General features: G+C 70.2%; 56 protein-coding genes (2 of these 56 only partly in view). 20 read left to right on the top strand and 36 right to left on the bottom strand.

Features of this window, described 5'->3' with window-relative positions; translation table 11 throughout:
- From ABT025_RS07310 to ABT025_RS07290, 5 genes are all read right to left on the bottom strand, one after another.
- Nucleotides 1–47, bottom strand: partial view of a FecCD family ABC transporter permease gene (locus ABT025_RS07310; RefSeq protein WP_350990823.1) — the beginning only. The gene continues 1036 nt to the left of window position 1, outside the view; only the first 47 of its 1083 coding nucleotides appear in the window; it begins with the start codon at nt 45–47; its stop codon lies beyond the left edge, outside the window.
- Between the two features lie 47 nt (nt 48–94).
- A complete protein-coding gene (locus ABT025_RS07305; protein WP_350990821.1) occupies nt 95–1183 on the bottom strand; it encodes an iron-siderophore ABC transporter substrate-binding protein in 1089 nt (362 codons plus the stop codon).
- A 280-nt stretch (nt 1184–1463) separates the two neighbouring features.
- Nucleotides 1464–2321 carry a helix-turn-helix domain-containing protein gene (locus ABT025_RS07300; protein ID WP_350990819.1) on the bottom strand — a complete coding sequence of 286 codons (858 nt, stop codon included), beginning with the start codon at nt 2319–2321 and terminating at the stop codon, nt 1464–1466.
- A 72-nt stretch (nt 2322–2393) separates the two neighbouring features.
- Complete coding sequence (locus tag ABT025_RS07295; protein WP_350990817.1) at nt 2394–2687, bottom strand: MTH1187 family thiamine-binding protein; 294 nt, start codon at nt 2685–2687, stop codon at nt 2394–2396.
- Nucleotides 2684–3034 (bottom strand): DUF3817 domain-containing protein, encoded by a 351-nt coding sequence (locus tag ABT025_RS07290; RefSeq protein ID WP_350990815.1) that lies wholly within the window; start codon nt 3032–3034, stop codon nt 2684–2686. The genes ABT025_RS07295 and ABT025_RS07290 overlap by 4 nt, the downstream gene beginning before the upstream one ends.
- Nucleotides 3035–3290: 256 nt before the next feature.
- Here ABT025_RS07290 and ABT025_RS07285 point away from each other — a divergent pair, with 256 nt between their 5' ends.
- From ABT025_RS07285 to ABT025_RS07270, 4 genes are all read left to right on the top strand, one after another.
- A complete protein-coding gene (locus tag ABT025_RS07285) occupies nt 3291–3923 on the top strand; it encodes an AIM24 family protein (protein ID WP_350990865.1) in 633 nt (210 codons plus the stop codon).
- Nucleotides 3923–4573 carry an AIM24 family protein gene (locus ABT025_RS07280; protein WP_350990813.1) on the top strand — a complete coding sequence of 217 codons (651 nt, stop codon included), beginning with the start codon at nt 3923–3925 and terminating at the stop codon, nt 4571–4573. Before ABT025_RS07285 ends, ABT025_RS07280 begins: the two co-directional genes overlap by 1 nt.
- Nucleotides 4570–5331, top strand: coding sequence for an AIM24 family protein (locus ABT025_RS07275; protein ID WP_350990811.1), 762 nt, complete (start codon nt 4570–4572; stop codon nt 5329–5331). The genes ABT025_RS07280 and ABT025_RS07275 overlap by 4 nt, the downstream gene beginning before the upstream one ends.
- Nucleotides 5332–5444: 113 nt before the next feature.
- Nucleotides 5445–5921, top strand: a complete 477-nt coding sequence (locus ABT025_RS07270) for a MarR family winged helix-turn-helix transcriptional regulator (RefSeq protein WP_350990809.1) — start codon at nt 5445–5447, stop codon at nt 5919–5921.
- Nucleotides 5922–5934: 13 nt separating this feature from the next.
- Here ABT025_RS07270 and ABT025_RS07265 read toward each other — a convergent pair whose 3' ends face one another.
- Nucleotides 5935–7395 carry a sensor histidine kinase gene (locus ABT025_RS07265; protein ID WP_350990807.1) on the bottom strand — a complete coding sequence of 487 codons (1461 nt, stop codon included), beginning with the start codon at nt 7393–7395 and terminating at the stop codon, nt 5935–5937.
- The gene (locus ABT025_RS07260; protein ID WP_350990805.1) at nt 7392–8051 is read right to left on the bottom strand and encodes a response regulator transcription factor; all 660 of its coding nucleotides are present in this window, start codon (nt 8049–8051) and stop codon (nt 7392–7394) included. Before ABT025_RS07260 ends, ABT025_RS07265 begins: the two co-directional genes overlap by 4 nt.
- Nucleotides 8052–8172: 121 nt before the next feature.
- Here ABT025_RS07260 and ABT025_RS07255 point away from each other — a divergent pair, with 121 nt between their 5' ends.
- Complete coding sequence (locus tag ABT025_RS07255; RefSeq protein ID WP_350990803.1) at nt 8173–8760, top strand: PepSY domain-containing protein; 588 nt, start codon at nt 8173–8175, stop codon at nt 8758–8760.
- Between the two features lie 65 nt (nt 8761–8825).
- On the opposite strand, the gene meaB is transcribed toward ABT025_RS07255, so the two are convergent.
- Together meaB and ABT025_RS07245 are read right to left on the bottom strand one after the other, a co-directional pair.
- The gene (gene meaB, locus ABT025_RS07250) at nt 8826–9788 is read right to left on the bottom strand and encodes a methylmalonyl Co-A mutase-associated GTPase MeaB (protein WP_350990801.1); all 963 of its coding nucleotides are present in this window, start codon (nt 9786–9788) and stop codon (nt 8826–8828) included.
- 28 nt (nt 9789–9816) lie between these two features.
- Entirely contained in the window at nt 9817–11019 is a 1203-nt protein-coding gene (locus ABT025_RS07245) for an acetyl-CoA C-acetyltransferase (RefSeq protein WP_350990799.1), read from the bottom strand.
- A 135-nt stretch (nt 11020–11154) separates the two neighbouring features.
- Here ABT025_RS07245 and mce point away from each other — a divergent pair, with 135 nt between their 5' ends.
- From mce to ABT025_RS07210, 7 genes are all read left to right on the top strand, one after another.
- The gene (mce, locus tag ABT025_RS07240) at nt 11155–11583 is read left to right on the top strand and encodes a methylmalonyl-CoA epimerase (RefSeq protein WP_350990797.1); all 429 of its coding nucleotides are present in this window, start codon (nt 11155–11157) and stop codon (nt 11581–11583) included.
- A 258-nt stretch (nt 11584–11841) separates the two neighbouring features.
- On the top strand, nt 11842–15639 hold the full coding sequence (gene scy / locus ABT025_RS07235) for a polarized growth protein Scy (RefSeq protein WP_350990795.1): 3798 nt from the start codon (nt 11842–11844) through the stop codon (nt 15637–15639).
- Nucleotides 15640–15824: 185 nt separating this feature from the next.
- A complete protein-coding gene (locus ABT025_RS07230; protein WP_350990793.1) occupies nt 15825–16763 on the top strand; it encodes a coiled-coil domain-containing protein in 939 nt (312 codons plus the stop codon).
- An 81-nt stretch (nt 16764–16844) separates the two neighbouring features.
- The gene (locus ABT025_RS07225; RefSeq protein WP_350990791.1) at nt 16845–17858 is read left to right on the top strand and encodes an ATP-binding cassette domain-containing protein; all 1014 of its coding nucleotides are present in this window, start codon (nt 16845–16847) and stop codon (nt 17856–17858) included.
- A gap of 5 nt (nt 17859–17863) precedes the next feature.
- Complete coding sequence (locus ABT025_RS07220) at nt 17864–18643, top strand: ABC transporter permease (protein ID WP_350990789.1); 780 nt, start codon at nt 17864–17866, stop codon at nt 18641–18643.
- A 173-nt stretch (nt 18644–18816) separates the two neighbouring features.
- Complete coding sequence (locus tag ABT025_RS07215) at nt 18817–20037, top strand: ATP-binding cassette domain-containing protein (protein ID WP_350990787.1); 1221 nt, start codon at nt 18817–18819, stop codon at nt 20035–20037.
- Nucleotides 20034–20945, top strand: coding sequence for an ABC transporter permease (locus ABT025_RS07210; protein WP_350990785.1), 912 nt, complete (start codon nt 20034–20036; stop codon nt 20943–20945). The genes ABT025_RS07215 and ABT025_RS07210 overlap by 4 nt, the downstream gene beginning before the upstream one ends.
- 25 nt (nt 20946–20970) lie before the next feature.
- On the opposite strand, the gene ABT025_RS07205 is transcribed toward ABT025_RS07210, so the two are convergent.
- On the bottom strand, nt 20971–21300 hold the full coding sequence (locus ABT025_RS07205) for an Rv1322 family protein (RefSeq protein WP_350990783.1): 330 nt from the start codon (nt 21298–21300) through the stop codon (nt 20971–20973).
- Nucleotides 21301–21498: 198 nt separating this feature from the next.
- Between ABT025_RS07205 and ABT025_RS07200 the strand changes: the two genes are divergently transcribed.
- A complete protein-coding gene (locus ABT025_RS07200; protein WP_350990781.1) occupies nt 21499–22542 on the top strand; it encodes an LLM class flavin-dependent oxidoreductase in 1044 nt (347 codons plus the stop codon).
- Between the two features lie 90 nt (nt 22543–22632).
- Here ABT025_RS07200 and ABT025_RS07195 read toward each other — a convergent pair whose 3' ends face one another.
- Complete coding sequence (locus tag ABT025_RS07195; protein ID WP_136328739.1) at nt 22633–23025, bottom strand: SCO5389 family protein; 393 nt, start codon at nt 23023–23025, stop codon at nt 22633–22635.
- Nucleotides 23026–23288: 263 nt separating this feature from the next.
- On the opposite strand from ABT025_RS07195, the gene nucS reads away from it, so the two are divergent.
- Nucleotides 23289–23960 carry an endonuclease NucS gene (nucS, locus tag ABT025_RS07190; protein WP_350990778.1) on the top strand — a complete coding sequence of 224 codons (672 nt, stop codon included), beginning with the start codon at nt 23289–23291 and terminating at the stop codon, nt 23958–23960.
- A 170-nt stretch (nt 23961–24130) separates the two neighbouring features.
- Here the strand turns inward: nucS and ABT025_RS07185 are convergent, their stop codons facing one another.
- The 4 genes from ABT025_RS07185 to ABT025_RS07170 form a co-directional block, all read right to left on the bottom strand.
- Nucleotides 24131–26611, bottom strand: coding sequence for an ATP-binding protein (locus ABT025_RS07185; protein ID WP_350990776.1), 2481 nt, complete (start codon nt 26609–26611; stop codon nt 24131–24133).
- Between the two features lie 295 nt (nt 26612–26906).
- A complete protein-coding gene (locus ABT025_RS07180; protein WP_018102617.1) occupies nt 26907–27230 on the bottom strand; it encodes an STAS domain-containing protein in 324 nt (107 codons plus the stop codon).
- Between the two features lie 246 nt (nt 27231–27476).
- Entirely contained in the window at nt 27477–28325 is an 849-nt protein-coding gene (locus ABT025_RS07175) for a 3-hydroxyacyl-CoA dehydrogenase family protein (RefSeq protein WP_350990863.1), read from the bottom strand.
- Nucleotides 28326–28456: 131 nt separating this feature from the next.
- A complete protein-coding gene (locus ABT025_RS07170) occupies nt 28457–29098 on the bottom strand; it encodes a TetR/AcrR family transcriptional regulator (RefSeq protein WP_350990771.1) in 642 nt (213 codons plus the stop codon).
- A gap of 81 nt (nt 29099–29179) precedes the next feature.
- On the opposite strand from ABT025_RS07170, the gene ABT025_RS07165 reads away from it, so the two are divergent.
- The 3 genes from ABT025_RS07165 to ABT025_RS07155 are packed head-to-tail and all read left to right on the top strand — an operon-like array spanning nt 29180 to nt 31333.
- Nucleotides 29180–29962 carry an ABC transporter ATP-binding protein gene (locus ABT025_RS07165; RefSeq protein WP_350990769.1) on the top strand — a complete coding sequence of 261 codons (783 nt, stop codon included), beginning with the start codon at nt 29180–29182 and terminating at the stop codon, nt 29960–29962.
- Nucleotides 29963–29997: 35 nt separating this feature from the next.
- Entirely contained in the window at nt 29998–30747 is a 750-nt protein-coding gene (locus ABT025_RS07160) for an ABC transporter permease (RefSeq protein ID WP_350990767.1), read from the top strand.
- A gap of 13 nt (nt 30748–30760) precedes the next feature.
- Entirely contained in the window at nt 30761–31333 is a 573-nt protein-coding gene (locus ABT025_RS07155; RefSeq protein ID WP_350990765.1) for a cob(I)yrinic acid a,c-diamide adenosyltransferase, read from the top strand.
- A gap of 30 nt (nt 31334–31363) precedes the next feature.
- Here the strand turns inward: ABT025_RS07155 and ABT025_RS07150 are convergent, their stop codons facing one another.
- Entirely contained in the window at nt 31364–31936 is a 573-nt protein-coding gene (locus ABT025_RS07150; RefSeq protein ID WP_350990763.1) for a hypothetical protein, read from the bottom strand.
- Between the two features lie 152 nt (nt 31937–32088).
- On the opposite strand from ABT025_RS07150, the gene ABT025_RS07145 reads away from it, so the two are divergent.
- From ABT025_RS07145 to ABT025_RS07135, 3 genes are all read left to right on the top strand, one after another.
- Entirely contained in the window at nt 32089–33303 is a 1215-nt protein-coding gene (locus tag ABT025_RS07145; protein WP_350990761.1) for a sensor histidine kinase, read from the top strand.
- Nucleotides 33300–33950 carry a response regulator gene (locus tag ABT025_RS07140; RefSeq protein WP_350990759.1) on the top strand — a complete coding sequence of 217 codons (651 nt, stop codon included), beginning with the start codon at nt 33300–33302 and terminating at the stop codon, nt 33948–33950. The genes ABT025_RS07145 and ABT025_RS07140 overlap by 4 nt, the downstream gene beginning before the upstream one ends.
- A gap of 179 nt (nt 33951–34129) precedes the next feature.
- Nucleotides 34130–36001 carry a glycosyl hydrolase family 18 protein gene (locus ABT025_RS07135; RefSeq protein ID WP_350990757.1) on the top strand — a complete coding sequence of 624 codons (1872 nt, stop codon included), beginning with the start codon at nt 34130–34132 and terminating at the stop codon, nt 35999–36001.
- 101 nt (nt 36002–36102) lie between these two features.
- On the opposite strand, the gene ABT025_RS07130 is transcribed toward ABT025_RS07135, so the two are convergent.
- The 20 genes from ABT025_RS07130 to thrB form a co-directional block, all read right to left on the bottom strand.
- The gene (locus tag ABT025_RS07130) at nt 36103–36549 is read right to left on the bottom strand and encodes a DUF2550 domain-containing protein (RefSeq protein WP_350990861.1); all 447 of its coding nucleotides are present in this window, start codon (nt 36547–36549) and stop codon (nt 36103–36105) included.
- 140 nt (nt 36550–36689) lie between these two features.
- Nucleotides 36690–37064, bottom strand: coding sequence for a F0F1 ATP synthase subunit epsilon (locus ABT025_RS07125; RefSeq protein WP_148020742.1), 375 nt, complete (start codon nt 37062–37064; stop codon nt 36690–36692).
- Nucleotides 37065–37173: 109 nt separating this feature from the next.
- Entirely contained in the window at nt 37174–38616 is a 1443-nt protein-coding gene (gene atpD, locus ABT025_RS07120) for a F0F1 ATP synthase subunit beta (RefSeq protein WP_326738793.1), read from the bottom strand.
- On the bottom strand, nt 38616–39533 hold the full coding sequence (locus tag ABT025_RS07115) for a F0F1 ATP synthase subunit gamma (protein ID WP_350990754.1): 918 nt from the start codon (nt 39531–39533) through the stop codon (nt 38616–38618). Before ABT025_RS07115 ends, atpD begins: the two co-directional genes overlap by 1 nt.
- Before the next feature lie 3 nt (nt 39534–39536).
- On the bottom strand, nt 39537–41108 hold the full coding sequence (gene atpA / locus ABT025_RS07110) for a F0F1 ATP synthase subunit alpha (RefSeq protein WP_350990752.1): 1572 nt from the start codon (nt 41106–41108) through the stop codon (nt 39537–39539).
- Between the two features lie 140 nt (nt 41109–41248).
- Nucleotides 41249–42064 (bottom strand): F0F1 ATP synthase subunit delta, encoded by an 816-nt coding sequence (locus ABT025_RS07105; RefSeq protein WP_350990750.1) that lies wholly within the window; start codon nt 42062–42064, stop codon nt 41249–41251.
- A complete protein-coding gene (locus ABT025_RS07100; protein ID WP_350990745.1) occupies nt 42061–42606 on the bottom strand; it encodes a F0F1 ATP synthase subunit B in 546 nt (181 codons plus the stop codon). Before ABT025_RS07100 ends, ABT025_RS07105 begins: the two co-directional genes overlap by 4 nt.
- 37 nt (nt 42607–42643) lie before the next feature.
- Nucleotides 42644–42892: an ATP synthase F0 subunit C gene (atpE, locus tag ABT025_RS07095; RefSeq protein WP_018102636.1), complete on the bottom strand. Its 249-nt coding sequence runs from the start codon at nt 42890–42892 to the stop codon at nt 42644–42646.
- Between the two features lie 67 nt (nt 42893–42959).
- The gene (gene atpB / locus ABT025_RS07090) at nt 42960–43781 is read right to left on the bottom strand and encodes a F0F1 ATP synthase subunit A (protein WP_350990743.1); all 822 of its coding nucleotides are present in this window, start codon (nt 43779–43781) and stop codon (nt 42960–42962) included.
- 226 nt (nt 43782–44007) lie between these two features.
- Nucleotides 44008–44445 (bottom strand): Cg1360 family ATP-synthase-associated protein, encoded by a 438-nt coding sequence (locus ABT025_RS07085; protein WP_350990741.1) that lies wholly within the window; start codon nt 44443–44445, stop codon nt 44008–44010.
- Between the two features lie 260 nt (nt 44446–44705).
- The gene (locus tag ABT025_RS07080) at nt 44706–46094 is read right to left on the bottom strand and encodes an MraY family glycosyltransferase (RefSeq protein WP_350990739.1); all 1389 of its coding nucleotides are present in this window, start codon (nt 46092–46094) and stop codon (nt 44706–44708) included.
- 115 nt (nt 46095–46209) lie between these two features.
- Nucleotides 46210–47469: a serine hydroxymethyltransferase gene (glyA, locus tag ABT025_RS07075; RefSeq protein WP_350990737.1), complete on the bottom strand. Its 1260-nt coding sequence runs from the start codon at nt 47467–47469 to the stop codon at nt 46210–46212.
- 180 nt (nt 47470–47649) lie between these two features.
- Nucleotides 47650–48291, bottom strand: a complete 642-nt coding sequence (locus tag ABT025_RS07070) for an arsenate reductase/protein-tyrosine-phosphatase family protein (protein ID WP_350990735.1) — start codon at nt 48289–48291, stop codon at nt 47650–47652.
- The gene (locus ABT025_RS07065) at nt 48288–48935 is read right to left on the bottom strand and encodes an L-threonylcarbamoyladenylate synthase (protein WP_266782896.1); all 648 of its coding nucleotides are present in this window, start codon (nt 48933–48935) and stop codon (nt 48288–48290) included. The genes ABT025_RS07070 and ABT025_RS07065 overlap by 4 nt, the downstream gene beginning before the upstream one ends.
- A 61-nt stretch (nt 48936–48996) precedes the next feature.
- Nucleotides 48997–49842, bottom strand: coding sequence for a peptide chain release factor N(5)-glutamine methyltransferase (prmC, locus tag ABT025_RS07060; protein ID WP_326738782.1), 846 nt, complete (start codon nt 49840–49842; stop codon nt 48997–48999).
- 49 nt (nt 49843–49891) lie between these two features.
- On the bottom strand, nt 49892–50968 hold the full coding sequence (gene prfA / locus ABT025_RS07055) for a peptide chain release factor 1 (protein WP_350990859.1): 1077 nt from the start codon (nt 50966–50968) through the stop codon (nt 49892–49894).
- Between the two features lie 150 nt (nt 50969–51118).
- On the bottom strand, nt 51119–51343 hold the full coding sequence (rpmE, locus tag ABT025_RS07050; protein WP_326657941.1) for a 50S ribosomal protein L31: 225 nt from the start codon (nt 51341–51343) through the stop codon (nt 51119–51121).
- 185 nt (nt 51344–51528) lie between these two features.
- A complete protein-coding gene (locus ABT025_RS07045) occupies nt 51529–52629 on the bottom strand; it encodes an LCP family protein (RefSeq protein ID WP_350990731.1) in 1101 nt (366 codons plus the stop codon).
- Between the two features lie 406 nt (nt 52630–53035).
- Nucleotides 53036–55105 carry a transcription termination factor Rho gene (gene rho, locus ABT025_RS07040; RefSeq protein ID WP_350990729.1) on the bottom strand — a complete coding sequence of 690 codons (2070 nt, stop codon included), beginning with the start codon at nt 55103–55105 and terminating at the stop codon, nt 53036–53038.
- A 387-nt stretch (nt 55106–55492) separates the two neighbouring features.
- Nucleotides 55493–55631, bottom strand: the final stretch of a protein-coding gene (gene thrB / locus ABT025_RS07035) for a homoserine kinase (RefSeq protein WP_350990727.1). 779 nt of this gene lie beyond the right edge of the window; only the last 139 of its 918 coding nucleotides appear in the window; its start codon lies off the right edge, out of view — the gene reads right to left on this strand; the stop codon is at nt 55493–55495.

Here is a 55631-nt window from a genome sequence, read left to right as displayed (position 1 = left end):
TGCGCCGTACCGGTGGTGAGGTCACCCGTGGGTGGGGCGGTCGTCATGGTTGTCCTTGGGAGAGGGCGTCACCTGGGGCAGCGGCGGACGGCGGTCAGGAGTCCGCGCCGGTGTTGCCCCTGCCCGCGACGGCGTCGGCGAGCATCGGGACGTAGCGCTCCAGCGCCCAGGGGATGGAGAGCACCGACGGACCGCTGGTGGCCATGCCCAGCGTCGGGTCCTGCACGAACGCGTACTTCTTCGCGGCGATCGGCTTCCAGCGCGAGAACAGCGGGTCCTCCAGCGTGTACGGGACCTCGTCGGCGCCGTTGGCCCAGCCGACGAAGACGTCGGCCTCGATCGTGTCGAGCTTCTCCAGGCTGACGCCGCCGTACCAGTTGGTGCCCTTCGCGGTGGACGCGATCGACTCCATCGACGGCGTGTTCACGAAGCCCATCTCGGTCAGCAGCCGGACACGGGCGTCGTAGTTGAGATAGAGACCGAGCTCCGTCGACCCGGGAGTGAGGGCGAGTCCGTAGGTGAAGGTCTTGCCCTTGAACTCGGGGTGTTCCTCGGTCACCGCGGTCAGCCGGCCCTGGACGTCGGTGACGAGGCTCTCGGCCTTCTTCGTCTCCCCCATGGCCTTGCCGATCGTGCGGGTCATCTCCTGCCAGGTCCCGCCGTCCCAGGGCTTGTTCAGGTACGGGATGGTGGGGGCGATCTCGGAGAGGCGCTTGTAGTCGACATCGGTGATGCCTGAGTACAGGCCGACGACGAGGTCGGGCTTCAGCGAGAGGATCTGCTCGAAGTCGATCTCGCCGGCGTCTCCGTAGTTCAGCGTCTCGGGCAGCGGCCCGCCGAGCTTCTCGACCGTGCTGCGGAACCAGGGGGTGTAGCCCTGCTTGTCGCCGCCCCACTGCTCGTCGACGCCGACGGGGACCGTGCCCAGTGCCGCGACCACGTCCAGCGACATCCAGCTGACGGCCACGACGCGCTTGGGCTTCGCCTTGATCGTCGTGGTCCCGTGGCCGTGCTTGATGCTCACGGGGAAGGCGCCCGACGCGGCACCGGCCTTCGCCTTCGCCGTGTCCGGTTCAGAACCGCCGCTGCCGCAGCCCGCCAGCACGACGACGGCCGCGACCGCCAACGCCACGAGGCGCACCACGGCGCCCGGGCCGCGTCCGGCCGGGATGGATCTGGACATGCTTCTCCTCGGATCTGGGCACGCCGCGGTGAGGCGACGGCGGGTGTAGGGGGAGGGCGACCGCAGCGGGGCGACGCGGATACGAGCGAAGCCACCGTTCAACTTAGGTAACCCTCACCTAAGTGAACGTTAAAGAGCCGCACTGCCGACAGGGGGCGCGGACTGGCCATGATGTGTCGAGATTCGGCCACACCTCAGATGAGCGCATCCCGGGCGAGCGCGTCCGCCTACGCGAAAGGGCCCCCGACTCCGGGGGCCCTCTCACGCACCGCGGACGCGCTCAGCGACCGGCTTGCGCCGGCACCGTCTGCTCGCGCAGATACTCGGTCGGACTGACTCCGGTCACCCGGCGGAAGGCGGCGGAGAAGGCACTCGTCGTGGAGTAGCCGCAGCGGTGCGCGACCAGGTTGACGGGGCGGCCCTGCGCCAGGAGCGTCGTCGCCGCCGACATCCGCACCAGCGAACGCCACCGCGCGAAGGACATGCCGACGTCGCGGCTGAACGCCCTGGTGACGGTACGTACGCTCAGCGCGTGCCGCGCCGCCCACGCCTCCAGCGAGAGTTCACTCTCCGGATCGCGCATGACGTCGTCGGCCAGGGCGCGGATCCGCCCGTCCGCGGGGACGGGGACGTCGATGGCGGGATGCGGGTCCTCCTCCAGCAGATCGATGACGACGCGCTGGGTCCGCAGCCGGAGATCATCGGGCATCGCGGTGGCGTCGAGGTGGAGCAGCATCTCCTGGAGGGCACGCCGCACCCGCAGCGGGCGCAGGGCGGACCAGTGCGACGGAATCGCCGCCCGGGTCACGTACGTGTAGCAGCTCACACTGCCCGGATCGGCCGAGGCGTCATGAGGGGTGCCGGGAGGCAGCCAGACCCCCTGCCCGGGCACGAGCCGGCGCATGGCGTGACGGGTGTGCAGCGTCAGCGAACCGTGGTGCGGCCAGACCAGCAGCCCGTCGGAGTGGGTATGCACACCGGAGACGATCGGGACCGCCGGCGGAGACCCGTCGAAGACGGCGGTGGCGAGCAGATAGGGGGCGGACACCTCCGCACCACCCACAGACGGCTCGGCCCATCGGAGCGCGACCGCCGTGGACACCTCGTCGCGCCCGCGGTCCAGGACTGTAGCCAGCATGAACTTAGGTTACCCTAACCCGCCCCTCGCCCAGGAGGCTCACCGGAATACGGGGAGGGGCGGGACGCGGCGTCAGTCCGCGAGGTAGCGCTCGACCGTCTCGACCTTGGAGGTCAGGCCGTCGGTGACACCCGGGCGGATGTCGGCCTTGAGCACGAGGGAGACCCGTCCGGCGCGCGCCTCGACGGCCTCGACGGCGCGCTTGACGACGTCCATGACCTCGTCCCACTCCCCCTCGATGGAGGTGAACATGGCGTCCGTGCGGTTGGGCAGCCCGGACTCGCGGACCACCCGGACGGCGTCGGCGACATACTCGCCGACGTCCTCGCCGACACCCAGCGGGCTGACGGAGAAGGCGACGATCATGCGCTGACCGTGCCTTCCCGGCGGGCGCGGGCGGCGATGACGCCGTCGGTCTCGTAGCGCTTGAGCACCTTGTCGCCGTACAGGCCGCCGAAGGGCAGCACGCAGAGCACGAAGAAGAACGCGACGCGCTTGAGCGGCCACTTGGTCTTGTTCCAGACGTCCAGCAGCAGGACGACGTAGATCACGAAGAGCACGCCGTGCAGCATGCCGAGCGGCATCATCAGGAAGTCGATGTCGGAGATCCGGCTCAGAACCGAGCCGAACAGGATCAGCGCGGGGAAGGACAGCGCCTCGGGAATCGAGATGAGGCGCAGCCGGTGCAGGGCGGTGGCGGTCTTGATGTCCACGGGGGCACCTTCGGTGGGAGGACGGTGACAGCTTGTGAACGCAGGCACAAGCGGTCCCCATTGTGGCATCGGCGCACGCGGTCCCCGGCAGCGGGGGCGGCCCCCGGGACCTCTCGGCGTGTCCGCTCCGTACCGGATACGTCCCCATTACGTCCGCATCCGGTACCGGATGCGTATCAGGGGCGGTTCAGGGGCCGGATCGTGACGCAGACCCTGTCCCGGCGGCGGCCCCTGCCGCTACCGTCGCCGGGTGGCAATGTTCCGACTCCAAGGCAGCAAGACGCTCGCCGTCGACCTGACCGGCGACGCCGTCAAGGCGAAGAACGGCTCGATGGTCGCGTACGACGGCCGGATGACGTTCAAGAAGATGACCGGCGGGGGTGATGGCCTGCGCGGCATGGTGACCCGCCGGCTGACCGGTGAGCAGATGACCGTGATGGAGGTGACCGGGCAGGGCACCTGCTTCTTCGCCGACCGTGCGAGCGAGATCAACCTGGTCTCGTTGCGGGGCGAGAAGCTGTACGTCGAGGCGAGCAATCTGCTCTGCACCGACGCCGGGCTGCGCACCGGCACCACGTTCACCGGGCTGCGCGGCGGCGCGACGGGCAACGGCCTGTTCACCACCACCGTCGAGGGGACGGGGCAGGCGGCGATCATGTCGGACGGCTCGGCCGTGGTCCTGCGGGTCTCCGCCCAGTACCCGCTCTTCGTCGATCCGGGCGCCTACATCGCCCACCAGGGCAACCTCCAGCAGCACTTCCAGTCCGGGGTGAACTTCCGGACGCTGATGGGCGAAGGATCGGGCGAGTCCTTCCAGATCCGTTTCGAGGGCGAGGGACTCGTCTACGTCCAGCCCAGCGAGCGGAACACGATCGGGGGCAACGTCTGATGCCGTTCCGCGAGATCAACTCGAAGATGGTCGAGGCGACGGTGATCCCCGGCCAGAAGATGTTCAGCCAGCGCGGCGCGATGCTGGCCTACCGCGGCGAGGTGTCGTTCACGCCGAACATCCAGGGCGGCCAGGGCGGTGTCATGTCGATGATCGGGCGCCGGATGGCGAACGAGGCGACCCCGCTGATGACGGTCGAGGGGAGCGGCACGGTGATGTTCGGCCACGGCGGCCACCACATCCAGGTGATCAACCTGGCCGGGGACACCCTCTACGTGGAGGCCGACCGGCTGCTCGCCTTCGACGGGACGCTCCAGCAGGGCACGATGTTCATGGGATCGCAGGGCGGCGTGATGGGCATGGTCCGCGGCCAGGTGAGCGGTCAGGGCCTGTTCACCACCACACTCAAGGGCCATGGCGCGGTGGCGGTGATGGCGCACGGCGGGGTCATCGAGCTGCCGATCGCCCCGGGCCGCGACGTGCACGTGGACCCGCAGGCCTATGTCGCCCACCACGGCGAGGTGCGCAACAAGCTCTCCACCGCGCTCGGCTGGCGCGACATGGTGGGCCGGGGTTCCGGCGAGGCGTTCCAGCTGGAGCTCAGCGGCAGTGGTGCGGTGTACGTCCAGGCGTCGGAGGAGAAGCTGTGAGCACGCCCGTGGTCTTCGATCCGATGACGCTGCCGTCGGACGACAACGTCAACGCGTACACCTTCTGTGTGGAGCTCAAGGGGAGCCAGTGGTTCCTGCAGAAGGGCAAGATGATCGCCTACTACGGGCGGATCGAGTTCAACGGCATCGGCCACGGCCGCTTCGAGCGGCTGATCCGTACGAGCTTCCACTCGCCGCTGCACGCGAGCGACTGGGTGGTGGCCGAGGGCAGCGGGAAGATGCTGCTCGCGGACCGGGCCTTCGACGTGAACTCGTACGACCTGGACAACGGGAATCTGACGATCCGGTCCGGCAACCTCCTCGCCTACCAGCCGACACTGGCACTGAAGCAGTCGATCGTGCCGGGGTTCCTGACGCTGATCGGCACGGGGAAGTTCGTCGCCGCGTCCAACGGCCCGGTGGTCTTCATGGAGCCGCCGCTGCGGGTCGACCCGCAGGCGCTGGTGGGCTGGGCGGACTGCCCCTCGCCGTGCCACCACTACGACCACGGCTACATGACGGGCGTGATGGGCGGGCTGCGGGCGTTCACGGGGATCGGGGGCGCTTCGGGTGAGGAGCACCAGTTCGAGTTCGTGGGCGCCGGTACGGTGCTGCTCCAGTCCACCGAGCTGCTGATGGCCGAGCAGCCGACGGGCGCCGTGCCGCAGCAAGCGGGTGTACCGGGCGCGGGTCAACCTGGGTCCGGACCCCGCACGCCCGGTCAGCTGGGGGATCTCCAGCGTCGCCTCGGTTTGTGAGCGGTAGTCTGCGGAACGTGACGCCGACCGTCTGCGCCCAGCCTGCGAGCGCGTGCCCGGCGCCACACTCCCCCACTTCGTCCGGCTTTCAACTTCTTAGGTAGAATCCATACATGGAGACCGAGACGGCCACTCGCTGGCTGAGCGACGCGGAGCAGTGCGCCTGGCGCACCCACCTGGACGTCGGCAGGCTGCTGACGCACCAACTGGAGAAGGACCTCCAGCCGTTCGGCCTGACCATGAACGACTACGAGATCCTCGTCAACCTCTCGGAGTCGGACGGCCAGCGCATGCGGATGAGCGATCTGGCCGGTGCCACGCTGCAGTCCAAGAGTCGGCTCTCGCACCAGATCACCCGCATGGAGAGCGCGGGCCTGGTCCGCCGGGAGAACTGCGAGTCCGACCGCCGAGGGCTGTACGCGGTCCTCACCGAGACCGGCGCCGAGACGATGCGCAAGGTCGCGCCGCACCACGTGGCGTCGGTCCGCAAGCACTTCATGGACCTGCTGACGCCGGACGCCCTGGAGCAGCTGCACACGGCCCTGGCCCCGGTCGCCGACCATCTGCGCGGGCGGCGCGGCAAGGCCTGACCCCCCGGGGTGTTCAGCGGGCGTCCGGCAGCCACAGCGCGAACCGGGCGCCCCTCTCCCCCGCGTCCGTCACCGTCAGCCGGCCCCCGTGCCGTACGGCCACATCGCGGGCGATGGCGAGGCCCAGGCCCGCCCCGCCCTCGTCACGGGTGCGGGCGTCGTCGAGGCGGACGAACCGTTCGAAGATCCGCTCACGCTCCGCCCCGGGCACCCCGTCCCCGTCGTCGGTGACCTCGACGACCACACCGCCGCGCTCCCCGCGCACGGCGACAGCGACCGCTGTGCGCGCGTGCCGCTCGGCGTTGTCCAGCAGGTTGCCGATCACCCGGGCCAGCTGCCCGCGTGATCCGGTCACCTCGAAGCCGCCGCCCTCCGGCACCGACACCGTCACCGGGATCCGGTCGCCGGTGCGCTGCGACACCTCTTCGTGGACCAGCGCGCCGAGATCCAGCCGGGCCGTACCCGGCCGCTCCCCCGCGTCCAGCCTGGCCAGCAGCAGCAGATCGGCGGCCAGCGCCTGGAGCCGGACGGTGTCGGCGACCGCGCCCGGCACGTCCAGCAGCTCGGGGTGCGCGGCGCCCACCTCCAGCTGGGTGCGCAGTGAGGCGATCGGGTTCCGCAGTTCGTGCGAGGCGTCCGCGACGAAGCGCCGTTGCCGCTCGACGGAGGCCTCCAGCGCGGTGAGCGTCTCGTTGGTCGTACGGGCCAGGCGCGCGATCTCGTCGTGCGAGCCGGGCTCCGGCACCCGCCGGCTCAGATCCTCGGACGCGGTGATCGCGGCCATCTCGCGCCTGATGCCCTCGACCGGGCGCAGGGCCCGCCGCGTCACCAGCCAGGTCACGCCGGCGACGACGAGGAGCACGACGGGCAGTCCGGTGAGCATGGCGCCGCGCACGCTGGCGACGGCCCGCTGCTCCGCGGCGAGCGGGGCGCCGGCGTGCACGGTCAGGGTGAGCCCCGCCGAGTCCGTGGCCTCGACGGAGGCGAACCGGTAGTCGGCGCGGTCGCCGTCGACGGTGGCGGTGCCGTTGGTGAAGTCCGGGTCGTCGGTGGAGACCTCACCGCGGGCGGGGTCGGCGCTGCCGGTCACGTCGTCGTCATCGTCATCGCCGTCGCCGTCGCCGCCGTCGTCGCCGTTGCGGTCCCCCCGGGGCGAGGGCTGCGGGACGGGGGTGACCCGGTCCGTACCGGTGCCCGAGATCGCCTCCAGGTCCTTGGAGACGGCCACCACCCGGCCTTCCTCGTCGGTCACCTGGACGGGGTGGTCCTCCTCGTCGCCCGTCTTCAGCTCGTCGTACGGCACGTCCAGAGCCAGCTGCCCCGCGACCTCCCGGGCCGCCACCTCGGCCTGGAGCCCGGCCTGGTCGGTGAGGTTGGCGCGCAGGACGAGGAGGACGGCCAGCCCGGCGACGGCCAGCGCCAGGGCCACCACCACGGTGGCGCCGAGCGCCGCCCTGGCCCGTACGGACCTCACGGCGCCTCCAGCCGGTAGCCGGCGCCGCGCACCGTCCGGATGGAGGCCGCCCCGAGTTTGCGGCGCAGGGCGCTGACGTACACCTCGACGATGTTCGGGTCGCCGTCGTAGGCGAAGTCCCAGACGTGTTCCAGGACGTCCGCCTTGCTGACCACCTGGCCGGCCCGCAGCGCGAGCTGTTCCAGCACGGCGAACTCCTTCGCCGTGAGGGCGATCTCGCCCTCACCCAGGTGGACCCGGCGGGCCGCGGTGTCCATGCGCAGGGTGCCGACCGTGACCACCGGCGAGGCGGAGCCGCCCCGGCGCCGCAGCAGCGCCCGGACCCGGGCCACCAGCACCACGTAACTGAAGGGTTTGGTCAGGTAGTCGTCCGCCCCCGTGTCGAGCCCCTCCGCCTCGTCGTACTCCCCGTCCTTCGCGGTCAGCATCAGGATCGGCACCTCGTGGCCGGCGGCGCGCAGGGCGGCGCAGACCCGGTAGCCGTTCATCCCCGGCAGCATGATGTCGAGGACGACGAGGTCGTACGCGCCGTCGGAGGCCCGGTGCAGCCCTTCCGGGCCGTCATGGACGACGTCCACGGCGAACCCCTCGGCGGTGAGCCCCCGGGCCAGGGAGATCGCCAGCCGCTTCTCGTCCTCCACGATCAACAGGCGCATGTGCACAGCGTCGCAAACCGAAGCTGAAGAAGGCTTCAGATGGCTTCAGGCTGCGTTCAGCATCGCCCCGTCAGTGTGGACCGCATCGCAACGGACTGATCCGATCGGGGAGGAAACCCTCATGAAGCGAAAGATCGTCATCGCCGCCGCCACCGCTGCCGTGCTCGTCGGCGGTGGAGCCGCCACTGCCATGGCCTTCACGGACGACGGCGGCCGGGCCGCGGACGGCGGTGCCGCCGCCCGCGTCACCGCCCTCGAAGCGGCCTCGTCCGCCGTCCGGGCCGTCCCGGGCACGGTGACCGGGGCGGAGCTCGACGACGAGGACGGCGGACAGGTCTGGGAGCTCGACGTGTACGGCTCCGACAAGGTCTGGCACGACGTGACGGTGGACGCGGGCAGCGGCAGGGTGCTCGGGAAGCACACGTCCGACGACAACGACGACCGGGACCGCCACGCCCCGCGGTCGGCCCCCGTCACGCTCGGCGCGGCGGTCGCCGCCGCGATCGAGGCGTCCCCGGGCTCGGTGACCTCGATCGAGCTGGAGGGCCGCGGCGGGGCGGTTCACTGGGAGGTGGACGTCCGGGGCGAGGACGGCAGGGCGCACGAGCTGAACGTGGACGCGAAGTCGGCCCAGGTCACGGTGGACCGCTCGGACGACGGTCACGGGGACGACGACGGTCCCGGGGACGACCTGGGCGACGACGACTGAGGCTGTCGCCCAGGCACCGTCCCCGTTCCCGGCGCGGCCGCACGCCGTGCCGGGAACAGGGCCGGTCAGGCCTCCCCGGTGAGCCCCGCCACCAGTTCGTCCGCTGCCGCGTACGGGTCGAGGCGGCCGGCCACGATGCGTGCCGCGAGGGCGTCCAGGCGGCGGTCGCCGTGCAGGTCGCCGATGCGTTCGCGGAGCCGGGTGACGGCGATCGTCTCGACCTCGCGGGCGGCCCTGGCCGTGCGCCGCTCGGCCAGGACGCCGTGCTCCTCCATCCACGCCCGGTGCTTCTCCAGCGCCTCGACGACCTCGTCGATGCCCTCGCCCCGGGCGGCGACCGTCTTCACGATCGGCGGCCGCCAGTCGCCGGGTCCCCGGGACTCCCCGAGGCCCAGCATGTGGTTGAGCTCCCGGGCCGTGGCGTCGGCGCCGTCCCGGTCGGCCTTGTTCACGACGTAGACGTCGCCGATCTCCAGGATTCCGGCCTTCGCCGCCTGGATGCCGTCGCCCATGCCCGGGGCGAGGAGGACGACGGAGGTGTCGGCCTGGGAGGCGATCTCCACCTCCGACTGGCCGACGCCCACCGTCTCCACCAGGATCACGTCGAAGCCCGAGGCATCCAGCACCCGGATGGCCTGCGGAGCCGACCAGGCGAGCCCGCCCAGATGGCCGCGCGTGGCCATCGAGCGGATGTAGACCCCCGGGTCGGACGCGTGGTCCGACATCCGGACCCGGTCCCCGAGGAGCGCGCCGCCGGAGAACGGCGACGACGGGTCGACCGCGAGCACGGCGACCCGCTTCCCCTGCCGCCGGTAGGCGGAGACGAGCGCCGATGTCGATGTCGACTTGCCGACACCCGGTGATCCGGTCAGGCCGACGACGCAGGCGTTGCCCGCCAGGGGCGCCAGCGCCGCCATCACCTCGCGCAGCTGCGGCGACGCCCCCTCCACCAGGGAGATGAGCCTGGCCACGGCCCGGGGCCTGCCTTCACGGGCCTGCTCGACCAGGGTGGGGACGTCCGCCTTCACGCTCGGCCTCCTCGCTCGCTCGTACCGACTACTTGCCCGGAACGCGGATGATCAACGCATCGCCCTGACCGCCGCCGCCGCACAGCGCCGCCGCCCCGGTGCCGCCGCCGCGCCGCTTGAGCTCAAGCGCCAGGTGCAGCACCACGCGGGCGCCGGACATCCCGATCGGGTGGCCGAGCGCGATGGCGCCGCCGTTGACGTTGACCTTGTCCGAGGTGACGCCGAGGTCCTTCATGGACTGGAGGGCGACGGCCGCGAACGCCTCGTTGATCTCGATCAGGTCGAGGTCGTCGACGCCGATGCCCTCCTTCTTGAGGGCGTGGCGGATCGCGTTGGACGGCTGCGACTGGAGGGAGTTGTCCGGACCCGCCACATTGCCGTGCGCACCGATCTCGGCGATCCAGTCCAGGCCCAGCGCCTCGGCCTTGGCCTTGCTCATGACGACGACCGCGGCGGCGCCGTCGGAGATCTGCGAGGCGGTGCCCGCCGTGATCGTGCCGTCCTTGGCGAAGGCGGGGCGCAGCTTGCCGAGGGACTCGACGGTCGTCTCGGCGCGGATGCCCTCGTCCTTGGAGAAGAGAACCGGGTCGCCCTTGCGCTGCGGGATCTCGACCGGGGTGATCTCGGCCTCGAAGAGACCGTTCTTCTGCGCCGCGGCGGCGCGCTGGTGCGACAGGGCGCCGATCTCGTCCTGGGCCGCACGCTCCAGGCCGAGGCGGGTGTTGTGCTTCTCGGTGGACTCGCCCATCGGGATGTTCTCGTAGGCGTCGGTCAGGCCGTCGTGCGCCATCGAGTCGAGCATCTCGATCGCGCCGTACTTGTGGCCCTCGCGGGACTTCGGGAGCAGGTGGGGGGCGTTCGTCATGGACTCCTGGCCACCGGCCACGACGATGTCGAACTCACCGGCGCGGATCAGCTGGTCGGCCAGGGCGATGGCGTCGAGCCCGGAGAGACACACCTTGTTGACGGTGAGCGCCGGGACGTTCATCGGGATGCCGGCCTTGACCGCTGCCTGGCGGGCCGGCATCTGCCCTGCCCCGGCCTGCAGCACCTGGCCCATGATCACGTACTCGACCTGGTCGCCGCCGATGCCGGCCCGGTCCAGCGCCGCCTTGATGGCAAAGCCGCCGAGGTCGGCTCCGGAGAAGCTCTTCAGGGAGCCGAGGAGGCGGCCCATGGGCGTACGGGCGCCCGCGACGATCACTGAGGTGGATCCGGTCGTTCCTGACATGAGGCGCAGCCCCTTGGGATCGATTGTGAACGAGGGTTTACTTGAATGTACTGAGCGGTACCTCACTCGTCATCCGGCAGCGGGTGTGATCGCGCGCACGTTGCGTAACCATCCGCCGAGCGCTGCACTGGTCCCATGCTGACGCGAATCGACCACATCGGAATCGCCTGTGTCGACCTCGACAAGACCGTCGAGTTCTACCGCTCGACCTACGGGTTCGAGGTGTACCACTCCGAGATCAACGAGGAGCAGGGCGTGAGGGAGGCCATGCTCAGGATCAACGGGACGTCGGACGGCGGCGCCTCGTACCTCCAGCTCCTGGAACCGACCCGCGAGGACTCCGCCGTGGGCAAATGGCTGGCCAAGAACGGTGAGGGCGTGCACCACATCGCCTTCGGTACGGCGGACGTCGACGCGGACGCCGCGGACATCGGGGAGAAGGGTGTCAGGGTGCTGTACGACGAGCCCAGGACAGGGTCGATGGGGTCCCGGATCACCTTCCTGCACCCCAAGGACTGCCACGGTGTGCTGACCGAACTGGTCACGTCCCGGACGGAGCACTGACCCGAGAATCCGTCGTCCGGCTCCCGCTGGATCAGCTCGAGCCGGACAACAGCTTCTCAGAGATACCCGGCCCGGTAGAGTGGGCTGTTCCGGGCCGGGGCCGGGTCGGGGCCGCGCCGCGTCCCCAGCCGTTGATCTGTCACCATTCCCCGGGGGACCGTTCGCCGGCGAGCGGTACTCGTTTGGAGTTTGCGACCAGGGTTGGGGCCTCCCCTGTTCGAACGAAGTTGAGAGCTCGGGGAAGGATGGGACCGCGCAGTGCGGGGCTACGAACGCCAGGAGAGCCACCGAGCTGAAGACGACCATCTCTCGCGGTTCGAAGCCGAGATGGACCGGCTGAAGACCGACCGGGAGAAGGCTGTCCAGCACGCCGAGGACCTCGGCTACCAGGTCGAGGTCTTGCGTGCCAAGCTGCACGAGGCCCGGCGCAGTCTGGCGACCCGTCCCGCCTACGACAGCGCGGACATCGGTTACCAGGCGGAGCAGTTGCTCCGTAACGCGCAGATCCAGGCCGACCAGCTGCGCAACGACGCCGAGCGCGAGCTGCGTGACGCCCGCGCGCAGACGCAGCGGATCCTTCAGGAGCACGCCGAGCACCAGGCGCGGCTCCAGGCCGAACTGCACAACGAGGCCGTGCAGCGCCGCCAGCAGCTCGACCAGGAACTGGCGGAGCGCCGCCAGACCGTCGAGTCCCACGTCAACGAGAACGTGGCGTGGGCCGAGCAGCTGCGCGCCAGGACCGAGTCCCAGGCCCGCAGGCTCCTGGAGGAGTCGCGGGCCGAGGCCGAGCAGGCGCTGGGCGCCGCCCGTGCCGAGACTTCCCGGCTGGCCGACGAGACGCGGCAGCGCCTCGGCTCCGAGGCCGAGTCCGCCCGCTCCGAGGCCGAGTCGATCCTGCTGCGCGCCCGCAAGGACGCCGAGCGGATGCTGGGCGCCGCCTCCAGCCAGGCGCAGGAGGCCACTGCGCACGCCGAGCAGCTGCGTACCTCGACGACGGCCGAGACCGAGCAGACCCGGCAGCAGACCACCGAGCTGAACCGGGCCGCCGAGCAGCGCATGCAGGAGGCCGAGACCCAGCTGCGCGAGGCGCGCGTCGAGGCCGAGAAGGTGCTGTCCGAGGCGAAGGAGGCCGCGGTCAAGCGGCTGGCCGGCGCCGAGTCGCAGAACGAACAGCGCACCCGTACCGCCAAGTCGGAGATCGCCCGGCTGGTCGGCGAGGCCACCAAGGACGCCGAGTCCCTCAAGGCGGAGGCCGAGCAGGCGCTCGCCGATGCCCGTGCCGAGGCGGACCGGCTCCGTTCCGAGGCGGCCGACACCGCGCGCACCGCCGCGGCGGAGGACGCCGCGGCCCAGCTCGCCAAGGCGGCCCGTGCCGCCGAGGAGGTGCTGACCAAGGCGTCCGACGACGCGAAGTCGACCACCAGGGCGGCGAGCGAGGAGGCCGACCGGATCCGCCGTGAGGCGGAGGCCGAGGCGGACCGGCTGCGCGGCGAGGCCGCCGAGCAGGCCGACCAGCTCAAGGGCGCGGCCAAGGACGACACCAAGGAGTACCGGGCCAAGACGGTCGAGCTCCAGGAGGAGGCGCGCCGGCTGCGCGGCGAGGCCGAGCAGCTGCGTTCCGAAGCGGTCGCCGAGGGCGAGCGGATCCGCGGCGAGGCCCGCCGCGAGGCCCTCCAGCAGATCGAGGAGGGCGCGAAGACCGCCGAGGAGCTGCTGGCCAAGGCCAAGGCGGACGCGGAGGAACTGCGCGGCGCGGCGGGCACCGAGAGCGAGCGGGTCCGCAGCGAGGCCACCGAGCGGGCGGCGGCGCTGAGGAAGCAGGCGGAGGAGGCCCTGGAGCGGGCCCGCGCCGAGGCCGAGCAGTTGCGCACCGAGTCCGAGGAGCAGGCCCGGTCGGCGACGGCCGCTGCCGAACAGGCGGCGGCGGAGCTGCGCGAGGAGACCGAGCGCGCGATCGCGGTCCGGCAGTCGGAGGCGGCCGACGAGCTGACCCGGCTGCACACCGAGGCCGAGACCCGGGTCGCCACCGCCGAGCAGACGCTGGGCGAGGCGCGTTCCGACGCGGAGCGCATCCGGCGCGAGACGAACGAGGAGTCCGAGCGGCTGCGCGCGGAGGCCGCCGAGCGGATGCGCACGCTCCAGGGGCAGTCCGAGGCCGAGGCCCAGCGGCTGCGCGACGAGGCCGCGGCCGATGCCGCGCAGTCCCGTGCGGAGGGCGAGTCCGTCGCCGTACGGCTGCGCAGTGAGGCGGCCGCCGAGGCCGAGCGGCTGAAGACCGAGGCGCAGGAGAGTGCCGGCCGGGTGCGGTCGGAGGCCGCGGCCGCCGCCGAGCGGGTGGGCACGGAGGCCGCCGAGGCGCTGGCCGCCGCCCAGGAGGAGGCGAACCGGCGCCGCCGCGAGGCCGAGGAGACCCTCGACGCGGCGCGTACCGAGGCGAACCAGGAGCGCTCGCGGGCCCGCGAGCAGAGCGAGGAGCTCCTGGCCTCCGCCCGCAAGCGGGTCGAGGAGGCGCAGGCCGAGGCCCAGCGCCTGGTCGAGGAGGCGGACGCGCGGGCGACCGAGATGGTCTCCGCGGCCGAGCAGACCGCCCAGCAGGTACGGGATTCGGTCAGCGGGCTCCAGGAGCAGGCCGAGGCGGAGATCGCCGGGCTGCGCTCCACCGCCGAGCATGTCGCGGAGCGGACGAGGTCCGAGGCGCAGGAGGAGGCGGACCGGGTCCGCTCCGACGCGTACGCGGAGCGGGAGCGGGCCGGCGAGGACGCGGCCAGGGTCCGGCGGGTGGCGCAGGAGGAGACCGAGGCCGCGACGGCGATGGCCGAGCGGACGGTGTCCGACGCGATCGCCGAGTCGGAGAAGCTGCGGGCCGACACCGCGGAGTACAGCCAGCGGATGCGTACCGAGGCGTCCGACGCCCTGGCGTCCGCCGAGCAGGACGCGTCGCGCAGCCGGGCCGAGGCCCGTGAGGACGCCAACCGGATGCGGTCCCAGGCCGCGGAGCAGGCCGACGGCCTGGTGTCCGAGGCCACGGCCGAGGCCGAGCGGGTCCGCAACGAGGCGACGCAGCAGGCGGCCCGGCTCGGTGACGAGGCGGCGGGCGAGGCCGAGCGGCTGCGGGCGGAGGCGTCGGCGACCGTCGGTTCCGCGCAGGAGCACGCGGCCCGTACCCGCGAGGAGTCGGAGCGGCTGCGCGCCGACGCCGAGGCGGCGGCCGAGCAGATGCGCGCCGAGGCCCGCCAGGAGGCGGACCGGCTGCTGGACGAGGCGCGCGAGTCCGCGTCGAAGCGCCGTGCCGACGCCGCCGAGCAGGCGGACCAGCTCATCAACAAGGCCCAGGAGGAGGCGCTTCGCGCTGCCACCGAGGCCGAGGAGCAGGCCGACACGATGGTCGGGGTGGCCCGCAAGGAGGCCGTGCGGATCACTTCCGCGGCGACCGTCGAGGGCAACACCCTGGTGGAGCGGGCCCGGACGGACGCGGACGAGCTGCTGGTCGGCGCGCGCCGGGACGCCACCCAGATCCGGGAGCGGGCCGAGGAGCTCAGGACCCGCCTGGAGAGCGAGATCGAGGAGCTGCACGACCGTGCCCGGCGGGAGACGTCCGAGCAGATGAAGACGGCCGGCGAGCGCGTCGACAATCTGATGAAGGCGGCGACCGAGCAGCGCGAGGAAGCCGCGGCGAAGGCCAAGGAACTCCTCTCCGACGCCAACTCGGAAGCGAGCAAGGTCCGGATCGCCGCCGTGAAGCGGGCCGAGTCGCTGCTCAAGGAGGCCGAGCAGAAGAAGGCCAGCCTGGTGCGCGAGGCCGAGAAGCTGCGGGCCGACGCCGAGACCGAGGCCAAGCAGACGGTGGACGAGGGCCGGCGCGAGCTCGATGTCCTGGTGCGCCGGCGTGCGGACATCAACACGGAGATCTCCCGTGTCCAGGACGTCCTGGAGGCGTTGGAATCTTTCGAGACTCCCGGGGCAGGCGGCAAGAGCGCGGGTGCCGGTCCGCCCGGCGGCGTCAAGACCACGGCCGCGGCGGGCACTCGTGCGGGTGGCAAGCAGTCGGATGGGTAGTCACCCGGTGCTCTTCAGCGGTCCGGCAAGGACGTTCGACCCTCCGAGTGGCAAGGGTTACGGGGGTCAGCCACTCAAAAGGGGTGTCATTCTCCAGATCAAACGGGCATCTGCTCGATGACACGCCGTTCTGGCGCCTAGGATTCCCTCTATCACCTCACCGGTCTCACTTCGACAGGAACCCCATGAGTGACCCTTCCTCCCCCTTCGGCTTCGAGCTCGTGCGGCGTGGTTACGACCGCGGTCAGGTGGATGACCGCATTACCAAGCTCGTCGCCGACCGTGATAGTGCTCTCGCCCGCATCACGTCTCTGGAAAAGCGCATCGAGGAGCTCCACCTCGAAACGCAGAACGCCCAGGCCCAGGTGAACGACGCGGAACCGTCGTACGCGGGTCTCGGCGCGCGTGTGGAGAAGATTCTCCGCCTTGCCGAGGAGGAGGCCAAGGACCTGCGTGAGGAGGCCCGTCGCGCCGCCGAGCAGCACCGTGAGCTCGCCGAGTCCGCCGCCCAGCAGGTGCGCAACGACGCCGAGACCTTCGCCGCCGAGCGCAAGGCCAAGGCCGAGGACGACGGCGTCCGCATCGTCGAGAAGGCCCAGGGTGAGGCCACCACGCTGCGCTCGGACGCGCAGAAGGACGCGTCCCAGAAGCGCGAGGAGGCCGACGCCCTCTTCGAGGAGACCCGCGCCAAGGCCGCTCAGGCCGCCGCGGACTTCGAGACCAACCTGGCCAAGCGCCGCGACCAGTCGGAGCGCGACCTCGCGTCCCGTCAGGCCAAGGCCGAGAAGCGTCTGGCCGAGATCGAGCACCGCGCCGAGCAGCTCCGCCTGGAGGCCGAGAAGCTTCGCACGGACGCCGAGCGCCGCGCCCGTCAGACGGTGGAGACCGCTCAGCGCCAGGCCGAGGACATCGTGGCCGACGCCAACGCGAAGGCCGACCGGATCCGCAGCGAATCGGAGCGCGAGCTGGCGGCGCTCACCAACCGCCGCGACTCGATCAACGCGCAGCTGACCAACGTCCGCGAGATGCTGGCGACGCTGACCGGTGCCGCGGTGGCAGCCGCCGGCTCCCCCGCCGACGAGGAGCCGGCCTCCCGCGGCGTCCCGGCACAGCAGACCCGCTGATCACTCAGCCGGTCCAACCCTTGCGCGCCCGGTTCCGCCCTTGTGGTGGCGCCGGGCGCGCGGCCGTTCTAGCGTGAGCGCATGATCGAGCTCGATGGCCTCACCAAGCGCTTCGGCAACAAGGTTGCCGTCGACCAGTTGTCGTGCCGGATCAAACCGGGGATGGTGACGGGTTTCCTGGGACCCAACGGGGCGGGCAAGTCCACCACGATGCGGATGATGCTCGATCTCGACAACCCCACCAGTGGATCGGTGCGCATCGACGGCAAGCACTACCGCGAGCTGTCGGAGCCCCTGAAGTACATCGGCGCGCTGCTGGACGCCAAGTCGATGCACGGTGGCCGCAGCGCCTACAACAACCTCCTCTGTCTCGCCCAGAGCAACCGGATCCCGGAGAGCCGGGTGGCGGAGGTCCTCGACACCGTCGGCCTGACCGCGGTGGCGAAGAAGAAGTCCAAGGGGTTCTCCCTCGGTATGGGTCAGCGCCTGGGAATCGCGTCGGCGCTGCTGGGCGATCCCGAGATTCTGATGTTCGACGAACCCGTCAACGGTCTGGACCCCGAGGGAATTCACTGGATCCGCAATCTGATGAAGGCACTCGCGGCGGAAGGCCGGACGATCTTCGTCTCCTCTCATCTGATGAGCGAAATGGCCCTGACCGCGGACCACTTGATCGTGATCGGGCAGGGCCGGCTGCTCGCCGACACCTCGATGGCCGACTTCATCCATCAGAACTCCCGCAGTTACGTGCGGCTGCGCTCCCCGCAGCAGGAGCGGCTGCGGGACGTCCTGCACGCCGAGGGAATCGTCGCGGTCGAGTCGGGCAACGGCACGCTGGAGATCGACGGCGCCACCACCGAGGCCCTGGGCGAGCTCGCCGCCCGGCACACGATCGTGCTGCACGAGCTGAGCTCCCAGCGGGCTTCGCTGGAGGAGGCGTTCATGCAGATGACGGCGGACTCGGTGGAGTACCACGCACACTCGGAGCGCGGTGAGGCACCGCCGGTGGGACCGCACTGGGGCGATCAGTGGAACCGGCCACCCGGTGGCACCCCGGGGGCTCCCGGCGGTTCCGGCACCGGAACGGGGGTGTGACGGCGATGGCATCGGTACCCGCGGTCCTGACCTCCGAATGGACCAAGATCCGTACGGTCTCCTCGACGACCTGGACGCTGATCTGCGCGTTCGCCGTCACCGTCGCGATGAGCGCAGCGCTCTGTGCGGTGATGAACTCCCAGTTCGACGATCTCTCCGATGCGGAGCGGGCCACCTTCGACCCCACCTTCATCAGCTTCTCCGGGATGATTCTCGGCCAGCTGGCGATGGTCGTCTTCGGCGTCCTGGTGGTCGGCACGGAGTACAGCTCCGGCATGATCCGCACCTCCCTGGCGGCGGTGCCGCAGCGCGCCACCTTCCTCTTCAGCAAGATGCTGGTCGCCGGTGTGCTGGCCCTGGTCGTCGGCATGGTCACCAGTTTCGTGTCGTTCTTCCTCGGCCAGGCCCTGCTCGGTGACCACGGCATCGGCATCGGCGAGGACAACGTGCTTCGGGCGGTCTTCGGCGCCGGTATCTACATGGGGCTGATCGCGATCTTCTCCATGGGGGTGGCGGCGATGCTGCGGAGCTCCATGCTGTCGCTCGGCATCCTGATGCCGTTCTTCTTCCTCGTCTCGCAGATCCTGTCGGCCGTTCCGGGGGCCAAGAGCGTCGCCCAGTACTTCCCCGACCAGGCAGGTTCCAAGATCATGCAGGTGGTGCCGGACGCGATGAACAGCGATCCGGCTCCGTACGGGCCCTGGGCCGGGCTGCTGATCATGGTCGCGTGGGTGGCGGCCGCGGTGATCGGCGGATTCCTCGTACTCAAGAAGCGCGACGCCTGAGCGGATGCCGTGGACCGCCCGGTTCACGGCACCGGTTCACGGCCCCGGCAGGGACTCGCCCGGGTAACGACTTGGCCGGAACCGTCAAGGCCTGGATATCCTCCTCACTCATACGGGGGGCGTGCGGCCGACGGCCTGTGCCCCGACGACAGATAAGTCGATGGGGCTGGAGCATGATCGAGGCAGTCGGCCTGACCAAGCGCTATGGCGCGAAGACGGCCGTGTACAACCTTTCCTTCCAGGTGCGGCCCGGTGCCGTCACCGGGTTCCTCGGTCCCAACGGGTCGGGCAAGTCGACCACGATGCGGATGATTCTCGGCCTGGACCGGCCGACGGCGGGCCGGGTGACCATCGGCGGCCATGACTTCCGCAATCTGCCGAACGCGCCGCGCCAGGTCGGCGCGCTGCTCGACGCCAAGGCCGTGCACGGCGGGCGCAGCGCCCGCAACCACCTGCTCTCGCTCGCCCAGCTCGCCGGCATCCCGGCCGCCCGGGTCGACGAGGTGCTGGGCGTCGTCGGTCTCCAGCAGGTCGCACGGAAGCGGTCCAAGGGCTTCTCGCTGGGCATGGGGCAGCGTCTGGGCATCGCGGCCGCGCTGCTGGGCGACCCGCAGGTGCTGCTCTTCGACGAGCCGGTCAACGGACTCGACCCGGAGGGCATCCTCTGGGTCCGCAACCTGATGAAGATGCTGGCGTCCGAGGGCCGGACGGTCTTCGTGTCCAGCCATCTGATGAGCGAGATGGCCCTCACCGCCGACCACCTGATCGTGATCGGCCGCGGCCAGCTGATGGCCGACATGAGCATCACGGACTTCATCTCGGCCAACTCGGCCGATTTTGCCCGCGTCCGGGTCCCGGACGACGGGCCCGAGCAGCGGGAGAAGCTCACCGCCACCCTCACCGAGGCGGGCGGCCAGGTGATGTCGGAGCCGGACGGAGCACTGCGGATCACCGGGCTGCGGCTGCCGCGGATCAGCGATCTGGCCCATGAGGCCGACGTCCGGCTGTGGGAGCTCTCGCCGCACCAGGCCTCCCTGGAGGAGGCGTACATGCGGATGACGCAGGGCGCCGTGGACTACCGCTCGACGGCCGACCACGTGGCCCACCTGCAGGCACCGCCGCAGCCCGGCGGATACGGGCCGCAGCAGGGATACGCGCCGCCTCCGCAGAGCGTTCCCGAGGCGCCCCAGCAGGGCTGGTACGCCCCGCCGCCGCCCGGCCAGAACCCGTACGCGGGCACCCCGGCCCCCGCGGCCCCGGCAGCGGCCCCGGCTGCTCCTGCGGCACCCGCCGCTCCTGCGCCTCCCGCCGCGGCTCCCGTTCCCGCCCCGGCCGCGCCCGCCGGACCCCCCGCAGACCTGACCAAGAGCGAGACCAGCGAGGACTCCCGATGACAACGCCGTCCACGCCGCCGGCGCCGCAGGCGCCGCACCAGCAGGCGCCCTACCAGCAGCAGGCGTACCAGCAGCCCCCCGCTCCCCAGCAGCACGGGCAGGGCATGCGGGCGGGCTACTACACCTCGCCGATCCCGGTGCGCCCCGCCACCCTCGGCGACGCGCTCGCCTCCGAGTGGACCAAGATCCGTTCCGTGCGCTCCACGATGTGGACGCTCGGCGTCATGATCGTGCTGCTGCTCGCCATCGGGGTGCTCTCGGCGGTCGTGGTCAACGCCTCCGACTCCGACATGGGCTCCACCCCCGTACTCAGCCTGGGATTCTTCGGGGTGCTCCTGGGATCGATCTGTGTGATCACGCTCGGCGTGATGACGATCGCGTCGGAGTACGGAACCGGCATGATCCGCACGACGCTGACGGCCTGCCCGAGCCGGGCCCGGGTGCTCAGCGCGAAGGCCATCGTCTTCTTCCTGCTCACGTTCGTCCTGACGACCGTGATGACCACGATCGTCGCCCTGCTCCAGACGTCCATCCTGGACGCCGAGGCGCCCAGCGGTGACGAGTGGCTGCGCGGCACGGTCGGGGTGGGCCTCTACATGGCGTCGCTGGGGCTGCTCTCGCTGGGCATCGGCGCGCTGATCCGGCACTCGGCCGGGGCGATCACCATCATGATCGGCGTCGTCCTGCTGCCGCTCGTGCTGGCCATCTTCATGTTCACCGAGTCTCTGCGGTCGCTCCAGGAGTGGCTCCTGGAGTACTCGATCCCCAACCAGCTCAGCATCTTCTACGACAACTCGGTCACGTCGTCCGGCGGACCGTCCGGCTGGGACCCGCTGTGGATCATGCTCGGCGTGACCGCCGTGGCCCTGGGCGGCGCCTACCTGGCGATGAACCACCGCGACGTCTGACGCCGTCGGCCGCTCCGGCGGCCGTTCAGTGCCGAGGCGCGTTCCTGGACCGCTGCACCTGCGTGGTGCGGCGGTCCCTCGCGTTCCAGCACGCCTTGTGCCAGTGCCTGCGGTCGTCGATCCCGCCGTACTCGGACCAGGCGACCAGGTGCGGGATGCCCGAAGGGATCTCCTGGTCGCAGCCGGGGCACCGGTAGCGCTTGCCCGCGGCGCTCGCGCCGCTCACCGGGCGGACCGACCACTCCTCGCCCTGCCACTCCTCCGAGCGCCCTCCGCCGCCGTACCGGTCCCCCGCCGTGCTGGCGTTGTCGGTGGGACTCTCGCCGCCTCGGGGGCGGTTACGGCGCGGGGACACGTGACACCTCACGGGGCAGGCTGGGCAGTTCCCGACCAGCGTAGAGCCATTCGGCCGGGGCAGACGTTCCGCACCGCCCGGGGCGGGACGGGTTAGCGGAAAATCGCAACAACTTCCCGTCGGACCGTGCCTTTGGCACGTGTCAGACGTTGTTGCCAGTAGGGGAGAGCCGCGTCGGCCGCAAGGAGGTATCTGGCGATGCGTGTGGGAACGTTCGTACTGGCAGCCCAGTTTCCGGGACAGGGTCCGGGTGAGGCGCTGCACCGCGCGGTCCGGTCCGCCGAGGTCGCGGAGGAGTCCGGCCTCGACTCGGTCTGGCTGGCCGAACATCATTTCGTGCCGTACGGGGTCTGCCCGTCGGCCGTGACGCTGGCAGCGCTGCTGCTCGGCCGCACGCGCAGAATCCGCGTCGGTACGGCGGTGAGCGTGCTGCCGACCCAGCATCCGGTGGCCCTCGGTGAGCAGGCCGCGCTGCTCCACCTCACCAGCGGCGGCCGATTCACCCTCGGCGTCGGCCGGGGCGGTCCCTGGATCGACCTGGAGGTGTTCGGCGGCGGCCTGGAGGCGTACGAGAACGGCTTCCCGGAGTCTCTGGGGCTGCTGCTCGACTGGCTGCGCGAGGCGCGGGTGGCGGGCCGCGGGGAGCGCTACGGCTTCCGTGAGGTGGCGGTGGTCCCCCGGGCCGACGAGCTGATCGACGAGGAGAGCGGCGAGAGCCCCGGCGGCCCTGAGGTGATCGTCGCGTGCACCTCGCCGAAGAGCGTGGAACTCGCCGCCGAGAACGGCTTGCCGATGCTGCTCGGGATGCACTGCGGCGACGAGGAGAAGGCCGAGATGGTCGCCCTCTGGCGTTCCTGCGCCCTCGCCGCCGGCCGATCGCCGGAAAGCGTACGGGAGGCGGGGCACGTGTCCGCGGGCGTGGCCCAGATCGCGGACCGTGCCGACGACGCCCGGGAGACGCTGGTGAAGGCGATGCCGGGCTGGCTGCGGCAGGGGCTGAGCGCCCATGTGACGGTCGACGGCCGGCACCGGGTGATGCGCGACCCGGTCGAGTACACGGAGCTGCTGTGCGGGCTTCATCCGGTGGGCCCGCCCCGGCTCGCGGCCGACCGCCTCGCGGCCACGGCGGAGCGCACGGGCATCACCCGCTTCGCGCTCCTGGTGGAGGGTTCCGGAGATCTCGTGGCCACGGAGGAGAACGTAGCGCGGCTGGGCACCGAAGTGCTGCCGCTCCTCGAATGACCCGCACATACGGGTTTCAGGGTGTACGTACGGGAGCTGCCGCCCCGGACCAGTTGCACCTCCCGCGGCCCGGAGCGACAGCAGAAGACGTCAGCAGTCCCGTAGTTCGGGCGACTGGTTGAGCAACTGGCCCCTCACCGAGGTGAATCGGGCGAGCCGGTCGTCGACCGAGGCGTCCAGCGGGAACACCGCGACGCGGTGGCAGTTCTGGAATGCCAGACGCACCCCGAAGTGCCGCTGCAGCGCGCCGCGTATCGCATCACTCGCGAGCGCACGCAGCAGCTGACCACGTGCCTGCTCGTTGGGCGGCGGCGTCTGGTTGTCGGCGAACTCCCCGCCGTCGACCTTCAGCTGAGCCACCAACGAGCTGATCATCTCCCATGCGTAGGGCAGGGAGGTCCGGACGCAGTCGACGAAGTCGGCTTCGTCGACCTCGCCTCGCTCGGCCTGTTCCAACAGCGCCGGTGAGACGTCGAGCGACATGGGTTCTCCTCTCGCGACCCCGACGGAGGGCCGGGGCCTTACGGGCAGGGAAGCAGGACGGCGACGCAGCGTGCACGTACGGCGACCTCCTGCATCCACGGTAAGGGCGCAGTCCGGGCCGCACCAGGAGATTGGGAACACAACCGGCCAATAACGAAGGGGTTCAAAGAGGGGCAAGCCAGAAAGCGTCACTCCAGGACGGGGATGGAGTGACGGGTGGGTGAATCGCGTCGAGCACCTGTCGTCGAGTAGCGTTGCCGACCATGCGTCTCGTCATCGCCCGCTGCTCCGTGGACTACGCGGGCCGGCTCACGGCCCACCTGCCCTCCGCTCCCCGTCTGATCCTGGTGAAGGCGGACGGGAGCGTGTCGATTCACGCCGACGACAGGGCGTACAAACCGCTCAACTGGATGTCGCCGCCCTGCACCCTGAAGGAGGGCTCCGACGACACCGCGGGCGTCTGGACCGTGGTGAACAAGGCGGGCGAAAAACTGATCATCACGATGGAGGAAATCCTCCACGACTCGTCCCACGAGCTGGGCGTCGACCCCGGCCTGATCAAGGACGGCGTGGAAGCGCACCTCCAGGAACTGCTCGCCGACCGGATCGAGACGCTCGGTGAGGGCTACACCCTCATCCGCCGCGAGTACTTCACCGCCATCGGCCCCGTCGACATCCTGTGCCGGGACGCCGACGGCGGGACCGTGGCGGTCGAGCTCAAGCGGCGCGGTGACATCGACGGAGTGGAGCAGCTGACCCGCTACCTGGAGCTGCTCAACCGCGATCCCCACCTGGCACCGGTGAAGGGCATCTTCGCCGCCCAGGAGATCAAGCCCCAGGCCCGTGTCCTGGCGACGGACCGCGGGATCGGCTGCGTGATCCTCGACTACAACGCGATGCGTGGCATCGAGGACGACAAACTCAGGCTCTTCTGACCGGCCGGTTCCCCCGAGGCCGCCCGTACAGCCCCTGAGGCCCGTCCGGCGCTTCGGGCCCGTCCGGCGGCCGGGGCCCTCTCCGCGGAGACCGGACACCCAGCCGGACGGGCGCACGCGTCAGGCCCGTCCGGCGATCGAGGACAAGGCGCCCTGCGGGGCGTCCCGGCTCAGGCCACCGACGGACTCGTGCCCGCACCCGAGGGCCCACTCGCCGAGTCCGACGTGTCGGGCTCGGACGGCTCCGTAGTCTCCGGCTCCGTGGGCGTCACCGAGTCGCTCGGCTCCGGCGGCGTCGACGACGGGCTCGGCGGCGGTGAGTCGGACTTCGTCGGCGTCGGCTTCGGCGACCCCGGCTTCGTACGCGTCGGCGAGGGCCTGTCCGGCGAGGAGCCGCCCGACGACGGGGCCGTCTCCGAAGCACTGGCTCCCGGGGACGACGTCCCGCTCCCGCCCGCCGGCGCGGACTCGCTCCCCGAGGGGCCCGGCGTCGTCGACGACGACGCCGACGCCGAACCCGACGTCCTGGCGGACGGAGTCGTGCCGTCCGTGGGCTCCTCGGCCGGGAGCTCCTCCTCCGCGTCACCGCCCTCGGTCACCGACTGCTCGGTCGAGGCTCCGGAGCCACCCTGTGGGTCGGTGTTCGAGGTGAGCCCGAGGGTCACCACCGTGCCGAGCACTCCGGCCAGCAGGACGCCCGCGCCGGCGGCGACCAGATTGCGCCGGGCCCCGCCCAGAACCGCGAAGCGGCCGCCCTCCTTCTCGTCGGCCACCGGCGGAGCGCTCTGCCGGGACATGACGACGGTCTCGTCCGGGTACGTCCGCGGCATCGAGACGGGCATGACGGCAGGCAGGCCTCGGGGCGGCGACGCCAGAAGCGGGTTCGCCGGTGTCTCGCCCATCGCCATGACACCGCTCACGATCGTTCCGCCGGAGCGGTCATCGACCAGGGCGAGCGCCCGCCTCCCGGCCACCGCGCCGGACTTGTCGGCGAGTGCCCCGCGCATGCTGATGGACGTCTCCAGCTCGGCCCTGGCCCGGTCGAGATTGCCGGTACAGAGGGCGAGCACGCCCAACTCGTGGTGGAAATAAGCCTCTTCGGCGACCTCGCCCGCGATCCGGCCGGCCTCCTGGCCGATCCGCAGGGACCTCTCCCAGGCGCTCCAGTGCAGCCCTGCGGCGAAGGCGGGCGAGGCGCTGCGCGCCAGCAGCACGGCGACGCTCGTCTGGCCTGCCCCGTCCCCCGGCACCAGCTGCGCCATGGCCGCGACGATCGCATCGGCCTCCGCCACCACCCGTGCGGGGGTGACGGAGGGGTGGCCCGCCCACCAGGCGTAGTGCTGGGCCACCGTCCGGGCCCGGTCGGTGGCGCCCTCTCCGTATCCGGCGGCCTCCAGCTGGGCGAGGACGCCGGCGGCCAGCCGGTAGCGGGAGCCGGCCGGGGACAGCAGCCCGCAGTCGGCCAGCTCGCCGAGCGCCGCATCGGCGTGGGTGTCCCCCACGAGAGCCGGCAGATGCGCCTGGTGCGGCACCTCGCCGCCGAGCGCGCACGCGAAGCGCAGGGTGTCGCGCGCGGCTTCGCTCAGCCGTGAGCCGAGCAGCGCGGCGGGGGCGGCACCCTCGCCGAGGCTGGGCAGCACCGCTTCCGCGCCCGCCGGCCCGTCGGTGTCCCCGGCCACCGGCTCCCCTGCGGGGCGGTTCTCCAGGTAGCCGTACTCGTCGTACGCGGTCGGGTCGGTGCTCCCCAGGGCGATCTGTCGCAGCAGGGCGCCCGCCTGGACGAACCGCAGCGGGAGGCCCTCGGACTCGAACCAGAGGTCGCCCGCCCAGTTGGCCTCCTCCTCGGTGAGCTTCCGCTCGACCACCCGCTCCATGAGGTCGACCGAGGCGGCGCGGTCGAGACCGGCGAGGAAGACCTCTTCGAGGTGGGAGTCGGGGCCGGGCGCGGCCACATCGGGTGTGGCGGCCAGCAGGAAGGCGCATTCGGGCGTCGCGTCGAGCAGCTCGTCCAGTGCGGCGCCGCCGAACTCCAGGTCGTCGAGGACGACGACGGCGCCGGTCGACCGCAGCTTCTCCAGCAGCAGTTCCCGGCCCGGGCGGTGCAGCGGCGCGTCGTGGACGGCCTCGAAGAGCCCGTGGAGGAGGTCGGCGACGGTGCGCTTGTGACCGTTGAGCCGGACGACTCCATCGGGTGCGAGTTCAGCGCAGTCGGCGGCGACGGCGTTCAGGAGGGCAGTTCGGCCGGAACCGGCCGGTCCGGTGAGCCGTACGGAGCGGCCGCGGGCCAGGAGGCGCGTCAGTCGTTCGCGTTCGTCCTCGCGCTGGAGGAGGGGAAGCCGAAGGACGGGCGGGCCGGGCGGGACGGGGGGTGCTGCGGCCCGGTCCCGGTCCGCCCGCTTCTCGGGGGTGCGCCGGACGGGTTCGGCGGGCTGCTCCCCGGGCGGGCACGGTTCGACCTCGCTGCCGTCGACGGGGTTGACGGTCAGCAGGAGGTCGCCGGCTACGAGCGGGACGATGCGCACCTGTTGCGGCGTTTGCTGACCGAAATCCGGCGTCAGCGGATCGCGGGAAGAGCGGCGGCGGCCGGCTTCCTCGGCGAAGCCGTTGCCGTCGTGGCCGAACTCTTCCGGCCCCCGGTGTATCGGGTCCATCGCCAAAGCCCCCAAGACGCGTCGAGCACGGTTGCCCCTCCCGGCCTCGCACGTCCAGCTGTTGCTTCGGTCCGGTGTCCGCCAGGTGGGTCCGTCTATCGGCAGACGGCCGAACCCTAAACCTTCGCACAGTATCTACGAACATCCGGGGTGCCGCGCCGCCCCACAGATCACGGTCTCGTGAGGATTGTGTGGCTTGGCCCGGCCGGTACACAGAACCGGCACATGGGTCCGGCGTCGCGGGCCCGGCGGCTCGGGTCCGGTGCCCCGGGACGGGCGTTCACCGCCGGGCGCCTCAGACGCGAGGCAGCGATTCCGCGGCGATTCCGCCCTCGATGGCCAGAATGCGGTGCAGTCGGGTGGCCACCAGCAGGCGTTGCATCTGCGGCGGTACACCGCGGAGCACCAGCCGCCGCCCGGCGCGCCCGGCCCTGCGGTGCGCGCCCATGATGACGCCAAGCCCGGTGGCGTCCCACGAATCCAGCTCGGTCAGGTCGAGCACCAGGTCGCCGACTCCGTCGTCGAGGGCCGAGTGCAGGACCGTACGGGCGTCCGCCGCGCTTCGGACATCGAGGCGGCCCCCGACGACCAGCTCGGCGTGGTCGCCCCTGATGTGCATATGCGCTCCCCTGAATGCTCCGTGGCGTGGTCGGTCTGTCTGAAACTGTCTCTGCCCCAACTGACTGCGGCAACGACAGGGAAGTTGCCGTCTGTAAGCGAACCGATACCGAATTCACTCCGTGGAGTGACTGAGGCACGCGGTGGAACTCTGCGGATTCGGTACAAATCCACAGGTTCCGGAGGATGGCCCCCGGGATCCCGGGTCTGACCGACGGCAGATCAGGCAGCCGGGGGCCGAAAACGATCAGTAGGTGTAGAAGCCCTGCCCGCTCTTGCGGCCGATGTCACCTGCATCGACCATCCGGCGCATCAGCTCCGGGGCGGCGAACTTCTCGTCCTGGGACTCGGTGTAGATGTTCCCGGTGGCGTGCAGCAGGATGTCGACGCCGGTCAGGTCCGCGGTGGCGAGGGGCCCCATGGCGTGGCCGAAGCCGAGCTTGCAGGCGATGTCGATGTCCTCGGCCGAGGCGACGCCAGACTCGTACAGCTTGGCGGCCTCGACGACGAGCGCCGAGATCAGCCGGGTGGTGACGAAGCCGGCCACGTCACGGTTGACCACGATGCAGGTCTTGCCGACCGACTCGGCGAACTCCCTTGCGGTGGCGAGGGTTTCGTCGCTGGTCTTGTAGCCGCGTACGAGTTCGCAGAGCTGCATCATGGGAACCGGCGAGAAGAAGTGCACGCCGACGACGCGCTCCGGGCGCTCCGTCACGGCCGCGATCTTCGTGATCGGGATGGCGGAGGTGTTGGAGGCGAGCACGGCGTCGTCCCGGACGATCTTGTCGAGGGTCCGGAAGATCTCGTGCTTCATCTCCAGCTTCTCGAAGACGGCCTCGACGACGACGTCCGCGTCGGCGACGGCGTCGAGGTCGGTGGTCGTGGTGATGCGGGCGAGCGCGGCCTCGGCGTCGGACTCCGCGAGCTTGCCCTTGGAGACGAACCTGTCGTAGGAGGCCTTGATGCCGTCGCGGCCACGGGTCAGGGCGGCGTCCGTGACATCGCGCAGCACGACGTCCCAGCCCGCCTGGGCGGAGACCTGCGCGATACCGGACCCCATGAGTCCGGCGCCGATGACGGCGAGCTTCCTGGCCACGTTGGCACCCCTATGCTTTCTCAACGGTTCTTCCACATGCTCTCCGGCGGAGGTTAGTACCCGTGAGGGGCGCTGGGGCAGCGAAGAGATGCGCGTCACGTCTCAAATGACGGACATCACACCGGGATGCGTCATTCGGCGGCGCGCCGGGCGTAGTTGAGCACCCTTTCGCCCAGCAGGTCCTCGACGTCGTCGAGCAGGACGAGGGCATCACGTGACACCTCGGCGGCCTTCCGGCCCGCCACCATCTCCGCGCCGATGTATGCCATGAGCGTCGCGTGCACCCAGGCGAGCTGACCGGCCACCAGGCTCGCGGTCCGGTCCCCGGGCCCGTTCCCGCACTCCTCCCGAAGGGTCCCCTCCAGATGCTGGAGGGCCTCCTGCTGGATGTGCCAGAGGCGGGCCTTGAGGCTGTCGGCGCCCTCGATGACCCGCATGAACCGCTCGTATCCCTCCATCAGGCCGACGGTGGGTGACACCCCCTCGACCTGGACGCGCAGTTCGCGCAGGACCGCGTCGGCCGCGGACTCCCCCACGTCCCGTCCCCGGACGTACCGCGAGAGGCGGTCGACGATGCCGCGGCTCCGGTCGAGGAAGAGGTCCTCCTTGGTCGGGAAGTAGTTGTAGACCGTGTTCGCCGAGACGTCGGCGGCGCGGGCGATCTCGGCGATCGTGACCGCGTCGAATCCCCGCTCCAGGAAGAGACCGGTGGCCACGTCCGAGAGGTACTGCCTGGTCTGGCGCTTCTTGCGCTCCCTGAGTCCCTCAGCCATGGCCCCATCGTAGGACGCTCTGGGGTTCATGAATATTTGGTGTCATTGCAATTTTTCAGTGACTCTGTTTTTGTGGTCGCTATGCCAATCATCAGCACGGCCGGGCTCGCCCGGACCTTCGCCTCGAAGACCGGTCCCGTGGAGGCCGTCCGTTCCATCGACATGTCGGTCGCGACCGGCGAGATCGTCGGACTCCTCGGCCCCAACGGAGCGGGCAAGACCACCACCCTGCGCATGCTGACCACACTGCTCGCCCCCACCGGCGGCGCGGCCACCGTCGCCGGCCGCGATCTGCTCGCCGACCCGGCGGGCGTACGGAAGAACTGCGGGTACGTGGCCCAGTCGGGCGGCGTCGACCCGCACATCAGTGTCCGGGAGGAGCTGGTCACCCAGGGCCGGCTGTACCGGCTCGGCAAGGCCGAGGCCGTGACCCGGGCCTCGGAACTCGCCGCCGAGCTGGGCCTGACAGGGCTGCTCGACCGCAGGACGGTCACGCTCTCCGGAGGCCAGCGGCGGCGGCTCGACCTCGCGATGGGGCTCACCCACCGCCCGCCCGTCCTCTTCCTCGACGAGCCGACCACGGGGCTCGACCCGGGCAGCCGCGCCGATCTGTGGGACCTGGTGCGGCGGCTGCGCGACACGTACGGCACGACCGTCGTGCTCACCACCCACTACCTCGACGAGGCCGACGCGCTCGCGGACCGGCTCGTCGTCGTCGACGGCGGCCTGGTCGTCGCCGAGGGAACGCCCGCCGCATTGAAGACCCGCCACGCGGGCTCACCCGCGGCCTCGCTCCAGGACGCCTTCCTGGCGATCACCGGGCGCTCCCCCGCACCCGCGGACGCCGCTCCCGTCGCCGTATGACCCCGCAGCACGGCCCGACCGCCCAGAGGAATCCGATGCTTCTCCACGACACCGCGCTCGTCTTCGGGCGATACGCCCGGCAGACCCTGCGCTCCCGGTTCCAGATCTTCTTCGGCATCCTCATGCCGCTGCTGTACCTGCTCTTCTTCGGCCCGTTGCTCACCGGTCTGCCGCTCGGCCCCGACGGTGACTCCTGGCAGGTCCTGGTCCCCGGACTTCTGCTCCAACTCGGCCTGTTCGGTGCCTCGTTCACCGGGTTCGCCCTCATCATCGACAAGTCGACCGGGGTCGTGGATCGGATGCGCGTCACCCCGGTCAGCCGGATGGCGCTGCTGCTGGGCCGGGTCCTGCGCGACGCACTGCTGTTCATGTTCCAGGCGGTGCTGCTGGTGGCCGTCGCCGTACTCATGGGGCTGCGCGCGCCCCTGCCCGGCGTACTGATCGGCTTCGCGTTCGTCGGCCTGCTGACGGTCTCGCTCGCCTCGCTCTCGTACGCCCTGGCCATGAAGGTCGGTACGCCTCAGGAGTTCGGGCCGGTCATCAACTCGGTCACCATGCCTGCCATGCTGCTCTCCGGCCTGATGCTGCCGATGACGCTGGGACCGCGGTGGCTGGACGTGCTGTCGCACTTCACGCCGTTCCGCTACCTCGTGGACGCGGTGCGGGACGCGTACGTGGGCTCGTACGCCACCGCACACATGCTGTACGGCGTCCTGGCCGCCCTCGGCTTCGCGGCGATCGCCGTGACAGTGGGCACACGCGTCTTCAGGAGGGCGGGTGCGTAACTAGGCTGACCGCATGGTCAACCTGACACGTATCTACACCCGCACCGGCGACACGGGCACCACCGCCCTCGGCGACATGAGCCGGACCGCCAAGACCGATCTGCGGATCTCCGCGTACGCCGACGCCAACGAGGCCAATGCGGTCATCGGCACGGCGATCGCCCTCGGGCAGCTCGGCGACGACGTCGTCAAGGTCCTCGTCCGCGTGCAGAACGACCTGTTCGACGTGGGCGCGGACCTGTCGACGCCGGTCGTCGAGGAGCCGAAGTACCCGCCGCTGCGGGTCGAACAGTCCTACGTCGACAAGCTGGAGGCGGACTGCGACCACTTCCTGGAGCAGACCGAGAAGCTCCGCAGCTTCATCCTGCCCGGCGGCACCCCGGGCGCCGCTCTGCTGCACCAGGCGTGCACGGTGGTCCGGCGCGCGGAGCGTTCCACGTGGGCGGCGCTGGAGGTGCACGGCGAGGTGATGAACGCGTTGACGGCGACGTACCTCAACCGGCTCTCGGACCTGCTCTTCATCCTCGCCCGGGTGGCGAACAAGGAGGTCGGCGACGTGCTGTGGGTGCCGGGCGGCGAGCGCTGACCGAGGACACCACCACCGCCCGCGGGGACCTCACCCCGCGGGCGGGCCCGGCACGTGCTTCGCGTCGCCCCGCGGATCCCGCTTCGGGAACAGCGTGTAGCCCGCCGCGATCACCAGGTTGATGCCGATCACGAAGACCATCGTCTGCTGCCACGACCGCAGCGACGCCGTGTCCCCGTCTCCCCCGACGTACCAGACCGCCGCCTGGAGCAGCGCCAGCGCCGTCACAGCGGCCACCGTCCACCGCCCGGCCACCCGCCACTCGTGCACGGCCCGCGCCATCCCGTACTTCGGCGGCTTCACCGGCGGCGGACCGCCCGCGAAACGGTGCGCGACCCGGGCGTCGACCCACCGGATCGTGGAATGCCCGAGTCCGGCCGTGAAACCGACGTACACCGCGGCCAGCCCGTGCTTCCAGTCCGGATCGGCGCCGTTCTTCAGGTCGACGGCCGTCACCGCCAGCAGGACGAGTTCCAGCAGCGGCTCGCACAGCAGCACGGCGGCGCCCAGTCGCGGCTTCTCGGCCACGTAGCGCAGCGCGAGCCCGGCGGCCAGCAGCACCCAGAAGGCGATCTCGCAGAGAACGATCAGTGTGACGATCACGGTCCGATTCCTTTCGCTCCCTTCCAGCCTCGTCGCCGCCGCGCCCCCGGTCATCGCCCCCGGTGACGAAAGACCACTGCATCCTTCGATGTACTGACGGATCACTCCCCGTGCGGACGTGCCGCCGCCGGCCGGACGTGTTGGATGGGTGGGTGTTCCCTCCGGCCCGCTCCCGCCACCTGGCCCGCCCCCACCGCAGCGACGTCCTCATCGCCGTCGTCGGACTGCTCGGTGGAGCGGTCCTGTCGCTGCTCGGTCTGCACATGCAGAACGGCCGCCTCCTCGACGCGCCCTGGCTCGCGCTCCTCCCGCTCGCCGTGATGTCCGGGGTGGAACTGCTGCGCAGAAGCGCACCCCGGACGGCGCTGGTCATCGGCACACTCGCCCTGGTCGCGGACCAGTTCACGCGCGGGAACCTGGCGACCGTGCTGATGTTCACCGACGTCATGTACGCGGCCGTGCTGTACGGGACCCCGGCGGCCGCACGCCGGATCCCGGTGACCACGTTCCTGATCACGGTCGGGGTCACGATCGGGTTCCTGGCCTGGTTCCGAGACGCCGAGGCCCTGCTCATCGGCATCGTCACGGGTCTGGTCTCCTTCGTGCCCGCGCTCACCGGGGTCAGTGTCCGCAACCACCGCGACGCCGCCGAGACCGCCCGGCTGCGCGCCGATCAGACCGCCCTGCTGGCCGAGATGGACCGCGTGCAGGCGGTGACCGCCGAACGCGCCCGGATGGCACGCGAACTGCACGACATGGTCGCCAACCACCTCTCCGCCATCGCCATCCACTCCACCGCCGCGCTCTCCATCGACGACCCGGCGACCTCCCGCGACGCCCTCGGAGTCATCCGCGAGAACAGCGTCGACGGTCTGGCCGAAATGCGCCGTCTGATCGGGCTGTTGCGCACCGGGGCCGCGGACCTGGAGCCGAGCAGCTCGCCGACGCTCGGCTCGCTGGACGCCCTCGTCGAGCATCACCGTACGAACGCCGCCTCCAGCGGGCTGACCTGCACCCTGGACGATGCCCGCACCGACCCCGGTCGGCTGCCGGCCCCGGTGGAGCTGGCCGCGTACCGCATCGTCCAGGAGTCCCTCACGAACGCGCTCAAGCACGCCGCCCCGGGACCGGTCACGGTGCGGCTGGGGCAGACGGGAGGGCTGCTGACGGTGGAGGTGGTCAGCACCCTCGGGGACCGGCCGGGGCCGCGCGCCCCGGGCTCGGGGGCCGGTCTGATCGGGATGCGGGAGCGAGTGGCGCTGCTCGGCGGGGAGTTCGAGGCGGGCACCGTGTCCACCGGGGACGGCGCGAAGATCTGGCAGGTCCGGGCACAACTGCCCGTGGCGGAAGGAAGCGTGAAGTCATGACGATCCGGGTTCTGGTCGCCGAGGACCAGTCGGCCGTACGGGCGGGGCTGGTGCTCATCCTGGGCAGCGCACCGGACATCGAGGTCGTCGGGGAGGCCGGTGACGGTGAGGAGGCCGTCCGGCTGGCCCGCGAACTGCGTCCGGACCTGGTGCTGATGGACATCCAGATGCCCCGGCTCGACGGGGTCTCCGCGACGAAGCAGGTGGTCGAGGAGCGGCTGGCGGACGTGCTGGTGCTGACGACGTTCGACCTGGACGAGTACGTGTTCGGTGCACTGCGGGCCGGGGCGTCGGGCTTTCTGCTGAAGGACACCGAGGCGCGCGGGCTGCTGGACGCGGTCCGTACGGTGGCGCGGGGCGAGGGGCTGATCGCCCCGTCGGTGACGCGCCGGCTGATCGCGGAGTTCGCAGGGACGGCACCCGCACGGCCGTCGGAAGGCCCCGACAGGACGGTCCTGGACGCGCTCACCCGGCGCGAGCGCGAGGTGCTCGGGTGTCTCGGGGAGGGGCTGTCGAACGCGGAGATCGCGGTGCGGCTGTCGATGGCCGAGGCGACGGTGAAGACGCACGTCAGCCGGTTGCTGGGGAAGCTGGAGCTGCGCAGCCGGGTCCAGGCGGCGGTGCTGGCACAGGAGTTGGGCGTCTGAGGTTTATCCACATCCAACCCCGATCTTTGGTCTGGACCTCTTGACGATTGGTCCAGACCTTCCTAATCTCACCGAGCACACTGCGGTGAGCCCGCCATGACAAGGCAGGCTCAGGGCGGCGCAGGGTTTGCAGTCCACGGACCACCCCCGTTTGTCCGGACCTCACCCGAGGAGCACCGTTGAGCACTGAGACCCCCCGCCGGACCCGATTCAGATTCGGGGCCGGAAAAGCCACCAGATCCCGAGCCGTCGCGGGCCTCACCGCACTGCTCCTTCCCCTCGCCGCGATGGTCGGCATGGCCTCCCCGGCCGAAGCAGCGACCTCGGCGACCGCCACGTACCTCAAGAAGTCCGACTGGGGCAGCGGCTTCGAGGGCCAGTGGACGGTGAAGAACACCGGCACCACCGCCCTCAGCTCCTGGACCATCGAGTGGGACTTCCCCTCCGGCACCGCCGCCGGTTCCGCCTGGGACGCCACCGTCACCAGCTCCGGCACCCACTGGACCGCCAAGAACCTCGGCTGGAACGGCACGGTCGCACCGGGCGCCAGCGTCTCCTTCGGCTTCAACGGCACCGGCGCCGGCTCCCCCACCGGCTGCAAGCTGAACGGCGCCTCCTGCGACGGCGGCAGCGTCCCCGGCGACAACGCCCCCTCGGCGCCGGGCACCCCCACCGCGAGCGCCGTCACCGACACCTCGGCGAAGCTGAGCTGGAGCGCGGCCACCGACGACAACGGCGTCAAGAACTACGACGTCCTGCGGGACGGCGCGGTCGTCGCCACGGTCACCGGCACCACGTACACCAACACCGGCCTCACCGCGGGTACCGACTACTCGTACACCGTGCGGGCCCGGGACACCGCCGACCAGACCGGCCCGGCCAGCGGCGCGGTCAAGGTGCACACCACCGGCGGCGGTGGCACCGACCCCGGCACCGGCTCCAAGGTCAACCTCGGCTACTTCGCCGAGTGGGGCGTCTACGGCCGGAACTACCACGTCAAGAACCTGGACACCTCCGGTTCCGCCGCGAAGATCACGCACATCAACTACGCCTTCGGCAACGTCCAGGGCGGCAAGTGCACCATCGGTGACTCCTACGCCGACTACGACAAGGCGTACACCGCCGACCAGTCCGTCGACGGCGTCGCCGACACCTGGGACCAGCCGCTGCGCGGCAGCTTCAACCAGCTGCGCAAGCTCAAGGCGAAGTACCCGCACATCAAGGTCCTGTGGTCCTTCGGCGGCTGGACCTGGTCCGGCGGCTTCGGCCAGGCCGCGCAGAACCCGGCCGCGTTCGCCCAGTCCTGCTACGACCTGGTCGAGGACCCCCGTTGGGCCGATGTCTTCGACGGCATCGACATCGACTGGGAGTACCCCAACGCCTGCGGTCTGACCTGTGACACCAGCGGCCCGGCCTCGCTGAAGGCGCTCACGTCCGCACTGCGCACCAAGTTCGGCAGCAGCAACCTGGTGACCGCGGCCATCACGGCCGACGGTTCGGAGGGCGGCAAGATCGACCTCGCGGACTACGCGGGCGCCGCGCAGTCGCTGAACTGGTACAACGTGATGACGTACGACTTCTTCGGCGCCTGGGACGCGAAGGGCCCGACCGCCCCGCACTCCCCGCTCACCTCGTACAGCGGCATCCCGAAGGCCGGCTTCACCGCCACCGAGGCCATCGCCAAGCTGAAGGCCCAGGGGGTCCCCGCCTCGAAGCTGCTGCTCGGCATCGGCTTCTACGGCCGCGGCTGGACCGGCGTCACCCAGGACGCACCCGGCGGCACCGCCACCGGCGCGGCCCCCGGCACGTACGAGGCAGGCATCGAGGACTACAAGGTCCTCAAGAACAGCTGCCCGTCCACCGGCACGATCGCCGGTACGGCGTACGCGCACTGCGGCACCAACTGGTGGAGCTACGACACCCCGGCCACCATCGCGTCCAAGATGACCTGGGCGAAGAACCAGGGCCTGGGAGGCGCGTTCTTCTGGGAGTTCAGCGGCGACACCAGCAACGGTGAGCTCGTGAGCGCGATGAACAGCGGTCTCAAGTAGTCCCCACCGCACCGCTCATCGCGTAACCCCCGAAAAGCACCGGGGAGACAGGTCCGCCCCCTGTCTCCCCGGTTTTCGTGTCTGTTGTACGCAGCCCGGTCTCAGGCCACGTTCACCCTCTGGCCGGGCGGTGCCGCCTCCAGCCAGGCGAGGAAACCGGTGAGGGCGTCCTCGCTCATCGCCAGCTCCAGGCGGGTCTCCCGGTGGAGACAGCCGAGCACGACGGCGTCGGAGAGCAGCGCGAGCTCCTCCTCGCCCTCGGGCAGCCGGCGGCTGACGACCTCGATCGAGGAGCGCTCCAGCACCCGGCGCGGGCGCGGGGAGTAGCTGAAGACCCGGAACCAGTCGACCTTGTCGCCGTGATAGCGGGCGACTCCGTACACCCAGCCCTTGCCCGAGAGATCGGGCTCCGCCGACACGTTCCATCGCAGGCTGCAGTCGAAGGTCCCGCCGGAGCGCTGAATCAGCCGCCGGCGCAGACCGAAGACGAAGAGCCCCACCAGGACCAGTGCGACGACGAGCCCGCCCACCCACAGCGCGAGGACCATCTCCACCGACCTCCTCGCGTCATCGAGTAAACGGATACCGCCCGAACTTCACCTGCACCTGCATCGCCTCAGCCGCGACACGGTCTGGAGAGGTCTCCAGCTCGGGCCGCGGCTGAGGGTAAAGCCGTTTCGCGGGGTGACTAGTGCACCGCCACCGCACGCAGTCGCACATCGGCGCGGCGCTCGGCAGCGCTGTCCGTGTCCGACTTCGCACGCTCGAACGCACGCTCCGCGCGCTCGACGTCGATCTCGTCGGCCAGCTCGGCAATCTCCGCCAGCAGCGAGAGCTTGTCGTCGGCGAACGAGATGAAACCGCCGTGCACAGCGGCGACGACAGTGCCGCCTTCGCTCGTACGGATCGTCACCGGGCCCGATTCCAGCACACCCAGAAGCGGCTGGTGACCGGGCATGACGCCGATGTCGCCGGACGTGGTACGTGCGACAACGAGGGTGGCCTCGCCGGACCAGACACTGCGGTCCGCGGCGACCAGCTCGACATGCAGCTCAGCAGCCAAGGGTGGCTCCTCGGGTCACCACCCGGCGGTCATGCCGGGTGTTGGGTCAATTCTACGGGGCGTGGTGAGGGGGGCGGGACACACCCACCCCCCTCGGTGAGCCGGAGGCTCAGGAGACGCCGAGCTCCTTGGCGTTGGCCTTCAGGTCCTCGATGCCACCGCACATGAAGAACGCCTGCTCGGGGAAGTGGTCGTACTCCCCGTCGCAGATCGCGTTGAACGCGGCGATCGACTCGTCGAGCGGAACGTCCGAACCGTCCAGGCCGGTGAACTGCTTGGCGGCGTGGGTGTTCTGCGACAGGAAGCGCTCGACGCGACGGGCACGGTGGACAACGAGCTTGTCCTCCTCGCCCAGCTCGTCGATACCGAGGATCGCGATGATGTCCTGGAGGTCCTTGTACTTCTGCAGGATCCCCTTGACGCGGCTGGCCGTGTCGTAGTGGTCCTGCGCGATGTAGCGCGGGTCCAGGATGCGGGACGTGGAGTCCAGCGGGTCCACGGCCGGGTAGATGCCCTTCTCGGAGATCGGACGGGAGAGAACCGTCGTCGCGTCGAGGTGGGCGAACGTGGTGGCCGGAGCCGGGTCGGTCAGGTCGTCCGCGGGGACGTAGATCGCCTGCATCGAGGTGATCGAGTGACCACGCGTCGAGGTGATGCGCTCCTGGAGCACACCCATCTCGTCGGCCAGGGTCGGCTGGTAACCCACTGCGGACGGCATGCGGCCGAGCAGCGTGGAGACCTCGGAACCGGCCTGCGTGAAGCGGAAGATGTTGTCGATGAAGAGCAGCACGTCCTGCTTCTGCACATCGCGGAAGTACTCCGCCATGGTCAGGGCGGACAGGGCCACGCGAAGACGCGTGCCCGGCGGCTCGTCCATCTGGCCGAAGACCAGTGCGGTCTTCTCCAGAACGCCCGAGTCCGTCATCTCGTCGATGAGGTCGTTGCCCTCACGGGTGCGCTCACCGACGCCGGCGAACACCGACACACCGTCGTGCAGCTTCGCCACACGCATGATCATTTCCTGGATGAGGACCGTCTTGCCGACGCCCGCACCACCGAACAGACCGATCTTGCCGCCCTTGACGTACGGGGTCAGCAGGTCGACGACCTTCAGGCCGGTCTCGAACATCTCGGTCTTCGACTCGAGCTGGTCGAAGGCCGGGGCCTTGCGGTGGATCGGCCAGCGCTCGGTGATCTGAGCTTCGGCCTCCGGCTCGTTCAGGATCTGACCGAGGGTGTTGAACACCTTGCCCTTGGTGATGTCACCGACCGGCACCATGATGCCCTTGCCGGTGTCGGTCACCGGGGCCTGGCGGACCAGACCGTCGGTGGGCTGCATCGAGATCGCGCGGACCACGCCGTCACCCAGGTGCTGGGCGACTTCGAGGGTCAGCGTCTTACGAGCGCCGGCCTCGGCCGGGTCGTCGACCTCGACGTGCAGGGCGTTGTAGATCTCCGGCATCGCGTCGACGGGGAACTCCACGTCGACGACCGGGCCGATGACCCGGGCGACGCGGCCCGTGGCAGCGGCCGTCTCAACTGTCGTCGTCATTACTTGTCACTCCCCGCGGACGCGTCGGCCAGCGCACCTGCACCGCCGACGATCTCGCTGATTTCCTGGGTGATTTCGGCCTGGCGGGCCGCGTTGGCAAGCCGGGAGAGGCTCTTGATCAGATCCCCGGCATTGTCGGTCGCCGACTTCATCGCGCGGCGGCGGGCGGCGTGCTCGGAAGCAGCAGCCTGCAGCAGTGCGTTGTAGATGCGGCTCTCGACGTAGCGCGGCAGAAGGGCGTCGAGGACGTCCTCCGCCGACGGCTCGAAGTCGAACAGCGGAAGGATCTCGTCCTTCGCACCGCTCTCCTCCGCGACCTGGTCGAGCGAGAGCGGCAGCATCCGGCCGTCGACCGCGTTCTGCGTCATCATCGACACGAACTCGGTGTAGACGATGTGCAGCTCGTCGACGCCGCCCTCGGCCGTGTCCTTCTGGATGGACTCGATCAGGGGCGCGGCGATCTTCTTGGCGTCCGCGTACTCCGGGCTGTCGGTGAAGCCGGTCCACGACTCCGCGACCTTGCGCTCGCGGAACCCGTAGTAGGCGACACCCTTACGGCCGACGATGTACGTGTCGACCTCCTTGCCCTCGGCCGCAAGCCGCTCCCGCAGCCTCTCCGCAGCCTTGATGGCGTTGGAGGAGTAGCCGCCGGCCAGACCGCGGTCGCTCGTGAGGAGCAGGACCGCGGCCCGCACCGGCGCCTCGGCCTCGGTGGTGAGCGGGTGCTTGGTGTTGGAGCCGGTCGCCACCGCGGTCACCGCGCGGGTGAGCTCGGTGGCGTACGGCATCGACGCCGTCACCTTGCGCTGCGCCTTGACGATGCGCGAGGCGGCGATCATCTCCATCGCCTTGGTGATCTTCTTGGTCGCGGTGACGGCTTGGATGCGGCGCTTGTAAACGCGAAGCTGAGCGCCCATCGATCAGCCCTCGCCCAGGAGCTTGCCGTCCGAGGTCTCGAACTGCTGCTTGAAGGCGGCGATCGCGTCGGCGATCGACTGCAGCGTGTCGTCGGACATCTTGCCGCCCTCGGCGATGCTGGTCAGGAGGTCCTTGCGCTCACGGCGCAGGAACTCCAGCAGCTCGCCCTCGAAGCGGCGGATGTCCTCGACCGGGACGTCGTCCATCTTGCCCGTGGTGCCGGCCCAGACGGAGACGACCTGCTCCTCCATCGGGAACGGCGCGTACTGTGCCTGCTTCAGCAGCTCGACCATGCGCTTACCGCGCTCGAGCGACGCCTTGGAGGCCGCGTCCAGGTCGGAACCGAAGGCGGCGAACGCCTCCAGCTCGCGGTACTGGGCGAGGTCCACGCGCAGTCGGCCGGAGACCTGCTTCATGGCCTTGTGCTGGGCGGAGCCACCGACTCGGGAGACCGAGATACCGACGTTGAGCGCCGGACGCTGACCCGCGTTGAACAGGTCGGACTCCAGGAAGCACTGGCCGTCGGTGATGGAGATGACGTTGGTCGGGATGAACGCCGACACGTCGTTCGCCTTGGTCTCGACGATCGGGAGGCCCGTCATCGAACCGGCACCCATCGCGTCGGAAAGCTTGGCGCAACGCTCCAGCAGACGCGAGTGCAGGTAGAAGACGTCGCCCGGGTAGGCCTCACGGCCCGGCGGACGGCGCAGCAGAAGCGACACGGCGCGGTAGGCGTCGGCCTGCTTCGAGAGGTCGTCGAAGATGATCAGAACGTGCTTGCCGTCGTACATCCAGTGCTGGCCGATGGCCGAGCCGGTGTACGGCGCCAGGTACTTGAAGCCGGCCGGGTCGGACGCCGGGGCGGCGACGATGGTCGTGTACTCGAGCGCGCCGGCCTCTTCCAGGGCACCTCGCACGGAGGCGATGGTGGAGCCCTTCTGACCGATGGCGACGTAGATGCAGCGCACCTGCTTGTTCACGTCGCCCGAGCGCCAGTTGTCGCGCTGGTTGATGATCGTGTCGACGGCCAGCGCGGTCTTGCCCGTCTGACGGTCGCCGATGATCAGCTGACGCTGGCCGCGGCCGATCGGCACCATGGCGTCGACGGCCTTGTAGCCGGTCTGCATCGGCTCGTGCACCGACTTGCGGACCATGACGCCAGGGGCCTGCAGCTCGAGGGCGCGACGGCCTTCGGTCGCGATCTCGCCGAGACCGTCGATCGGGTTGCCGAGCGGGTCGACGACGCGGCCGAGGTAACCCTCGCCGACGCCGACGGAGAGCACCTCACCGGTGCGCTGCACCGGCTGGCCCTCCTCGATTCCGCTGAACTCGCCGAGGACGATCGCACCGATCTCGCGCTCTTCGAGGTTGAGGGCGAGACCGAGGGTTCCGTCCTCGAACTTCAGCAGTTCGTTCGCCATGGCGGAGGGCAGGCCCTCCACCTTCGCGATGCCGTCGCCGGCAACGCTGACCGTTCCGACCTCCTCGCGCGAGGCCGCGTCCGGCTGGTACGACTGGACAAAGTTCTCCAGTGCGTCCCGGATCTCCTCCGGCCGGATCGTGAGCTCCGCCATCTGGGTTCCCTGCTCTCCTTGTTGGGCCCGAAGTTTCTTAAGGGGGTCTGGGGGCCGACCCCCAGGAATCTTCTGCAATTTCTGCACGGCCCAACCGGGCCGCTGGTCTTGCTCTGTTCTGTTTGGTACGGCGCGCAGGGTCAGCCGGCCATGCGACGGGTTGCCTCGTCGAGGCGCTCCGCGATGGTGCCGTTGATGACCTCGTCGCCGACCCGCACCGCGATCCCGCCGAGGACCTCGGGGTCCACGTCGAGGCTCAGGTGCATCTGCCGGCCGTAGATCTTCGCCAGAGCGGCGCCGAGACGCTGCTTCTGCCGGTCACTGAGCGGCACGGCCGAGGTGACGACCGCCACCACGCGGTCCCGGCGGTCCGCGGCGAGCTTGGAAAGGGACTCGAGTCCCGCTTCCAGGCTACGTCCCCGGGGCTGGGTGACAAGCCGCACGACGATGCGCTCGGTGGTGGGCCGCGCCTTTCCGCCGAGCAGGCTGCGCAGCAGCTCGCCCTTGGCGGCGGGGGTCGCGGTCCGGCTGGTGAGCGCGGAGCGCAGCCCGGTGTCCGAGGCCACGATCCGGCCGAACCGGAACAGCTCGTCCTCGACGTCGTCGAGGTCTCCGCTGCGCTGGGCGGCGGTGAGGTCGGCGATGTTCGCCAGTTCCTCGACCGAGTCGACCAGGTCACGCGACTGCGACCAGCGCGAGCGGACCATGCCGGAGACCAGGTCGACGGCTTCGCCGCCCACCTGACCGCTCAGCAGCCGTCCGGCCAGCTCGGCCCTGGCCTCGCCGGCCTGCGCCGGGTCGGTCAGGACCCGGCGCAGCGACACCTCGCGGTGCAGCAGCGCCGTGACGCCGGCCAGGTCCTCGGCGAGCTTCGCCGCGTCGACCGACGTGTTGTCGGTCAGTGCGTCGAGGCGCTCGCGTGCGGCAGCCAGTGCCTCGCGGCTCGCGCTGTTCATCGGACTGCCTCGGCCTTCGCCTCGAGCTCGTCGAGGAACCGGTCGACGGTGCCGCTCTGCCGGGCGTGGTCCTCGAGGGACTCGCCGACGAGCTTGCCGGCCAGGTCGGTGGCGAGCTTGCCCACGTCCTGGCGCAGCGCCGAAGCAGCGGCCTTGCGGTCTGCCTCGATCTGGGCGTGGCCGGCAGCGACGATCTCCTCGCGCTGCCGCTGGCCTTCCGCCCGCATTTCCTGCAGGATCACGGCGCCCTGCTCCTGCGCCTCCTGGCGCAGACGAGCGGCTTCGTGGCGGGCCTCGGCGAGCTGAGCCTTGTACTGCTCAAGAACGCTCTGGGCCTCGGTCTGGGCCGCATCGGCCTTTTCGATACCGCCTTCGATGGCCTCGCGACGCTCTTCCAGAACCTGGTTGATGTTCGGGAGGAGCTTCTTGGCGAGGAAGCCGAAGACGATGACGAAAGCGATGAGGCCAATGACGAGCTCAGGGATCGGCGGGATGAGCGGGTTTTCCGCTTCCTCCGCCGCGAGCTGAACCAGGGGGTTCACGTCAGTGCCTTCCGTCGAATGGGCTGTTCGCGACCGGTCAGGAGGTCGGGTAGACGAACGGCATGACCAGACCGATCAGGGCGAGCGCCTCACAGAAGGCGAAGCCGAGAATCTGGTTGGCGCGGATGAGACCGGCAGCCTCGGGCTGACGGGCGAGCGCCTGGGTACCGTTACCGAAGATGATGCCGATGCCGACGCCGGGGCCGATCGCGGCGAGGCCGTAACCGATCGAGCCGAGGTTGCCCTTGATTTCGACGCCGGCGGCGAGGGTCTGGAGAGCGGACATGCCGGTTCTTCCTTCTCTTTCAATGTCCGGTGGGGGTTGGCCACCGGGTGCTTCAGGAGGTGGGTGCTCAGTGGCCCTTGGCGAGAGCGCCCTGGATGTAGCTGCAGGCCAGCAGCACGAACACATAGGCCTGGACAGCCTGGATGAAGAGCTCGAAGGCGGTCATCACGATGACCATCACGAACGACACACCTGCGTAGGCGATGCCGATGCCGTTGAGCAGGTACCAGCTGGCGATCGTGAAGAGCAGCAGGAGCGTGTGGCCCGCGAACATGTTCGCGAACAGTCGCACTGCGTGCGTGAACGGCCGGACCAGCAGGTTCGAGAAGAACTCGATGGTCATGGAGAGCGGCAGGACCCCGCCGAGGCTCTTGTCGTAGCCCGTGAAGTTCTTGAACGCTCCGACGAAGCCGTGCTTCTTGAAGGTCAGGACGACCCACAGGATGTAGACGATCCCGGCGAGAGCCGCCGGATACGAGATGATCGCCGTCACGGGGAACTGGGCAACCGGGATGATGGACCAGAGGTTCATCATCCAGATGACGAAGAACAGGGAGACCATCAGCGGGACGTACTTCTCGCCGTCCTTCTTGCCGATCGTCTCGTAGACGATGCCGCGGCGGACGAAGTCGTATCCGGCCTCGGCAACCATCTGAAGCTTGCCGGGCACCAACTTCGGCTTACGGAAGGCGGCCCAGAAGAAGCCAACGATGATGACCGAGCCGAGCAGGGCCAGCAGCATCGTCTTGTTGAAGTACAAGTTGCTGTCCGCGTCGCCCCAGAGGGGTTCGAACAGGAACGAGTGCAGGCCGGGTGCCGGGAAACCACAACCGTCGAAGATGTGGCAATCGGTCTCGAAGGCGAGCACCTGTGTCGGGTCAGCACTCACCGCGGGCTCCTTCAGCGTGGCGCATAGGTACGGCAACCTCGTTGTGTCGGCGCGGCGCGCAGCCGCGGTTCGGCACTGGACTGGTGTTTCGGATGTGTGAGCGGCAGTCAGGCATTTGAGCCTCGCGATCGAGCAGGCGTCAGCTCACATGCCCGCGCCCGCAGTGCCGCAGTTGGAACCGGACGATAGCAGGGTCGCGAACCTGCATTTATTCCGCCCCTACCCTTCACGCTCCGGACCCCGGCTTCTTGGGCTTTTCGTCCTTGTCGGACTCGGGTTCCACGTAAAGGATCTTGGCCTTCATGTGCGCACGCGCCTGTGCGCCGATCCACACGAGTGTCGTCACGACCAGAGTGATCGCGAAGGCCTTCGGGTTGAACAGCGAGGTGTTCTTGAATACGGCGACGAAGATGAACAACAGCAGGAGTTGCGCCGTGTACAGCGCAAGCCCCATCGCCTGGAAGAGGTGAGGCATGGACCGGGCGGTCCGTTGCAGGACCATCAGTCCGATCCCCATGAAGAGGATGACCACGATCGTCGCAACGATCGCGCCCAGGGCTCCCTTGCCACCGGCGACGCCAGCACTGATCGCGGCGGCGACTGCGCCGGCGACAGCGGTGGGTACGGCGGCCTGGAGGAGAGTCCGGACGTCGTTGGACGGCATGGCGGCAGCTCCGCTTGCTGGGGGTGGGCAGTGTGTCGTCATGGACGAGCGTAGGCCCGGTCCGAGTCGAAGCCTCGGGGCCAAGGGACCGTGCTACTCAGGTCCTTCGGCTCTGTCACCGGGTTCGTGAACGGTATCACAAACTATTTGATGAGGTCTTTACCTAGAAAGTGTGCTTGCTGTCACACGCGAGGGCTAATCGGCACGTGTGAGCAAGGCAACTCAACAACTTGTCTGGTATTGCACCCTGATGACCCAAATCACCGGCGCGTTGAATCAGCCTTGCGCCGGTCCGCGAATCGCGAACGGGGGCCGATCGCGGTCGCTCCGTTGACGCCGGACACCCCGGCGGCGATCGGGGCCTGCGGCGCGGGCTCGCGCCCATCCTGCCCCATCTGGTCACCCAGGGGCCCTTGTTGACTGCCCGGATCCTGCGACGGATCCGTCCCGGGCTCCGCCTCGTGGCGGCGCCGCCGGCGATAGCGCGGCGGTACGACGCGTTCCGCCCAGCGCGGGGCGCGCGGCGTGAACCGGGGCATCAGCAGCAGGATCAGACCGAGCGCGCTCAGGCCCACGATCACCAGGACGATCCACATGGAGGCCGAGTGCACCGAGTACCCCACCGCGCCGAAGGCGATCAGCGCCGACCAGAAATACATGATCAGCACCGACCGGCTGTGCGAATGGCCGATCTCCAGCAGTCGGTGGTGCAGGTGCCCCCGGTCCGCCGCGAACGGTGACTGCCCGTTCCAGGTGCGCCGCACGATTGCCAGCACCAGATCGGCAGCCGGGATCGCGATGATGGTGAGCGGCAACAGCAGCGGAATGAAGACGGGCAACATCGCATGGGTCGCCTGGCGCTCACTGCCCTCGAAGATCTTCATCGTGTCCGGGTCCACCTGCCCGGTCACGGAGATCGCGCCGGCCGCCAGGACGAGGCCGATGAGCATCGAGCCGGAGTCCCCCATGAAGATCCGGGCCGGATGCATGTTGTGCGGCAGGAACCCGAGGCACATACCCATCAGGATCGCCGTGAAGAGCGTCGCGGGGGCCGCCGCCTCGATCATGTGCCCGTACCAGAGGCGGTACGTGTAGAGGAAGAAGGCCGCGGAGGCGATGAGGACCATGCCTGCCGCCAGGCCGTCCAAACCGTCGACGAAGTTGACCGCGTTGATCGTGACGACGACCAGGGCGACCGTGAGCAGCGTGCCCTGCCACGGGGTGAGGGCGACCGTGCCGACGCCCGGGATCGGCAGCCACAGGATCGTCAGGCCCTGGAGCACCATGACGGCCGCGGCGATCATCTGTCCGCCCAGCTTGATCAGGGCGTCGATCTCGAACTTGTCGTCCAGGACGCCGATCAGCCAGATCAGGGCCGCCCCGGAGAGCAGCGCCCGCGGTTCGTTGGAGAGCTCGAAGACGCCGTCCAGGTTGGACAGGTGGTCGGCGACGATCAGCCCGGCGCACAGCCCGCCGAACATGGCGATGCCGCCGAGCCTCGGTGTCGGTTCGCGGTGGACGTCGCGCGCACGGATCGCGGGCATCGCCCCGACCGCGATGGCGAACTTACGCACCGGGCCGGTGAGCAGATACGTCACCGCGGCCGTGACACAGAGCGTCAGCAAGTAATCACGCACGGGCTGCCCCATAAATGTCGCCGGCCATCTCAGCCCACACTTTAACTACGTCGGCCTCATGGTTGAGGACACGGAGGTCCTCGCGATGGTTGCACAGGCAGTCACCATTGCGGATATGTGGGCTATTTCACCCAGGGTAGGGCGGGTGAGCCGCCGCCATCTCCCGCACCTCCGCGAGAACGTCACCCTCCCCGCGCACCGCGGACCCGAACAGCACCGCGAGGCGGGCCATGTCGGACTCGTCCATGCCCTGGGTGGTGACGGCCGCGGTACCGAGCCTGATGCCCCGGGCGTCACCGTAAGGAAGCGCGCAGGTGTCCAGCACCAGACCTGCGGCGGCCAGCCGGGCGCGCGCGGTGGGCCCGTCGACGCCGAGGGGGGCCGGGTCCGCGACGATCAGGTGGGTGTCCGTGCCGCCGGTGGTGATGTCGAATCCCTCGGCCTCCAGGCCGGCGGCCAGCACGCGGGCGTGGGCCACCACATGGTGGGCGTACGCGGCGAAGGCCGGGGCGGCCGCCTCACCGAACGCGACGGCCTTCGCCGCCACCGTGTGCATCTGGGCGCCGCCCTGCGTGAAGGGGAAGACGGCCCGGTCGATCCGCTCCGCCAGTTCCGCGCTGCACAGGATCATGCCTCCGCGCGGCCCGCGCAGCACCTTGTGCGTAGTCGCGCAGACCACGTCCGCGCACGGCACGGGGCTGGGCGCCGCTCCCCCGGCGATCAGGCCCATCGGGTGCGCGGAGTCGGCGATGAGGTAGGCGCCCACCTCGTCGCAGATCTCCCGGAACAGCTCGTGGTCCGGATGACGCGGGTAGGAGATCGAGCCGCTGACGATCGCCTTGGGCCGGTGCGTGCGGGCCAGGGTGCGGACCTGGTCGTAGTCGATCAGCCCGCTCTCGGAGTCCACCCCGTAGCCGATGAACTCGAACCAGCGGCCGGAGAAGTTGGCGGGCGAGCCGTGCGTGAGGTGCCCGCCGTACGGGAGTCCCATCGCGAGCACCGTGTCGCCGGGCCGCAGCAGCGCCGCGTAGGCCGCGAGGACGGCCGAGGACCCGGAGTGGGGCTGCACGTTGGCGTGCTCGGCGCCGAAGAGCGAGGTGGCGCGGCGGATCGCGATGCGTTCGGCCGCGTCCGCCTGCTCGCAGCCGCCGTGGTGGCGGGCGCCGGGGTATCCCTCGGCGTACTTGTTGGCGAGCGGGGAGCCGAGGGCGGCCAGGACCGCGGGCGAGGTGAAGTTCTCCGCCGCGGTCAGCTGCAGGGTGCCGGACTGGCGGTGGAGCTCCCCGACCAGGACGTCGGCGATCTCCGGATCCTCCCGGAGCAGGGCGCCGAAGTCCTGCGGCAGCGCGGCGACGGCGGAGGGTGCGGCAGCGGTGGTGACCGGCATCGAGGGCTCCGGGCCTGGGGAGAAGGGGACGCCTGGGGAGGGGGCGTCAGCTCCAATGTAGGCCCGTGGTGGGTCTGCGGCGCGCTGTCACGGGCCGTGGTGCACCCGTCCGGACCCAGGGAGTCCGGCACTCGCCGTACGGCCGTCAGCGGGCCCGGACGGCCCTCGGGCGCTGTCCGTTCAGCGCGGCGCCGACACGCCCGTCAGCGCGGTGACGACCGGGTCCAGCGCCTGGTTGATCTCGTCCCCGATGGACCGGAAGAACGTGATGGGGGCGCCGTACGGGTCGTAGACCTCATCGGCCTCGACGGTCGGGGCCAGCAGCCAGCCGCGCAGCGCGGCGGCCGCGCGGACCAGGGCGCGGGCGCGCTCGACGACGCCCTCGTCGCTCGCGTCGGGCAGCGTGGCGGGGTCTATCGCCCGGACCAGCCGGGTGAATTCCTTGAGCGTGAAGGTGCGCAGTCCGGCCGAGTGACCCATCGAGATCACCTGGGCCCGGTGGTCGCGGGTGGCGGTGAGCACCAGGTCGGCGCGGATCACGTGCTCGTCGAGCAGTTCGCGGCCGACGAATCCGGTGGCGTCGGCGCCGAAGTCGGCGAGGACCACCTCGGCGTTGGCCTCCATCGGGGCGCCCTCGTGCCCCCAGGTGCCCGCGCTCTCCACGATCAGCCCGCCCAGGAGCGGGTCGCCCAGGCGGTCCACGAGGGCATGCCGCGTCAGCCGCTCGGTGATCGGTGAGCGGCAGACGTTGCCGGTGCTGACGTGGAGGATGCGGAAGGTATCGGTCTGACCCGCTATGCCACGCCCCTCAGGGGCGGTCAATTGGCCACCTCAAGGTCGGGTACCACCTTGCGCAGCTCCTCCGCGGAGAGCGCACCGGCGCGCAGCAGGACCGGCACCTTGCCGGTGACGTCGACGATCGAGGACGGAACGATGCCCGGGGTCGGGCCGCCGTCCAGGTAAACGGACACGGAGTCGCCGAGCATCTCCTGGGCGGCGTCGCAGTCCTCGGGCGACGGGTGTCCGGTGAGGTTGGCGCTGGAGACGGCCATCGGGCCGACCTCCGTGAGCAGCTCGATGGCGACCGGGTGCAGCGGCATCCGGATGGCGACGGTGCCGCGGGTGTCACCGAGGTCCCACTGGAGCGACGGCTGGTGCTTGGCGACGAGCGTGAGTGCGCCCGGCCAGAAGGCGTCCACCAGTTCCCAGGCCTGCTCCGAGAAGTCGGTCACCAGGCCGTGCAGGGTGTTCGGCGAGCCGATGAGGACGGGGGTCGGCATGTTGCGGCCGCGGCCCTTGGCCGCCAGGAGGTCGACGACGCCCTCGGAACTGAAGGCGTCCGCACCGATCCCGTACACGGTGTCGGTGGGCAGCACGACCAGTTCGCCGCGGCGGACGGCGGACGCGGCCTCGCGCAGACCCGTCGTACGGTCCGTTGCGTCGTTGCAGTCGTATCGCCGTGCCATCAGCCGGCCTCCTCAAGCATGTACGGGTACGGGTAGGGCTGGAACGGGTGGTGGCCGCCGGTCACGGCATGGCCTTGCGGGCCGTGGCGAACCGGGGACGCCTGTTCAGGTCGGGGTGGTCGGCCGCGTCGGCCCAGCCACGCTCCTCGGTGAAGATCCACGGCACCTGGCCGCCCTGGGTGTCGGCGTGCTCGATGACGACGAGGCCACCGGGGCGCAGCAGGCGGTGGGCGGTGCGCTCGATGCCGCGGATGGTGTCGAGGCCGTCCTCGCCCGAGAAGAGGGCCATCTCGGGGTCGTGGTCGCGGGCCTCGGGGGCCACGTACTCCCATTCGGTGAGCGGGATGTACGGCGGGTTGGAGATGACCAGGTCGACCTGGCCGTCGAGCTCGGGAAGGGCCGTCAGGGCGTCGCCGCGGTGCACGGTGACCCTGGACTCCTCGGCGTTCTTCCTGGTCCATTTGAGGGCGTCCTCGGACAGCTCCACGGCGTGCACGCGCGAGCGCGGCACCTCCTGGGCCATGGCGAGGGCGATGGCGCCCGATCCCGTACAGAGGTCGACGATCAGCGGCTCGACGACGTCCATCGCGCGAACCGCGTCTATCGCCCAGCCGACGACCGATTCGGTCTCCGGGCGGGGCACGAAGACTCCGGGTCCCACCTGGAGTTCCAGGTAGCGGAAGAAGGCGCGGCCGGTGATGTGCTGGAGCGGTTCGCGGGCCTCGCGCCGGGCGATGGTCTCCCAGTAGCGGGCGTCGAAGTCGGTGTCCGGCACGTTGTGCAGCTCGCCCCGCTTGACGCCGTGTACGAACGCGGCGAGTTCCTCCGCGTCGAATCGCGGTGAAGGGACACCGGCGTCGGCCAGCCGCTGGGTGGCCTGGGCCACCTCGGCGAGCAGCAGGTTCATCGCGGTTCTCCGTACGGGTTCACGAGCGGGGCGGGCGGCGGGACAGGACTTACGCGGCGGCGAGCTTGGCTGCGGAGTCGGCGTCGACACAGGCCTGGATGACTGCGTCCAGTTCCCCGTCGAGCACCTGGTCCAAGTTGTACGCCTTGAAGCCGACGCGGTGGTCCGAGATCCGGTTTTCCGGGAAGTTGTACGTGCGGATCTTCTCGGACCGGTCGACCGTTCGCACCTGGCTGCGGCGTACGTCGGACGCTTCCTGCTCGGCGGCTTCCTGGGCCGCGGCGAGAAGCCTCGACCGCAGGATACGCATGGCCTGCTCCTTGTTCTGGAGCTGGCTCTTCTCGTTCTGGCAGGAGGCGACGACGCCGGTGGGCAGGTGCGTGATGCGGACCGCGGAGTCGGTGGTGTTGACGGACTGGCCGCCGGGGCCGGAGGAGCGGTACACGTCGATACGGAGATCGTTGGCGTGGATCTCGACGTCGACCTCCTCGGCCTCGGGCGTGACGAGCACACCGGCGGCGGAGGTGTGGATGCGGCCCTGGGACTCGGTGGAGGGCACGCGCTGCACACGGTGCACGCCGCCCTCGTACTTCATCCGGGCCCAGACGCCCTGGCCGGGCTCGGTGGCCCCGTTGCCGCCCTTGGTCTTCACGGCGACCTGGACGTCCTTGTAGCCGCCGAGCTCGGACTCGGTCGAGTCGATGATCTCGGTCTTCCAGCCGACGCGCTCGGCGTACCGCAGGTACATGCGCAGCAGATCGCCGGCGAACAGGGCGGACTCGTCGCCGCCCGCACCCGCCTTGATCTCCAGGAGCACGTCCTTGTCGTCACTGGGGTCACGGGGTACGAGCAGCAGGCGGAGCTTCTCGGTGAGCTCCTCGCGCGCCTTCTCCAGTTCCTTGACCTCGGCGGCGAAGTCGGGGTCGTCGGCGGCGAACTCGCGGGCGGTCTCGATGTCGTCGCCGGTCTGCTTCCAGGAGCGGTACGTGGCGACGATCGGAGTCAGCTCGGCGTAGCGCTTGTTGAGCTTGCGCGCGTTGGCCTGGTCCGCGTGGACCGACGGGTCCGCGAGCTTCGTCTCGAGATCGGACTGTTCGCCGATCAGTTCCTCGACCGCCTCGAACATCTTCGGGCTCCTGGTTTCTTCGCTCATCGTGCCTGCCGGCCGGCGGATGCCTGCCGGGCGGGATACGGGAATGCCGTGTCCCGGCCGGAAAAAAACGCCGGCCTCGGCGCCCCCGGGAAGAGGGCGCCAAGGACCGGCGCAGTCGGCTCGCTACTTGCTGGCGGAGCCGGCGGCCTTGCCGAAGCGGGCCTCGAAGCGGGCCACGCGGCCACCGGTGTCGAGGATCTTCTGCTTGCCCGTGTAGAACGGGTGGCACTCGGAGCAGACGTCGGCACGGATGGCGCCGTTGTCCAGGGTGGACCGGGTGGTGAACGACGCGCCACAGGTGCAGCTGACCTGCGTCTCGACGTACTGGGGGTGAATGTCGCGCTTCAAGGGTTTCTCCTAGGTTCGGGAGGGCGCCGGGTCGTACGCGCGGATTGCGCGTCCGTGAACCGGGGCCGACGTACCAGTCTGCCAGGACTGGCCGTATCTCCCAAAACGGGGGTCGGCCGCCCGCTATTCCCGGGGGAGGCCGATACCGCGGGATCCGACCGGCTCCCCGCGTGATCCGCCCGGCGTCACTGCACGATCTGCCCGGCGTCGCCCTTGTCGCCCGCCGACTCCTCGGTGGCGGAGGCGGGGATCGGCTGATCGTTGCGGAGCGCGGCCCACACCTGCTTCCCGGCTTCCTCGAGCGGTACGACGCGGTTCGGGTCGGCCGGGTCGTACTCGACGGGCAGGGTCACCATGTGGACGTCGTCCGCGCCGAGCCCCTTGAGGCCGCTCGCGAAGCTCGCGAGTTCGGTGACCGAGCCGAGGTCGGAGTCGGTGGTGATGGCCTTGGTCGCGGTGTCCGCGATGCCGTACAGCTTGGTGCCGTCGAGGATGCCCACGCTCTTGGCCTGTTCCATCAGCGCCTTGATGAAGGCCTGCTGGAGCTGGATGCGGCCGAGGTCGCTGCCGTCGCCGACGCTCTTGCGGGTGCGGACGAGGCCGAGTGACTGCTCGCCGTTCAGGGTGTGGGTGCCGGGTTCGAGGTTCAGGTGGCTCTTGGAGTCGTTGATCGCCTGCTTGGTGGTGATCTCGACGCCGCCGAGCTTGTCGACGAGCTTCTTGAAGCCGGTGAAGTCGACCTCGATGTAGTGGTCCATGCGGATCCCGGACATCGATTCGACGGTCTTGACCGCGCAGGCCGGCCCGCCGACCTCGTACGCCGTGTTGAACATCGCGCGCTCCTGCCCCGCGACGGGCTGTCCGCTCGCGTCGCCCGTGCACTCGGGCCGGGTGACGAGGGTGTCGCGCGGGATGGAGACGACGCTCGCCGTCTTGTGGCCCTTGTTGACGTGCACGACCATCGCGGTGTCCGAACGGGCTCCGCCCTGGTCCTCGCCGTACTCCGCGTTCGCGCCGGAACGGGAGTCGGAGCCGAGCACGAGGATGTCCTCGGAGCCGTTGTCGACGTTGTCGGGGCGGTCCTTGCCGAGGGCGTTGTTGATGTCGACGGCCTTGAGATTGCCGTTGAGGTGGAAGTAGGCGTACCCGAGCCCCGATCCGCCGACGACGACGAGGCCGGCCAGGCTCCACGCGGCTATGACGGTCACCCTGCGGCGGCGGGACGCCTTCCGCCGGCGCTTGCCGGTGGCCCGTATTCGGCTCGTGCTCCCGCTCTGCTCGCTCATCCGTCTCCTCGTGTCCTCGGGCTGCTCCCGGCTACCCCCTGCAGTGGCGTGCGGGTCCGTATGCCGCTTTGTCGCCCTTGGCTTCGCCCGTGTTGTCGCTCTTGGTTACGACGCGGCGGCGACAAGAAGGGTTGCACAGCGCCCTGTGGGCTCCCGGTAAGGCCGGGGCCGGTCCACGGGGTGCGGGAACAGCCGGTGACCCGACGCTCACCTGCGGTTTCTTGCCTGTTGCAGGCAACTGGTCATCGTTGCGCGGCCCACCGGCCGTGTGGCGAAGGTCTCGGGGCGGCGGCGGGCACAGAGTGGCCGGGCGACGGCACGGGGCCGCGACGACGGCACAGGGCCGCCCCCGGCACCGAAGTGCCGGGGGCGGCCCTGTGTACTGCTGCCGGACGGGCTCTGCGAACTAGTCGTTGTTGCCCGGGGCCGGCGTCGTCTTCTGGATCTGGAGCAGGAACTCCGCGTTGGACTGGGTCTTCTTCATCCTGTCCAGGAGGAGCTCGATCGCCTGCTGCTGGTCCAGTGCGTGGAGCACCCGGCGCAGCTTCCAGGTGATCGCCAACTCGTCGCTGCCGAGCAGGATTTCTTCCTTACGGGTACTGGACGCGTCGACGTCCACCGCGGGGAAGATGCGCTTGTCGGAGAGCTTGCGGTCGAGCTTGAGCTCCATGTTGCCGGTGCCCTTGAACTCCTCGAAGATCACCTCGTCCATGCGCGAGCCGGTCTCGACGAGCGCGGTGGCCAGGATGGTCAGCGAGCCGCCGTCCTCGATGTTGCGCGCCGCACCGAAGAAGCGCTTCGGCGGGTAGAGCGCGGTCGAGTCGACACCACCGGACAGGATGCGGCCGGAGGCCGGGGCGGCGAGGTTGTACGCGCGTCCCAGACGGGTGATCGAGTCCAGCAGGACGACGACGTCGTGACCAAGCTCGACGAGACGCTTGGCGCGCTCGATGGCCAGCTCGGCGACGGTCGTGTGGTCCTCGGCGGGACGGTCGAAGGTCGAGGAGATGACCTCGCCCTTCACCGACCGCTGCATGTCGGTGACCTCTTCCGGACGCTCGTCGACCAGGACGACCATCAGGTGGCACTCGGGGCTGTTGACCGTGATCGCGTTGGCGATCGCCTGGAGGATCATGGTCTTACCGGTCTTCGGCGGGGCCACGATCAGGCCTCGCTGGCCCTTGCCGATGGGGGCGACCAGGTCGATGATCCGCGTCGTCAGGACGTTGGAGTCGGTCTCCAGGCGGAGCCGGTCCTGCGGGTAGAGCGGCGTCAGCTTCTGGAACTCCGGGCGGCCGCGGCCGGTTTCGGGCGCCATGCCGTTGACCGAGTCGAGGCGGACCAGCGCGTTGAACTTCTCGCGGCGCTCGCCGTCCTTGGGCTGGCGCACGGCACCGGTGACGTGGTCACCCTTGCGCAGACCGTTCTTGCGGACCTGGGCGAGCGAGACGTACACGTCGTTCGGGCCCGGCAGGTAGCCGGAGGTCCGGATGAACGCGTAGTTGTCGAGGATGTCCAGGATGCCCGCGACGGGGATCAGGACGTCGTCGTCGGTGACCGGCGGTGCGTCGCTCGCGAAGTCGTCGCGGCCACGACGGCCGCGGCGGTCGCGGTAGCGGCCCCGGCGGCCGCGACGGCCGCCCTCGTCGTCGAAGTCGTCCTGCGGTCCGCCGCCCTGCTGGCCCTGGCTCTGTCCCTGGCCGCCCTGGCCGCCGCCCTGACCGCCCTGGCCGCCTTGGCCGCCCTGGCGCTGACGCTGGCCGCCCTGGCCACCGCCCTGCTCGTCGCCCTTGCCGCGACGGTCGCGCTGACGCTCACGGCGCTCGCCGCGTTCGCCCCGCTCACCGCGCTGGCCGCGGTCCTGGCGGTCGCCGCGACGGCCCTCGGCGTTGTCCGCGGCGGCTTCGGCCTTGGACTCGGAACGGTCCTCGGCAGGAGCCTCGTGCTTCGGCTCGTCCTGCGTGCGGTCCTTGGCCTGCGCCTTGGTGTCCGGCTTGCTGTCCGGGCTGCCCGCCTGCGCGGTCGCACGGCGCCGACGACGCTCGCCCGTGGGCTGGTCGTCGCTGGCCGGCTGGCCGGGGATGTCGATCTGCTGCTGGGCCGTGGCCTTCTCGGCGGGCGCGGCGGCAGGGGCCTCGGCCCCGGCGCCGGTGCGCGCCTTGGAGGTGGCCCGGCGCTTCGGCTTGGTCTCCGCCTCTTCGGCGGGGGCCGCGGCGGCCTTGGCCTTGGACGCGGAGGAGCCGCCGGCCTGGGTCTCCTTGATGACCTCGATCAGCTGGCTCTTGCGCATCCGCGCAGTGCCCTTGATACCGAGGCCGGACGCGACCTGCTGCAGCTCGGCCAGGACCATGCCGTCAAGGCCGGTGCCGGAGCGGCGGCGCCGTGCGGTGGTGCCAGTGGCAGCACCTTCGGCAGGCGCGGCGCTGTCGACGTTCTTGTCGGCAGTCACGCCCATCAGATCGGTGGTGTCGCTCACGAAGGGTCCTTCCCTGGAGCGGACGTCGGCCTTCTGGCTCGGCGACCGGTTGTGCTGTCCGACTGCGGTCTTCGGTGCGGACCGTGCCGGGGCGGTGGTCCGCCGGATAGGTACGGCGGAGAGATGAACGTGTGCATGGGGCCCGGCGCGAGCATCCCCCTGCTCGGCCCACTCCTGGACAAGCGAGGGGTGTCGTGCCGGTTCCGGAGCGTGCTCGAAACTGCTCAGGCAGGCTGCTCAGGCAGTTGGGGAGGCTCCCGGAAGAAAGGTGGTCCCGGAAAGGGACACGAAGCAACGCGCCACATAGACGTCGATTGCAGACTTGAGGTTAACACTACCGGCTCCAACAAACATTCCCCCTCTCACTCACCGGCAATCACTTCTCGGCTACGGGGCGAGCGGCAGCACGCTCGCGCCCCGGGCGTCGAGAGTGAGCCGATTGGCCGCCCATCCCTCACCCGCCAGCCGTGCGACCTTGTCGGCCGCACCGTCCTCGGCCAGCGCCAGCACGGTCGGCCCGGCACCG

Origin of the sequence: Streptomyces sp. NPDC002809, from assembly GCF_040295435.1 — a bacterium.
GTDB lineage: Bacteria > Actinomycetota > Actinomycetes > Streptomycetales > Streptomycetaceae > Streptomyces.
This window is presented reverse-complemented; position numbering and strand designations above follow the sequence as displayed.

What these genes read in the sequence shown, in the direction of transcription:
- ABT025_RS07305 (WP_350990821.1), bottom strand. Translation starts at nt 1,183, where the DNA reads ATGTCCAGATCCATCCCGGCCGGACGCGGCCCGGGCGCCGTGGTGCGC.
- ABT025_RS07300 (WP_350990819.1), bottom strand. Translation starts at nt 2,321, where the DNA reads ATGCTGGCTACAGTCCTGGACCGCGGGCGCGACGAGGTGTCCACGGCG.
- ABT025_RS07295 (WP_350990817.1), bottom strand. Translation starts at nt 2,687, where the DNA reads ATGATCGTCGCCTTCTCCGTCAGCCCGCTGGGTGTCGGCGAGGACGTC.
- ABT025_RS07285 (WP_350990865.1), top strand. Translation starts at nt 3,291, where the DNA reads ATGTTCCGACTCCAAGGCAGCAAGACGCTCGCCGTCGACCTGACCGGC.
- ABT025_RS07280 (WP_350990813.1), top strand. Translation starts at nt 3,923, where the DNA reads ATGCCGTTCCGCGAGATCAACTCGAAGATGGTCGAGGCGACGGTGATC.
- ABT025_RS07270 (WP_350990809.1), top strand. Translation starts at nt 5,445, where the DNA reads ATGGAGACCGAGACGGCCACTCGCTGGCTGAGCGACGCGGAGCAGTGC.
- ABT025_RS07260 (WP_350990805.1), bottom strand. Translation starts at nt 8,051, where the DNA reads ATGCGCCTGTTGATCGTGGAGGACGAGAAGCGGCTGGCGATCTCCCTG.
- ABT025_RS07255 (WP_350990803.1), top strand. Translation starts at nt 8,173, where the DNA reads ATGAAGCGAAAGATCGTCATCGCCGCCGCCACCGCTGCCGTGCTCGTC.
- ABT025_RS07245 (WP_350990799.1), bottom strand. Translation starts at nt 11,019, where the DNA reads ATGTCAGGAACGACCGGATCCACCTCAGTGATCGTCGCGGGCGCCCGT.
- mce (WP_350990797.1), top strand. Translation starts at nt 11,155, where the DNA reads ATGCTGACGCGAATCGACCACATCGGAATCGCCTGTGTCGACCTCGAC.
- ABT025_RS07230 (WP_350990793.1), top strand. Translation starts at nt 15,825, where the DNA reads ATGAGTGACCCTTCCTCCCCCTTCGGCTTCGAGCTCGTGCGGCGTGGT.
- ABT025_RS07225 (WP_350990791.1), top strand. Translation starts at nt 16,845, where the DNA reads ATGATCGAGCTCGATGGCCTCACCAAGCGCTTCGGCAACAAGGTTGCC.
- ABT025_RS07220 (WP_350990789.1), top strand. Translation starts at nt 17,864, where the DNA reads ATGGCATCGGTACCCGCGGTCCTGACCTCCGAATGGACCAAGATCCGT.
- ABT025_RS07215 (WP_350990787.1), top strand. Translation starts at nt 18,817, where the DNA reads ATGATCGAGGCAGTCGGCCTGACCAAGCGCTATGGCGCGAAGACGGCC.
- ABT025_RS07210 (WP_350990785.1), top strand. Translation starts at nt 20,034, where the DNA reads ATGACAACGCCGTCCACGCCGCCGGCGCCGCAGGCGCCGCACCAGCAG.
- ABT025_RS07200 (WP_350990781.1), top strand. Translation starts at nt 21,499, where the DNA reads ATGCGTGTGGGAACGTTCGTACTGGCAGCCCAGTTTCCGGGACAGGGT.
- ABT025_RS07195 (WP_136328739.1), bottom strand. Translation starts at nt 23,025, where the DNA reads ATGTCGCTCGACGTCTCACCGGCGCTGTTGGAACAGGCCGAGCGAGGC.
- nucS (WP_350990778.1), top strand. Translation starts at nt 23,289, where the DNA reads ATGCGTCTCGTCATCGCCCGCTGCTCCGTGGACTACGCGGGCCGGCTC.
- ABT025_RS07185 (WP_350990776.1), bottom strand. Translation starts at nt 26,611, where the DNA reads ATGGACCCGATACACCGGGGGCCGGAAGAGTTCGGCCACGACGGCAAC.
- ABT025_RS07180 (WP_018102617.1), bottom strand. Translation starts at nt 27,230, where the DNA reads ATGCACATCAGGGGCGACCACGCCGAGCTGGTCGTCGGGGGCCGCCTC.
- ABT025_RS07170 (WP_350990771.1), bottom strand. Translation starts at nt 29,098, where the DNA reads ATGGCTGAGGGACTCAGGGAGCGCAAGAAGCGCCAGACCAGGCAGTAC.
- ABT025_RS07165 (WP_350990769.1), top strand. Translation starts at nt 29,180, where the DNA reads ATGCCAATCATCAGCACGGCCGGGCTCGCCCGGACCTTCGCCTCGAAG.
- ABT025_RS07160 (WP_350990767.1), top strand. Translation starts at nt 29,998, where the DNA reads ATGCTTCTCCACGACACCGCGCTCGTCTTCGGGCGATACGCCCGGCAG.
- ABT025_RS07155 (WP_350990765.1), top strand. Translation starts at nt 30,761, where the DNA reads ATGGTCAACCTGACACGTATCTACACCCGCACCGGCGACACGGGCACC.
- ABT025_RS07140 (WP_350990759.1), top strand. Translation starts at nt 33,300, where the DNA reads ATGACGATCCGGGTTCTGGTCGCCGAGGACCAGTCGGCCGTACGGGCG.
- ABT025_RS07130 (WP_350990861.1), bottom strand. Translation starts at nt 36,549, where the DNA reads ATGGTCCTCGCGCTGTGGGTGGGCGGGCTCGTCGTCGCACTGGTCCTG.
- atpD (WP_326738793.1), bottom strand. Translation starts at nt 38,616, where the DNA reads ATGACGACGACAGTTGAGACGGCCGCTGCCACGGGCCGCGTCGCCCGG.
- ABT025_RS07115 (WP_350990754.1), bottom strand. Translation starts at nt 39,533, where the DNA reads ATGGGCGCTCAGCTTCGCGTTTACAAGCGCCGCATCCAAGCCGTCACC.
- atpA (WP_350990752.1), bottom strand. Translation starts at nt 41,108, where the DNA reads ATGGCGGAGCTCACGATCCGGCCGGAGGAGATCCGGGACGCACTGGAG.
- ABT025_RS07105 (WP_350990750.1), bottom strand. Translation starts at nt 42,064, where the DNA reads ATGAACAGCGCGAGCCGCGAGGCACTGGCTGCCGCACGCGAGCGCCTC.
- atpE (WP_018102636.1), bottom strand. Translation starts at nt 42,892, where the DNA reads ATGTCCGCTCTCCAGACCCTCGCCGCCGGCGTCGAAATCAAGGGCAAC.
- ABT025_RS07085 (WP_350990741.1), bottom strand. Translation starts at nt 44,445, where the DNA reads ATGCCGTCCAACGACGTCCGGACTCTCCTCCAGGCCGCCGTACCCACC.
- ABT025_RS07080 (WP_350990739.1), bottom strand. Translation starts at nt 46,094, where the DNA reads ATGGGGCAGCCCGTGCGTGATTACTTGCTGACGCTCTGTGTCACGGCC.
- glyA (WP_350990737.1), bottom strand. Translation starts at nt 47,469, where the DNA reads ATGCCGGTCACCACCGCTGCCGCACCCTCCGCCGTCGCCGCGCTGCCG.
- ABT025_RS07065 (WP_266782896.1), bottom strand. Translation starts at nt 48,935, where the DNA reads ATGGCACGGCGATACGACTGCAACGACGCAACGGACCGTACGACGGGT.
- prmC (WP_326738782.1), bottom strand. Translation starts at nt 49,842, where the DNA reads ATGAACCTGCTGCTCGCCGAGGTGGCCCAGGCCACCCAGCGGCTGGCC.
- prfA (WP_350990859.1), bottom strand. Translation starts at nt 50,968, where the DNA reads ATGTTCGAGGCGGTCGAGGAACTGATCGGCGAACAGTCCGATCTCGAG.
- ABT025_RS07045 (WP_350990731.1), bottom strand. Translation starts at nt 52,629, where the DNA reads ATGAGCGAGCAGAGCGGGAGCACGAGCCGAATACGGGCCACCGGCAAG.